This is a genomic window from Flavobacterium sp. (assembly GCF_031423415.1).
In the GTDB taxonomy this organism is placed as follows: Bacteria; Bacteroidota; Bacteroidia; order Flavobacteriales; family Flavobacteriaceae; genus Flavobacterium.
On sequence record NZ_JANPFL010000024.1, the window covers coordinates 1 to 57,671 of the forward strand.

Below are 57,671 nucleotides of genomic sequence, written 5' to 3' on the forward strand. Positions count from 1 at the left end.
AAATGCAAAGCTAATAATATCGAATTGAACCGTAAAGTTCTTGCCGATTTAGCGATGAATCACCCAGTAGCTTTCAAAGCCATACTTAATAAAGTAAAATAAACGTTTTATCAACTCAATTTAAGATTACTTACTTATAGAAAAATCCCAATTGAAAGATTGGGATTTTTTTTATTGCCAATAAAAATTTAGATAAGATTAATTTTCGATTACTATTTAAAGGATTCCTTTTACGAAATCCTTTTTTCTATATAGTTATCCTGAAAATTATCAATCCGAATACTCTAGTTAAAATAGAATCCCGCTGGAATAACACCTACTGTATATTGTTTTTCTAAAGTTCCAGTTATCGAATAAATATAAATCTTTCCATTGGAGCTGTAATCTCCAGCATCACCAACATAAATTTTATTATTATTTACTGCAAAACTATAAACTCCATAAACTCCTTGTGCCGTTGTCGAAAATAAAGGAGTCGTAGGTATTATTGTAGCCGATAAAGTTGATTTAAAAATAGCTGAATCTACAGTATAAAAAACATCTGAATTAATAATATCTAAATTGGATGGATGTGTTTTAGCTGGGAAATTTATTGTACTTGAAACAGTGTTATTCGACACATTTATTTTCACAAAACTGCCGACAGTCTCAGCTCCAGAATAACTTGGTTTTCCTCCACATATTACATACAACGAGGCATTCGATATTTCTAACGAATTTGGAACATCACCAACTTTTATGGTAGTTGATACAACATTTGTAGTTGCATTGATTACCGAAATTGTGCTTCCGAAGCCATAACCACCCTTATGTGCAACATACAATTTATTATTGTCAGCAATAATTTTTTCCGGACCTTCAGCTACAGCAATTTTAGTAGTTGAATAGTTTGAAAGATTTACTACAGCCACATAATCATCTGAAGGACTTCCACCATCACCCCAATTGGTAACAAACCCTTTTCCGTTAGAAAACGCAATATATCGCGGATTGCTTAATCCCGCAGAAATGGTCGCAACTTGTTTCATTGTATACCGATTTACCACTTCAATTTTATTGGAACCATTCAAAACGATAAAAGCTAAATCACCATTGAAACCTATATCTTGGCCTGTATCACCAAGAGTTATAGTTGGGTTTACTAGAGAAAAAATATTGTTTTGCTGCGTAACAAAATCATCTGATAAATAGGAAACTGAAGCATTTCCTTTACCAAAGCCTCCTTCATTCAAAATCAAAGCGCCATTATCATAGTTCCCTAAAGGAACATCATCGTTGTCGTTATCGTCTGTACAAGACCCGAAAAAAACTGCGCTAACTAAAGCTACTAAAACTAATTTACTGAATTTCATTGTATTAAAAATTAAAGGTTAAATTTATTGTGTAATTCCTACCTGGCATTGGTCTTATGGCAACACTTTGATAGTTTTTGTTAAAAATGTTACCCACATCAAAACCTAGTTGTAGGAGTTTCTTTTTGCCAAAATAATAATCGATTCCAACATTAGAAACCCAAAAATCATCCAGCGAATAATAGTTGTCCGAAGAGGTGAATACTTCTCCGTTGTATAAATATTGATAGTGAGCGCTAAAGTTTTCAAATGCATAAGCTAACGAAGCAGTGAATTTATGAAAGGGAACATAGATTAATTGTTTCTTTTTTACCTCATCCTCTGAAACTGTGTAGGCATAGGTTGCATTAAAATCAAATTGATTTTTACCTATTCGTTTGGTGTAATTTAATAAAACTTCTAGACCGTAAGTTGTTACTTCGGCGATATTATTTGGTCTCCAGTTCCCGCTAGAATCGGGTGACCACTGAATTAAATCTTGAATTTTTATATAATAATTGGTTATCGAAAAAGTAGTGTTTTTGAATCTAAAATCTTGACCAATCTCAGCTTGATAGGAACTTTCGGGTTTTAAATTGGTGTTGCCACTTCCTTGCCAATACAAATCGTTGAACGTGGGTATTCTAAAATTTCTTGAGCCGTTCAATTTTAATTTATAAAATTTAAATGGAGAATAATTACTACCTACAGAATACAAAACTGGACTGTCATAATTAGTTGTGATTTCTTTTCTAACCGCTATTTCATAGAGAAATTTCGAAAAAGGTTTGTGTTTAAAAAGTAAAATACCAGAACCTATTTGCCGTTTATCTTCGCCTATATCGCTTCCGGAGCCTGTAGTTTGAGTATAATCTAAAACAGAATTTAGTTCTATTTTTGAATTAATTTTATATGACAGATCATATCTGGTAGTAGCTGTTTTTGCCTCACCATAATTAAATATTGAGGTTGCAGCGTTTTCGAAATATTTATATTTTTCCGATAAAAAAGCTACTTTCAATTTAGAATTGAATTGACCATAACTTCCAACCCATTCTAGTAAATTTCGGGTGTTTAAATCAACGTACTTGCTTTTTGATGGTGCAGCAAGTGTTCCAGAAAAATGTCTATCGCCCTCGAATAAATAGCTGTAGAATTTCACAACATTTTTTGAATTAAATTTGTAACCAAAATCTACATTGAAACTACTGTTGTGAAATTGTCCGTTTTCATTACGTTTATCAGTACCTAAATACGCAAAATCATTGTCCGAACTATTGCGGGAAATACTGACTTGAGAACTCAATTTATCCGTTGCCACTTGCATTTTATAGTTTACACCAAGTGTGTTAAAACTACCATAATTGACTTGTACTGTATTATCGAATTTAGTTACAAAACTCAAATCACTGTTCAAATGGATGCTACCGCCAATGGCGCTACTGCCATAAATAGCACTTCCGCCACCAGCGCGAATTACTACTGAATTAAAATCTTTTGCCGAAATGGTATTGAAATCAGTCTGACCGTTCAATTGTGAATTGATATTTATTCCGTTCCAAATTACGGCAGTTTGCGAAGCATTCGTTCCTCTAAACGAAGGCGAAGAAACCATTCCAAGACCATTTTCTTTAAAATAAATAACTGAATTGTAATTGAGTAAACTTGTTAAAGAGGTTTTATTGTTTGCAATAACCGAATCTGTAAGCTTTAAAACCGACTGTGAATTAGAGAATTTTTTCAGTTGGGCATCAGTAATTAAAACTTCATCTAATTTGATAATAGAATCTTGTTGCGCCCAAATAAATTGGCACAACAATAGCAAACAAAAAACAAAGCAGTTTTTTAAAGTCATAACTTCTGAACCTTTTTTCCCGAAAGTTCGATATTCGTTAAGAAAAAAGGCAGGTCTCCTGGCTTGCGTCTTGTTGTTGACCTTCTCATTCCTAATTAAGGATTAAGGATTTTTCATTAAGGATTTTTTAATCCTAATTCCCAAATCACCAATTCCTAAATTATTGAACAATGGTTTTGTAGATAACAACAAGCTTTCTAGCTTACAGTTGCGGGTACAGCTCAGGATTTCTGATTTTTGATTTCTGATTTTTTATTTAAGATTTGTTACAATCTGAAAACTCCCATCCAAAATCTGCAATCGTTCACCTGATTCCCTTTTAATGCTGTTTCGAAAAACAAAACAGCAACCTCAATACGGCAGCAAATGTAATATAAATTTCAGCTATAATTATAAATATTGTCATATCTTTGATATGTATTAAATTTTAAAATTATGTCTAAACTATTGCTTATCGTAGTGTATTGTTTTTTTAATGTAATGTATAGTCAGCAAGTCATTGATTTACGGTTAGTTAAAGGGGAGACCGGTAGACCTGTGGTCAATAGTAACTTTGGAGTCACAAAATTATCTAATGATGACGGATTGAACGCGATTCTACAAACTAACAACGTAACGAGGTATGATTTTAAAGGAGGACATCCTTACAGTCTTTATGCAGATAAAATGATAGAAATAACTTGCAATTGCGACGAAAACAAATTGGTGAATGATTTAAATTTTTATTCAATGGTTGTTGATAAAGCGGTAGTTTCAAATTATGGTTCTTTTACAGATGCCCTGTTAGTGGGGATTTTGAAGGAGGGATTAGGTATTCCAATTGGAGTTCACAATTCAATTGTCACCACAAATGATGATGGATTAAATCAAATTTTTAGAGATTTTAAAGTATTCTATTATGACCGTTGGTGTACGACTTGCGGTAACTCTCCAATTATAGCAAAAGCTTATAGCGTTGTTTGTGATTGTGACAATAAAGAATTAAATATTGCTCTAAACAATTATAAAAGTGTCATAGAGATTAGTGAATATGCCTCAGCATTTTATTATCTTGGAAATGATAGTTTCTTTAATTCAATTGAAACTATTTATCCGAACCCATTTTCGACTAGTTTTACAATAAATACAACAGAAAATATTTTGGAATACTCCATTTTTGATGTTTCAGGAAAACAAATAATAAAAAGCAATTCTAAATCAGATTTAGATAAACAAACCTCCAAACTTGTTTCTGGCATATATTTCTTAAAACTTCAATTTGAAAATGGCAAAAACGGCAGTTATAAATTGATAAAAAAATAAAACCGATTTTTAAAACAGAATAAATATACCTTTGCACTTCTTTCAAAAGTGTATCTATGAAATCTATTTTTTTTCGTTTCGCCTTTTTTTTAGTTATAGTCTTCTTCATTGGATGCAAACAAAACGACAACATTTCTAAGATTAAAATTGCAACTTCACAAAACGAAATTCGATATGCCAAAGGTTTAGAAATCTACAAACACCACGGTTTTTCCATCCTAAAAATAACGAATCCTTGGCCAAATGCCGCAGCAAGTTTTACCTATATTCTTCAAGAAAAAAATGGAATAATACCAGATAGTTTAAAGCAATTTATAGTCATTCCGATTCCCATAAAATCGATTGTTGTGACTTCAACGACACACATTCCGGCTTTGGAATTATTGGGAGTCGAAAATACTTTGACTGGTTTTCCAAACACGGATTATATTTCTTCAGTTAAAACTAGAAAGCGAATTGACGCTGGAAAAGTTCGTGAAGTGGGAGTCAATGAAAATCTGAATACGGAAGTTTTAATCGATATGAAGCCGGATGTAATTGTTAGTTTTGGTTTAAATAATAGCAATCCAACCTTAGACAATCTTCAAAAAAGTGGTCTAAAAGTACTACTCAACGGCGATTGGACGGAACAATCTCCATTGGGAAAAGCCGAATGGATTAAGTTTTTTGGTGCATTGTATGGATTGGATTCCAAGGCAGATGCCATCTTTACGGAAATTGAAAAAGAATACAATACTACTTTGGCTCTAGCCCAAAAAGCAACAGCTAAACCTTCTGTTCTTTGTGGTGCAATGTACCAAGAACAATGGTATGTTCCGCAAGGCGAGAGTTGGGCTTCGCTGTTTTTAAAAGACGCTCAATCTAATTATTTATGGGCCGACACCAAAGGAAATGGTAGTTTGGCTGTGCCTTTTGAAACCATTTTAGAAAAAGCAAAAAATGCCGATTTCTGGATTGCTCCAGGCGATTTTTCATCTTTGAAACAAATGAGTGATAGCAATCCGCATTACAATCAGTTTACCGCATTTAAAAATAAAAAAGTATATTCGTATGCCGTAAACAAAGGAGCGAAAGGAGGAATCCTTTATTTCGAATGGTCTCCCACACGTCCAGACTGGGTTTTGAAAGATTTGATTAAAATTTTTCATCCGGAATTATTGCCAAATCATAAACTTTTTTTCTTTCAGAAATTAGAATAAATTGACCAATACCAATCGTAATATTACTTTATTCTCCATTTTGACAGTGTCATTAGCTTTGCTATTGCTATTGAATATCAGCTTGGGTTCAGTTTCTATTCCATTAAAAGACGTTTTCAATAGCCTTGCCGGAGGAAATTCAAGCAAAGAAACCTGGGATTATATTATCCTCAATTATAGATTGTCGAAAGCTATTGCTGCCATTCTTGTTGGAATGGGATTGTCCATCAGTGGATTATTAATGCAAACTTTGTTTCGAAATCCATTGGCTGGACCTGATGTTTTGGGATTAAGTTCTGGGGCAAGTTTAGGTGTGGCAACAATTGTTTTGGGCGCTGCTTTTTTGCCTAATGGCTTGTCTTCTATTTTACTTTCTTCTTATGGAATTGTTGTGGCTTCAAGCTTCGGGAGTTTTTTAGTTTTGTTGGCGGTTTTAGCCGTATCTCAGCGATTGCGCGATACAATGGCAATCTTGATTGTCGGCTTGATGTTTGCTAGTTTAACTAGTGCTATTATTGGTTCACTCACTTATTTCAGCACGGCCGAACAATTGCAAAAATTCACTTTTTGGTCCATGGGAAATCTGGGAAATTTGTCTTGGTCGTCGATTGTAGTTTTATCCGTTTGTGTTGCAATTGGTTTGCTTTTAAGCCTTGTCAGTATCAAACCTTTGAATTCTTTGCTTTTGGGCGAAAACTATGCTCGAAGTCTGGGAATGAATTATAAAAGAACCCGATTAATTATCATTTTTGCCACCAGTATTTTGGCGGGAAGTATCACTGCTTATGCTGGACCAATTGCCTTTATTGGATTGGCTGTACCACATATTGCCAAGTTGCTTTTTCAAACCAGTAATCACACTATTTTATTCTGGAGTACTTTACTTTTAGGTGCAATAATTATGTTAATTTGTGACAGTATTTCACAACTTCCGGGCAGCGATTTAACCTTGCCAATTAATGCTGTGACATCAATTTTTGGGGCACCAATCGTAATTTGGTTGTTAATTCGAAAACGTAAAATGATGAACTAATATTTATTTTAAACACATAGAAACATAGTTTTTCTAGTTTTTTGAAAGATGTTGATAGAAACAAAATCTTCGATTTTTCATAGTTTGAAAGTTAATTGAAAAATAAATTAAGCTTATTTACTTTAAAGAATAAAATATGATAACACAAAAATATTTAGATGATTTAACGTATGAAGTTATTGGTTCTGCTATTGAAGTTCATAAAATAATGGGAAGAGGATTGCTATAAAGTGTTTATAATCAATGCATAAAAGAAGAATTAGCGCAAAGAAAAATTAACTTTTCTACAGAGATGAAAGTTCCTCTAGTTTATAAAATCAAAGAACTCAAAGTAGATTTTAAATGTGATTTATTTATAGAAAATTGTTTGGTTGTAGAATTGAAGTCCGTAATACAACCAAATCCCATATTTGAAGCTCAACTTTTGACCTATATGAAACTTTTAAAAGCACCTAAAGGTATTTTGATTAATTTTAATTGTTTTAATATTTTTAAAGACGGTCAGAAAACTTTTGTAAACGAATATTTTAAAAACTTACCCGAAAAGTAAACTCTTTTTCTATGTTTGAAACGAGTTTCAACTATAAACTCTTTTACATATTCCAAAAAAAACTATGTTTCTATGCGTTTAAAATCTTAGCTTGTAAATAAAAAATGAGTAATAAAAACATACTTTCGACTTCAAATTTAAGCATTGGCTACAAAGCTAAAACCTCGTCAGTAACTATTGCCGAAAATCTCAATTTGAATTTTTGTGAAGGAAAATTAATTGCCTTAATCGGTGCCAATGGTATCGGGAAATCAACGTTTTTAAGAACTATTACTGGAATCCAGAAACCTCTTTCTGGAACCGTTTTATTGAATGAAAAGAACATTCACGAACTCAATGATTTAACTTTGGCACAAAATTTAAGTGTTGTTTTGACTGAGAAATTACCGCCAAGTAATTTGACTGTTTGGGAACTTATCGCCTTGGGAAGACAACCTTATACCAACTGGATTGGAACATTAACCGAAAATGATATTGCAAAAATAAACGAAGCCATTGAACTGACACAAATTGGTCATTTGATATCCAAAAGACATTACGAAATCAGCGATGGACAGTTGCAAATCGTTTTGATTGCAAGAGCGTTGGCACAAGACACTCCGTTAATTATTTTAGATGAACCCACAACCCACTTGGACTTATTGCATAAAGTGGTGCTTTTTAAACTTCTAAAAAAACTCACGCAAGAAACCGGAAAGTGTATTCTGTTTTCGACTCACGATATTGATATGGCAATACAATTAAGCGACGAAATGATTATTATGACTCCCGAAAACACGGTTCAAGACCAACCTTGCAATTTAATTATGAAAGGAAGTTTCAACAACTTGTTCAAAGACGAACATATAGTTTTTGATAGTGAAAAAGGGAAGTTTGTGATTTCTTAATATTCAATTGAATAGCCTTAAAAATAAATTTTGTGGCGTACTAACGAATCAGAAATAGCGACAGACAAAAAGGGATAAAACCAGCTTTAAATCAAAATTATTTTTTTATTTCTTATTTTTTTGATAAGTATTTAGTAATTCTTGAGCTGCGACAAATGGAGATATTTCATTGTTTTGTACTGATTTTTTAGCTAATTCAAGAAGTTTTTGGATTTCAGGATGGTTGTAAAAATTAGTTTTCAATTGTTCGTTAATGGTTTCCAACATCCAATATTGATTTTGCTCGTTTCGTTTTTCAAAGAAATAATTATTCGTTTTTGTTAGAGTTAGAAACTTCTCAATTGTGACCCAAACTTCCGCAATTCCGTCCTGAGTCAAGGAACTACAAGTTGAAGTTTGTGGTGTCCAACCTGATTTTTTGGCAGGAAATAAATGCAGAGCACGATTGAATTCGGCTTTTGTCAAATGTGCTTTCTTGATATTATCGCCATCGGCTTTGTTGATAATGATAGCATCGGTCATTTCCATAATGCCACGTTTGATGCCTTGCAATTCGTCGCCTGCACCAGAAATCTTCAATAGTAAAAAGAAATCGACCATGCTATGAACTGCTATTTCACTTTGCCCAACGCCCACAGTTTCAATGAGAATGGTGTCAAATGCGGCCGCTTCGCAGAGGGTGATGGTTTCTCTGGTTTTTCGCGCAACACCACCTAAAGTTTCTCCTGATGCCGAAGGTCTAATGTAGGCATTCGGGTCTTTTACCAATTCTTCCATTCGGGTTTTGTCGCCTAAAATACTTCCGCGTGATATACTACTGCTAGGATCAACGGCTAAAACAGCTACTTTTTTTCCTAAAGAAGTCAAATGTTTACCAAAAGCTTCGATAAAAGTACTTTTTCCAACACCAGGCACACCTGTAATTCCTATTCTTACCGATTTGTTGGCAAAGGGTAAACAAGCATTTATAATTTCATTGGCTCGTGCCAAATGGTCGGGATTAGTACTTTCGACCAAAGTAATGGCTCTGCTTAAATCAGCAATATTTCCAGATAGAATTCCGTCAATTAATACTTTTGATGAAAGTTGTATTTTTCTGGATTTTTGAATTTGTTCTGCAACATTTAGATTGATAATTTCGGGCGGCGAAATTCCATCTTTTTCTAGTAGTGCTGAATGTTTTGTCTTCTTGTTTTCCAAAACTTATAATCGTTTGAGTAAAATTAGTAAAATTTAACTATACCTTCGACTTAATTCTATCCAACGAGATTATTTATTTTGGCATATTGCAATAAAATAATGGTTTTAGCATCTTTTATATCGCCAGTTGCAATCATATTGTACGCTTGTGCGAAAGTCATTTCAATTACTTCTATTTCTTCCTGTTCGTGTTCTAATCCTCCGCCTTCGTTTACCTTCATCGTAGCATCATATTCGCCAATGAATAGATGTAAAATTTCGGTTACGGCTCCGGGTGAAACAAAAGTTTCCAGAATTTTTTTAACTGATTTTATGCGATAACCTGTTTCTTCTTCGGTTTCCCGAATGATGCATTGTTCAGGATGATCTTGATCGAGAAGACCTGCACAAACTTCTATCATCATACCTGTTTCATCACCATTGAGGTAAGCTGGAAGTCTAAATTGTCGGGTAAGAATAATTGTTTTTTGTGACCGATTATAGAGTAAAATTCCGGCTCCATTTCCTCGATCATACACTTCTCTTTTTTGGGTAATCCAAACACCATCTTTACGTAAAAAGTCGAAAGTAACCTTATTTAAAATGTACCAATTGTCAGAAAGCAACTCGGTTTGTTTTATTTTTATTTTTGGGTTGTTCATTTGGTGTGATTGTTATAAAAAAACGTCCCGATAAATCGAGACGTTCAGTATTTTTATTTTAGAATGGTTTGCTTTCTGTCTGGTCCAACGGAAACAATCTTTATAGGAACTTCAACAGCCGCTTCTATAAATTCGATGTATTTCTTTAACTCTATTGGTAATTGGTCGTAAGAGGTCATTTCTGTTAAATCAGCCTGCCACCCTTTCAATTCTTTATAAATTGGAGTTACGTTTTCGGTTGCAATATTATAAGGAAAATGAGAAATCGCTTTGCCTTTGTAATTATAGTGTGTACACACTTTTAGGGTAGGAAATCCCGAAAGAATATCGCCTTTCATCATCATCAATTGGGTTACTCCATTGATTTGAACAGCATATTTTAGAGCTACTAAATCCAACCATCCGCAACGGCGTTTTCTGCCAGTAACAGAGCCATATTCATTTCCAACTCTAGCCATTGTTTCTCCATCCTCGTCAAAAAGTTCTGTTGGGAATGGGCCACTTCCTACTCGAGTTACATAAGCTTTAAATATTCCGTATACTTCTTTTATTTTGTTTGGAGCAATTCCTAAACCTGTACAAGCGCCAGCAGCAGTTGTATTGGATGAAGTTACATAAGGATAAGTTCCAAAATCTACATCCAATAATGATCCTTGAGCACCTTCACACAAAATTGATTTTCCAGCTCTCTGCGCTTGGTTGATATATTCTTCGCTGTCAATAAATTCGATTTGTTTTAATTCCTCGATGGCCTCGAAGAATTCTTTTTCCATTTCTTCTAAATTATATTCAACATCAACATCGTAGAATTTGATCATTTCTTCGTGCTTGTTTGCTAATGCGCGGTATCTTTCATTGAAATCCTCTAATTCAATATCGCCCACGCGGATTCCGTTTCTTCCGGTTTTGTCCATATAAGTTGGACCAATTCCTTTGAGTGTAGAACCAATTTTTGCTTTTCCTTTTGATGCTTCAGAAGCCGCATCAAGCAAACGGTGAGTGGGTAAAATTAAATGCGCTTTTCTTGAAATGATTAATTTGGATTTGATATCCATATTAAATTTAGCCAATCCTTCAATTTCTTTTTGAAAAACAACGGGGTCAATAACTACACCATTTCCAATTATGTTTATGGCGGTTTTATGAAAAATTCCAGAAGGAATAGTTCTCAAAACGTGTTTAATTCCGTCAAATTCTAATGTGTGTCCCGCATTTGGACCACCTTGAAAGCGAGCTATGATGTCGTATTTAGAAGTAAGTACATCAACAATTTTTCCTTTTCCTTCGTCTCCCCATTGTAATCCTAATAATAAATCTGCGGTCATTCCTTTTGTAGTTTGTAGTTAGTTTGTTATTTCTTTATTTCGTTTTGTTCCGTATAAATACAATGAGTGATGTGTAATTTCAATATCGAATATTTCTTCAATTGTTTTTTTGATGGTTTGAATTCGTGGGTCGCAAAACTCGATTACTTCGCCAGTATCAGTCATTATAACGTGATCATGTTGCTTATCGAAATACGATTTTTCGTAATGTGCTTGATTTTGTCCAAATTGGTGTTTCCGAACTAGACCTGATTCTAATAAAAGTTCAATGGTGTTATAAAGAGTGGCTCGACTTACGCGATAGTTTTTATTTTTCATTTTGATGTATAGATTTTCTATATCAAAATGTTCCTCACAGTCATATATTTCTTGTAGTATAGCATATCGCTCAGGCGTTTTGCGATGTCCTTTGTTCTCAAGATACTTCGTAAAAACATTTTTTACAATTTCTTGATTACTGTTATTATTAACTGAAATTTGTGTCATATCTTGCAAAGATAAATTATATTTTCTAGTTTAGAAGTTTAAGCGTTTAAAAGTTTAGCTAGTAAATGAATAACCGTCATAACTTATAAAAATTTCTTAATTTTTATATTCGCGTGTCACTTTATCCACACCATCTATTTGTTTGATATTATCAATTAATTTTTTTAAAATATTGTTATTTTGAACAATTACGGCAATTTGTCCGTTAAAAATTCCCGCCTCGCCACTCAAAGAAATGCTTTGAATATTTACATTCATATTATCCGAAATCACTTTCGTAAGTTTGTTTGTGAGCCCAATAGTATCCATGCCAGTAATGTGTAAAATGGCCTTGAATTCTTGTTGCGAAGAGTCAATCCATTTGGCTTGCATAATGCGATAGGCATAGTTCGATTGAAGACTTATTGAATTTGGGCAATCTCTTTTGTGCACTTTAATTCCTTCATTTATAGTGATAAAACCAAAAACTTCGTCGCCTGGAATAGGATTGCAGCACGTTGATAATTTATAATCCAATTTATCTTGGTCTGCGCCAAAAACCAACATATCATAATTACTATGCAGCACTTGTTTGTGAATATCTTCACTTGCAGTACTGGCTGACCGTTTAATTTTGTTTTTGAAAAAATTAATAAAAGTATTGCTTTTCTGAGAGGCGTAATCCTTTAATTGATGATTTTCGATGGCTCCAACACCTACACGATAAAACAAATCTAGACTTGTTTTTAATTTGAAGAAATTCACTAACTCGTTCACGACCGATTCGCTCAAAGTAATTTTTAAGTGTTTTAGTTTTCGAACGAGTATTTCTTTTCCTTCTTCGGCAATTTTTTTAGTGTTTTCGTTTAGAACGTTTTTAATTTTATTTTTTGCTCTCGAAGTGGTTACATAATCCAGCCAGTTAATCGTTGGTTTTTGGTATTGCGAGGTGATAATTTCTATTTGATCGCCACTTTTTAATTCGTGATTCAAAGGAACTAATTTGCCGTTGACACGTGTTCCTCTCGTCCGAATTCCCACTTCGGAGTGAATACTAAAAGCAAAATCAAGTGAAGTCGCACCTTTTGGCAATGATTTTATTTCTCCTTTTGGAGTAAAAACAAAGATTTCTTTTGAATATAAATTCATTTTGAAATCTTCAACAAAATCTACTGCATTCGTTTCCGGATTTTCTAAGGCTTCTTTTAGCAGATTGAGCCAAATGTCTAATCCACTTTCTTCAGAACCTCCTTGTTTGTATTTGTAATGCGCTGCATATCCTTTTTCAGCAATTTCATCCATTCGTTCGCTTCGAACTTGTACTTCGACCCAGCGTCCTTTTGGTCCCATTACTGTAATGTGCAGTGCTTCGTAGCCTGTCGTTTTTGGTGATGATATCCAGTCTCTTAAACGACTAGGGCTTGGTCTATAATAATCTGTAACAATAGAATAGATCTTCCAAGCTAAGAATTTTTCTTCGTGAGGGGATGATTGGTAAACAATTCGCAAGGCGAATTTGTCATAAACTTCATCAAAACTTACACCTTGAGCTTTCATTTTTCTATAAATAGAGTAGATAGATTTTGGTCTTCCCTTGATGATGTAATCTAGTTTTTCTTCGTCTAATGCTTTTGTTAGAATATCAGAAATATCTTTTATATAGGCGTCTTGCTCCTCTTTGGTTTCCTTTATTTTACTTACAATGTCTTTGTAAATAATTGGTTCGGTATATTTTAGTCCTAAATCTTCTAGCTTATTTTTTATTTTATATAGTCCTAATCGATGGGCTAGTGGTGCGTATATATATAAGGTTTCGGAAGCAATTTTTATCTGCTTCTGGTCTTCCATATTATCCAAAGTTTGCATGTTGTGCAATCTATCGGCTATTTTTATCAGAATTACTCGTACATCATCATTAAGAGTAAAAAGCATTTTTCGAAAATTTTCGGCTTGCATCGATACATTCATTTCCTTTTGAACAATCGAAATTTTAGTCAAGCCCTCTACTAGTTGGGCTACTTTTGAACCGAACATTTTTTCGATATCTTCAATTGTTATAGGAGTATCTTCGACCACATCATGGAGTAATGAAGCGGCAATGGCAGTGGCTCCTAATCCTATTTCCGAAGCCACAATTTTGGCCACGGCAATAGGATGGAAAAAGTAAGCTTCTCCAGATTTTCTGCGCTGATCTTTGTGCGCATCCATAGCAACGTCAAATGCTTTGCGAATGAGTTTTTTGTCTTCGGGAGTTAAAGTTTGGTAACTTATCCGGAGTAACTCTTTGTATTCGTGAGCAATTGCTTTGTTTTCCTTTTCAAAATCTATTTCTAACATTATTGTATTAATTGATTTTTTAAAAATACGAAATTTTTATTACAAATAGTAAGCAAGGATTTAAAGAAAGTTTAAAGGATTGAATTTTTATTTTTCTTTTTTCATATATACTTTCAACTGCAAGGATTTTTTCTTGATATCTCAACAAAATGATTGCAAATGAAAAAGTAATATTCTAAAGAATTTTAAATTTGTTTCAAACTATTACTATTAAAAACTTTCAGTTTTCTCTATTAATGCTGTTCTAGATTAATTATATTATTATTTTGAAGCAAATAACTATATATAAAACATAGCATTGCTAGGTAATTTATCTAGCAATGCTATGTTTTATATGTAAACAAGTATGTATTTTATCTAGAAATGCTATTTTTTATGTAAATAAAAATATGTATTTTACATAGCAATGCTATTTTTTATGTTTATACAAGTATGTATTTTATCTAGCAATGCTATGTTTTATGTAAATAAAAATATGTATTTTACCTAGCAATGCTATTTTTTATGTATATACAAGTATGTATTTTACATAGCAATGCTATGTTTTATGTATATAAAAGTATGTATTTTACCTAGTAATACAACCATTTATATATACATATTAGGGTAAATACTCAGATTTGTGAGCCTTTTTAAAAGTTTCTCTTGGAGGTGATGTCAAAAGCTATTCTCTTACTCTAACAAAATCCAAATCTTGAAAATCATAACTAAAGTCTGTTAAATCTGAAATGGGTTTCATTTTTAGTCCAATTGATTCTCCATTTTCATCCACTTCAAATAGCAAAAATGCATCAGCATTGAAACTTCGAGTATTCCATTTTACGGTAAATGCACGGTCTTTGTAGAAGAAAACTTCGCCGGCTAGTTGCGGAGAACGAATAGATTTAAAAAACAATTTTCCTTTCTTTTCGTAAAGTTCAATTTGGCCAAACCAATTATCAACATACAAACCTGTGTATTTTTTATTATCGATTTTCAGTTTGTCTTTCAAGTTTTTGGTAACGGTAGCCCAAACTTCTGTGGTGGTTTTATCAGCATCGGCAATGTTGTCCTTTTCCCGTTTGCTATAAATTTCCACATAATTAGTGTACGGAATATCGAGATAACTGTCTTTAATTGTATTGGTAATGGCTGTAAAAGCTGCTCCTGATTGCTGATTGGTCAGCACCACAATTCCTAAATTGAGTTCTGGAAACAAAGTGGTTTGAGTCACAATTCCTTCGAGTCCTCCTGTGTGTGTTACTTGTTTGTAGCCTTTGACATCACTTAAAAACCAACCCAATCCATAACCGCTAAAGTGCGTATTATAAGGTGGTCTTGTGTTGGCAGGAATGATGGTTTGCATTTGCCACATTTCGTTTTGTTGTTTTGTAGAAAATAATTGATATTGTTTTTCCGAACCGTATTTTCCGTTTTGCAATTGCAAAATCATCCATTTGCTTAAATCGTTTACACTCGAATAAATTCCTGCTGCCGCATCGAACGCTTGATTTTTATAACGTGAAATTATTTTAAGTTTCCCGTCCGTTGGAACGTGAGGAGCAATAATATTGGTAGAGTCTTTTAGCCGAACAAAAGAAGCGGCACTATTATTCATTTCCAAAGGTTTCATAATGCGTTCTTCGATGAAATCACACCAAGATTTTCCACTTACTTTTGCAATTACTTCGCCAGCCACGATATACAATAAATTGTCGTAATCGTATTTGGTTCTAAAAGCAGAAACAGGTTTTAAATACTGTAAGTTACGAATAATATCAGTCGCTTTGAAGTCGCTTCCGTCTGGCCAAATCATCAAATCGCCACCGCCAAGACCTAATCCGCTGCGGTGTGTCACTAAATCCCGAATGGTAAATTCAGTGGTTACATAGTCGTTGTACATTTTGAAATCAGGAAGATAGTCTATCACTTTATCATCCCAATTCATTTTTTTTTCATCGACTAACATCGCCAAAGCAGCAGTGGTAAAAGCTTTGCTATTAGAGGCAATTCCGAACAAGGTATTATCATCTACTTTTTCTTTAGTCAGTATAGATTTCACTCCGTAACCTTAAGAAAGCACTACTTTTCCGTCTTTAACAATCGCCACGGCAATTCCGGGAACGTTAAAACTTTTTAGGGTATTTTCGACTAATTCGTCAACTTGTTTCTCGCTTATTTGTGCGTTTGCATCGAAACATAATAAAATCAGTATGGCAATTATTAACTTGTAATTCATAATTCGTAATTTTTTAATTCGTAATTTAATTTAAAAACCTCTCTGTCTTTTGGCTTCAAATATTAATATTGCTGCAGCAACCGAAACATTCATACTGTCGATTTCTCCTTGCATCGGGATGATGATGTTTTGTGTGGCGGCATCTCGCCATTCTTGAGTCAATCCAGTGGCTTCTGTACCTACAACCAATGCCGTTGGCGTTGTGTAATCTTGGGTATGATAGGAAGTCGAGTTCTGTAAAGTGGCGCAATAAATGTCAATTTTTTGCTCTTTTAAAAAAGCAATAATTTCGGTTGTAGTTCCTGTTGCAATTTGGTTAGTAAATAAACAACCTACGCTGGAGCGAACAATATTGGGATTGTATAAATCACTTTTGGGATTAGCAATAATCACCGCATCCAAATGCGCAGCATCGGAAGTTCGCAGTAAAGCGCCAATGTTCCCCGGTTTTTCAGGAGCTTCAGCGACAAGAATTAATGGATTTTTGGATAATTTTAAATCCGATAATTGCAAGGATTTGGTTTTGGCTACAGCCAAAATGCCTTCGGTGGTATCGCGATACGCCAGTTTTTGATAAACGTCTTTCGAGATTTCTATTAAATCAGCAGTTTTAGAAAGTTTATTCACATCCGTTTCCGAGAGTAATTCGGGTAAAAACAAAATCGTTTCCATTTCGTAACCGCCTTTCATCGCGATTTCAATTTCTCTTTTGCCTTCAATCAAAAAAGTACCCGATTGTTTTCGGGCTTTGGCTTTTTCTTGTAAAAGCAGCAAGGATTTTATAAATGGGTTTTGAACCGAAGCAATTTGTTTCATTTTTTGAACTGAAAAGTTTGAAGAAACAAAGTTACCACCTTTTTGTAAATTCCAATCTTCAAATTCCAAATTCCAAAAATCTTCAATCTACTATTCTTGCTATTTGTCACGCTGGAAGCGTCTCAGTCATTTTGCTCTTGTGCTTTGAGACGCTTCCAGCGTGACAAAGGGAGTTGACAATAGGGAGTGAAAAGGGTTAATCTACAATCAAAACTCTGAAATCTAAAATTACAAAATCCCTCTCGCCTTAATTTCTAAATATTTATTAATCGTGTCCAAAGTTAGGTTTTCGGGTTGGGTAAGCACCGAATAAATTCCGTATTTCTTGAGTTCGTTGACAATTAATCGTTTTTCGAAAGAAAATTTCTCGGCGATTACTTTGTCATAGACTTCTTGAATATTCTCAGCTTTTTTGTTGATGAGTTCATTCAATTCAGTATTTTGGAAGAAAACCACAACCAACAGATGGTTTTTGGCAATTCCTTTCAAATAGGGAAGTTGCCGATGCAAAGCATCCATAGTTTCGAAATTGGTGTACAAAATAATCAAACTTCTTTGATTAATATTTTTCTTGATATCGGTGTACAAACGGCTGAAATCACTTTCAAAAAAATCAGTTTTGATGTTGTACAAGGTTTCCAGAATTTTGTGCATTTGCGAAGCGCGCCTTTCGGAAAAAACACGGTTTTCTACTTTTTTCGAAAAGGCAAATAGTCCCGCTTTGTCTTGTTTCTTCAAAATAACATTCGACAAAACCAAAGTGGCGTTGATGGCATAATCCAGTAAACTCAAACCGTTGAAAGGCATTTTCATCACACGGCCTTTATCGATAATCATATAAACCGATTGCGATTTTTCGTCCTGAAATTGATTGACCATCAAAGCGTTTTTCTTGGCGGTGGCTTTCCAATTCAAGGTTCTAACGTCGTCGCCTTGATTGTATTCCTTGATTTGTTCAAACTCCATTGTGTGCCCAATTCTCCTGATTTTTTTGATGCCGTATTGAAACAAATTGTTTGAAAAAGCCATCAAACTGTATTTTCGTAACTGAATGTACGAAGGATAAGTGGGCACCATTCTCTCCTTGTCGAATTGAAATCGTCTTGAAATTAAAAACAAAGGCGAAGAAACATATACATTCAAATTTCCGAAAACATATTCGCCACGCTCCGTTGGTCGCAAATAATATTGAATTTCTTTTTCCGAAGAAGCCTTGATTTTTTGCTTGATATTAAAATTACGAACCTGAAACTGAAAAGGAATTTCATCAATTATTTTGACAGAAATCGGGAAAGTATAATAATTTTTGATGCCAACTCTTATTTCGTTTTCATCGCCATTGGATAATTTTTCGGGCATCATTCGACTGCCTTCGATGCCGTTTTTGGTAAAAAACAAAATCAGGACATCCAAAACCAAAAAAGTCAATAAAATCAATACAACATACCAAGTGGCGTTGTACAATGCGGGAAATATGAATGCCAAAACAAACAATCCCACCACGCCCAAAAGCGCATAGAAAAAGAAATTGTTGATGTATAAACTTTTTAGTAGTTTCATAATTTTTATAATCTGGAAACTTAATTTTTAGCCACGGATTTAACTGATTAAACGGATTTACGCTGATTTTTTGAATTGAATAGTTTTAAATCTTTGCTAATCCGTTCAATCCGTCTAATCCGTGTGCCATTTTTACCTCGGAATCTCCACACTTTCCAATATCTGTTTGATGATTTCAATACTCGTAATGCCTTCCATTTCACGTTCCGGAGTCACGATAACACGATGTTGCAACACAGGAATGGCGGCTTCTTTGATGTCCTCCGGCGTTACGAAATCACGTCCTCGAATAGCGGCAAAACCTTTGGCAGCATTCAAAATCGCAATCGAAGCACGAGGCGAAGCGCCGAGATACAAAAAGGCATTTTCACGTGTATTGATTACGATTTTCGCAATGTATTCCAGTAGGTTTTGCTCGACGATAATTTGTTTGACTAAGGCTTGATATTGCTTGATTTCCTCCGACGAAAGCACCGTTTTGATGTTGTCGAGTTTTCCTTGGTTTTGGAGTAAATGTTCTCTTTGGATAATCAGGATTTCCTCGTCCATTTTTGGATAATCAATGGAGATTTTGAACAGAAAACGGTCTAATTGGGCTTCGGGCAAACGATAGGTTCCTTCTTGTTCAATTGGGTTTTGAGTGGCAATTACTAGAAAAGGCGTATCCAAAATATAAGTTTTACCATCGATGGTGATTTGGCGCTCCTCCATTACTTCAAAAAGAGCGGCTTGGGTTTTGGCAGGCGCGCGATTGATTTCGTCAATCAATATCAAGTTGGAAAAAACGGGTCCTTTTTTGAATTCAAATTCTGATTTTTTCAAGTCGAAAACCGAAGTTCCCAAAATGTCCGAAGGCATCAAATCTGGTGTGAATTGAATTCGGCTGAAGCCAATGTTCAAGGTTTTAGACAACAATTTTGCTGTAATCGTTTTGGCAACACCCGGAACACCTTCCAGCAAAACGTGACCGTTGGACAAAATAGCGACCAGCAATTGATCAATCATTTTGCTTTGCCCCACGATAACAGTTCCCAATTCCTGTTTGATGGTATTGATGCTTTCCAAAAGCGGTTCTAAATTGATTCGAGATTGAAAATTTACGTTTTCAGTTTGATTTTCATAGTTTGTTATTTCTTCCATATATTTTTGTTTTAAAATGTTGGGCTTGATTTTTCAAACACATAGAAACATAGATTTTAAAAAATTTAAAAAGGCGTTTCACTTTATATAAATACACATAGCTATGTGAAAGAAATGTATTTCCTTTTGTGTTCTTTTTTTATGCATAAAATCTATGTTTCTATGTGTTTCATTTTTTTAATTCATCACTTTTTCTATCGCATTATTAATTTGCAGCAAATCGTCTTCGATGCTGATATAGTTGTTTTTTCGATAGGCGTTTATCAAGGATACTACATTTTGAATGGCGTCTAAATCTTTTCCTGATTTATGATGTAGTTTTTTGATAAAATCATCATCTAATTTATTGGTTTCAATTAAGTATTCGTTGCGAACTTTCTCGAGAAAATAGATAATTTTTTTATCGATAATGTTGTTGTGATCGCTTTCTTGATAGTACAAATTCCCGATGGTTTTCGTAAAATCGACTGTGGTGTTGGCCAGCGGTTTGATGATGGGAACGATTCTTTGTTTTCGTTTGGCATTAAAAAATATAAAAACCAACATTCCAATCAAGAAAATGTACCAAGCCCATTTTAGCGCGGGTTGGCTCAAGATATAACGCATTGGCGAATCCGAAATCACTTCGCCAGTTTGATCTTTGATGCACCAAAAAACGTCTCCTTTCATAATATAAGACAAGACTTTTTCGGCATATTCGTGATGATTTCCCTTCAATAAATGAAAATTGGTAAATGCCACGGGTTGAGTGTGTAAGTAAAAAACGCCACCTTTATAATTCACTTTTATGAAATTCACTCTAGTACTATCGCCATTCTGATAACCTAAAACTGTCGTGTTTAGTGTGTCGATTTTAGAAAAATAATTGTTGTTTATTCCTTCGGTGATTTTGTATTTCTGGTTGCCCAATTTTTTGTTGGCGACCCAGTTGTAGATGCTGTCCGAGTATTTGTATTCGCTTTCCATCTTTAGATTCAAACTGTCCAACAAGGTATTCGGAATCATTTCGGAACTAATAAAAGCACCGTTTCCGTGATTGACAAACGTACAGATTTCAGTAATGGATGCTGCGTCAAAATCTGCAATTTTAGAAATACTGAGAAATGTTCCTTTTATGCGGTAATCATTTACGAGCGTGTCATAATCAAATTTACTGTCAAAATATTCATACGGAGTCGTGTTGAATTTTTCGATTTTTTGCCCATTCAAAAGCGACTCTATTTCTTTATCGAAAACGTGCATTCCGAATGGAATTTTGTCTTTGAGAGAAAAAGTAGGTGTCCAATCAATGGGTTTCGGGCTATTGCTGTCGATTACAACAATAGCCACAAGGAGCAACACCAAAAGAGCGATGTAGATTTTTAGCGTTTTATCCATTGTTGATTGTTTTTATTGAGTTGTCGAAAGCGTTTCTGGCTTTTGCAAAAGTGGCTTCGTCCAATTCGAATTCGCCGTACCAAATATTGTTGTACAAATACGACAAATAGGCAAAATCTTCTTTTAAGGCTTCGTTTTTTATTTCATAAAGATAATCGGAGTTGGTCTTTTCGACATCCCATTCGATAATTTGTTTTTCGGACATTTTCTTGAGCATCCAAAGGTAATAATAGCGAATTGCCAATCTATTTTCGCCAGATTCTAGACTTTTTTGAATCAGTTTTTCGAAGTCAACCAAATGCAGGTTTTTCTCAATTTCGTCATAATTAATGATTTTTCTATCGGAGTTTTTGCCAAAAATCCATTGTCCTTCTTTGTTCATTATGGCTTTTACAATCATATAAATTACCGCTACGACAATAAGAATGGCGATAGTTCTGAGCAAAATTTCCACAAAATTAACAGCCGATTTGCTATCGTTAAAACTGAATAAATTTTTAAAAAAATTAGCCAGCCATTCTTTAAAACGATCCCAAGCATTTTTCTCTGGTGTTTTAAATTCGTAGATAAATGATGGGTCGGTGTACTTCTTTTTGAAATTTTTGGCAAAAGGTTTCAATACAACAAAAGCCGAATCGATAGCAATATCTTTTTCGGTAAAAACGATTTTTCCTTTTTTGGCTACAGCCAACGAGTCTTGGGCTCCAATATTGGAACTAAAGAAAAAAAGTAGTATAATTAGGAATTTATTCAATGGTTGACGAAATAGTTTTTGAATTAATTTGCGCAAAAGACTAAATGGCATTGTGCCTGAAAATTTATTTTTAAATCGCTACATAGATACTGTTTTTCTATGAACAATAAAAGGATAAATCAGGTAATAATAAGAGATTATCGCCAAAGTAAATAAAATGATGAAACTGCTCAGCCAATTGGGCATATCAATAGAATATCTGGTAATGAAACCTTCGAGAAAGCCTGCTGCAATAGTAAAAGGAACAGTGCTCAAGAATATTTTGAAACTGTTTTTGAAACCAATTTTAAACGAATTAATTCTCGAATAGGTTTTGGGAAATAGGATGGAAGCACCCAAAATATAACCCGCTGCGGTTTCGATCACGATGCCAAAAATCTCCATCGCTCCGTGAATCCAAATACCTCGAACGCTTTTCCAAAAAACACCTTGTTGAAAGAAAAAATATTGGAAAGAACCTAACATAATAGCGTTTTGCAAGGAAATGTAAAAAGTGCCAATGCCACCAAAAATCCCAAAAATGTAGCACATCATTCCAACTTTCAAATTATTGAACGTGATGCCAATAAAACTACCCCAATTGCTTCCCGATTTATAAATAGCCACCGGATTTCCTGCTTTTATGTTCTCTAAAGTTTCATTGACATAACCGTCGCCAAGTATTAATCGAACGAAATCGGCATCGTATCGGGCAGAAATGGCTCCGATAGCAACAGTGGCAAAAAAAAGCACAAAAGCATAAATCAAATACCTGCGATAGTCATAAAGGATTATCGGCACTTCGGTTTTGAAGAAATACTTTAATCGATTGCTTTCGGTTCGTTTGGTCTTGTAAATTTTTTGATAAATTTGTGAGGCTAAATAGTTTAGATAAACAACTGTTTTGCTTTTGGCATAATACGTTTGAGCGTAGGACAAATCATTCATCAATTGAATGTATAAATTTGCCATTTCATCAGGATTTTTTTTAGCTTTACCAAAAATAGCTTGCTCAAACTCAAGCCATTTTTCTTTATTGGTTTTTATAAATGCAATTTCTCTCATCGAGTGCTAAAATAAGAAATATGTCAGAATTATCTATAAGTACAACACAAAATGTTACAATAAATTTTAAAGCCGCTTCAGTAGGTGAAAGAATGGGTGCAAGTTTGTTGGATTTCTTTATTAAGATTGCGTATGCGATCGTTGTTGGGTACGTCTTTTTTTATTTGATGGGAATTGGTGACCTTGTAAGCAACGTCGATATGTGGTCAAGAATGTCTGTGATTTTATTTTTTTTCTTTCCTATAGTAATTTATTCTGTCACGCTAGAAAGTATTTTTGAGGGACAAACCATTGGAAAAAAATTATTAAAAATAAAAGTTGTAAAAATTGACGGTTATCAAGCGAGTTTTGGCGATTACCTGATTCGTTGGCTTTTCAGGATTGTCGAAAACAATTTGATGGGTGGATTAATAGGATTAGTAGCCATGATAGTCAATAGCAAAACTCAGCGAATGGGCGATGTGGCTGCGGGAACTGCTGTTATCACATTGAAAAATAATATCACAATCAATAGTACAATTCTCGAAGAAATTGGAGATGCGTATTTGCCTATTTATCCTTTGGTAATTAAACTTTCGGACAATGACATGCGAATTATAAAGGACACTTTTCTGGTTGCCGAAATGAAAAACGACTTTGATACCATTGATAAATTGACCAAAAAAATTGAAAATGTCACTGGGATAAAAAATCAGTCAGGCTTTCAAATTGATTTTATAAAAACTATTCTGAAGGATTACAATTTTTACACGCAAAACATGTAAAGTTTTGTAGTTTATCGCGTTAAAAATAAATAACCGGCAAGCGGTTTTGGGTAATTTTGGTCATTCAGGTCAAGCAAATAATAGTAGGTTCCCGAAGGAACTCCTGAATGATTGTTTAATAAACCTTTAGTTGCACTGCCATCCCAATCTGGCGAATTATTGTTGCCTGTCCAGATTAAAGTTCCCCAACGGTTGTAAATAGACAAATGAAAGTTCAAAAAAACATCTCGCAATCCTTCAATAAAGAAGCTATCATTTTTTGTATCGTTATTTGCCGAAACAAAGTTGTAAATTCTCGGTGGACAATTTTTTGTGGTCAACAAAAAAGAGGTTTTGTTGAAACAAATTCCATTGTCAACTTTTACAAAAATTGTCATTGGAGTGCTTTCAGCAGTATAATTAGCGGTATTCAAAATAGCGTTAGTTCCATTTTCTAAGTCATTTATTGTCGGGTAAAAAGTTACATTATCCGTTGAATTTAACTTTACGATATCTTCATAATCAGAAAAATCGAAAACACCTTTGCTTAATCCTAAATTGCAAGAAATTAGGGTTTCTAAAGGAATTAATTTCCCTGAAACAGCTAAAGTTATATTTTTTGAAAATGTATTATTGCCTTCATTGATTTCGGTCACCATTCCAGTGCCAGTTCCATCATCATCAACAACAAATTTCAATTCAAAACTATCAGGAATAGTATTCGGAATAAGTACTACTATAGAATTACCTTCATTGCCATTTATTGGAATAGCATCAACCGTTTTGGTCTTTTGTATCAAAACAGTATTTGCATAAACTGCAATTGGTGTTTCAGCTGGTAGCGGATAAATGCCGTTATCATTAGAAACGGTGTAATGCGCAATTACAGTACGAGAATTGCATTCTAATTCGGTATCGAATGTAATTTCTGCATCGGGCAATGGACTATTTAATTTGGTTACAACGGCATTGATCATAACGAAATCTTGTCCTGAAGTCAGCTGAATCTGAGCTGAAGTATCGCCAATTTTAATGTTATTTTGGATAGGGTAAACATCCAAATCCATATTGTACAAATCACTTGCTTGAGTAAAACTATTGGTTCCGTTAAAGGCATTATTTGCCGGATTTAAAGGCGGATTGCTAATTAGATTTCCATTTATTCGTAAGGTTTCATTGACGGCTATTCCGGAATCTCCTTCCCAGGCAAGGAAACCAATTTTGGAATCTATATTATCAATAACATTCAAACTATTTAAAGTGATGTTTATTTCGTTTGGAACCGCTTGTAAACCGTCATAAATGTTCACTTGATTTAACGGTGTTTTTTTGTTTTCGTAAACAACAATGATAGCCCAACCAGCAAAATTGGTCTTATTCAAAAAATGGTCTTCTATAAACGGTGACACATCAAAGTCGGATAAAGTATAGGTGCCATTTCCTGACGATTGAATTAATGTGGTTATGTCTTTAAAAGCACTGAAATAATCAAATACTAAATTCGGCGCTAGTCTTTGATATTTAAAAGTTCTGTCGGGATTTATAGTTTGCCCGTTTAATTTTACATCAAAATCTCCAGTTCCGCAGCCAGCCCAATATAAATAAGCTTTTTCTATAACATCATTTGGATCTAAATTTAATACTGCCGAAGAGGAAGTATAAACAGAAGGGAATGTTTGAAATGAATTTTCAGATGGGTTTAAGGTGTTTCCTAAAAAAACAAAATCATATCTTCCGTTAAATTGTTGGAGTAACGAAATGTCTTGTCCGAAAAAGGAGTTGGGAATTAGGACACTAAATCCGATAATTATTTTTTGAAAATATTGTTTCATACATAAACAAAAGGGATTCAATGTCAAAGTTACAAAGGTTTTACTATTAATTCGTACAGCAATTGTTAATTAGCGAATTTGTTTTTTCCTTTTTAAAATATAAATAAAAAATGCTTAATTTCACAAATTCTAAACCATACTAGTGAAAAATTATTCTGTTCAACGATATCAAAAAAGTGATTACAAGAATTGGAACACCTTTATAGGGAACGCCAAAAATGCTACTTTCTTATTTCATCGTGATTTTATGGAATATCATTCCGACAGATTTCAAGATTATTCTTTGATTGTTTTGGATGGTGAAAAATGGGTGGCTGTCCTTCCCGCAAATGTAGTTGGGGATGAAGTATTTTCGCATCAAGGTTTGACTTATGGGGGATTGGTTTATAATGAAAAACAAAAATTGGCTTCTGTAATTGATATTTTTAAAACTATTTTATCGTTTATGAATGAGAATAAAATAGAGAAATTACAAATTAAATTACTTCCCTCTATTTATCATCAAAAGCCAGCCGAAGAATTGAATTATGCTTTGTTTTTGGCGAAAGCCCAATTGACACGAAGAGATACTTTATCGGTTTTGGCTTTGTCGCAGCACAATAGTTTGTCAAAACTCAGAAAAAGGAGCATTCAAAAAGGAATTTCTAATAATTTTAAGATAAAAGAAGTGGATGATTTTGAAACTTTTTGGAATGAAATATTAATCCCCAATTTAGCCCAAAAACACCAAGTAAAACCCGTTCATAGTATACAAGAAATCACAAAATTGAAAGCCTTATTTCCAGAAAATGTCCGACAATTTAATGTATATCAAAACGGAATTATCGTGGCTGGAACGACCATTTTTGAAAGTGATACTGTGGCTCATTGTCAATATATTTCTGGTAAAGAAGACAAAAACGAATTGGGGGGATTGGATTTATTATTTCAATATTTGATTTCAGATGTTTTCAAAAACAAACGTTTCTTCGATTTTGGAATTTCCAATGAAAATCAAGGGCGCAAGCTCAATGAGGGCTTGTCGTATTGGAAAGAAAGTTTTGGAGCGAGTACGATTGTTCAGGATTTTTATGAAGTGGAAACCGTCAATTTCACCAAACTTGAAAATGTTTTAAAATAAATTTCACCTGTATGCAATACAAAAGTTTAATTTCTAGTATAGACGAAACGCACCAAACTTTGCAGCAAAGTGCCGTAAAAGCGGTGAATAGTAACATCACCTTGCGAAATTGGCTCATAGGATATTATATTGTAGAGTTTGAACAAAACGGAGAAGATAGAGCCCAATATGGGGCGAAATTGTTAAAAGAATTGGCGAATAGTCTTAAAATAAAAGGGCTTTCTGCACCTGAACTTTCTCGTTGCAGACAGTTTTTTAATACCTACTCTTTGTTTATTGATTTTTTAAATTTTTTACCTGCATACGATAAAATTAAAAATAAAATTACTTCAAATAAAATTTTTGGGTCAGTGACCCAAGAATTGGAATTAGAGATTCTTGGGTCACTGACCCAAAAATCAGAAAAGCAAAAATGGAGGTCAGCGACCCCCGAATTGCAAAATACTGGAATTGAAGAAGACGAAACCTATTATACTCAAATTTTCACACAAATTTCATACACCCATTTTGTAGAATTAATAAAAATAAAAGAACCTACCAAACGCAAATTCTACGAATTATCAGTTATAAAAAACACCCTTTCGGTTCGGGATTTAGAACGACAAATAGCCACATTAACATATGAAAGAGTTGGTTTGGCGGGAAATACTGATTTGGCATTCGCAGCATTAAAAAATAAAATAATTCCTGAAACTACAGATGATGCTATCAAATCAATTTACTTTTTTGATTTTCTAAATTTACCAAACGCTCATCTGGTTGAAGAAAACCAACTTGAAGAAGCACTAACCAATCATCTCGAAAAATTTATAATCGAACTCGGTAATGGTTTTTGTTTCGAAGCCCGTCAGAAAAGAATATTGATTGATGATGAATATTGTTTTGTGGATTTGGTTTTTTATCATAGATTGCTAAAATGCCATATTCTTATTGCATTGAAAGTGGATAAATTCAAACACGAACACCTGTCGCAACTTAACAGTTATGTGGGATATTATAACGATCAAGTCAAACAAATGGATGACAATCCGACTATCGGAATTTTGCTTTGCACCGAAAAAGGAAACAAAATGGTCGAATATGCATTGGCAGGAATGGAAGAAAAACTATTTGTAAGCAAATATCTAGTGCAATTGCCTCAAAAAGAACAATTGATACAGTTTATTGAGAATGAATTGAAATACAACTAAAAAAATGCTAGAGTTAAACCACATTCATTTTGTTCAGGAAGTAAAAAATCAAATAAAATCGGCCCAATATCGTGCTTTACAAAAAGTAAATACAGAGCAAATACAATTGTATTGGAATATTGGCAAAACAATTCTCGAAAGGCAACAGCAATATGGCTGGGGCAAAGGGATTGTTGAGGTTTTAGCCACCGAATTGCAAAAAGAATTCATAGGTATTAATGGATTTTCTGCTCGTAATTTGTGGTATATGCGAAATTTATATGAGCAGTATTACACCAGCGCTCTAATTCTGCAACCATTGGTTGCAGAAATTCCTTGGACACATAATATCCTAATCTTAGAGAAATGCAAGGACGAACACGAAAGGTTTTATTACATCAATATGACCAAAAAATTTCAGTGGTCAAAAACCTTATTAATTAATGCAATTGACAACAATTATTACCATAATACGCTTTTAAATCAAACAAATTTTTCTGAAACTTTGGAGGTTCAGGCAGCTAAAAATGCTGATTTGATAATCAAAGACGAATATACTTTTGATTTTTTAAATTTATCAGAACCTTATTCTGAAGCTCAATTAGAGCAAGCAATTTTATCAAATATCCGAAATTTTTTAATTGAATTGGGAGGTGATTTTTCTTTTATTGGTAATCAATTTGCAATAAAATATGACGATAAATTTTATGAAATAGACTTGTTGCTTTTTCATAGAGAGCTTCAATGTTTGGTCGCGATAGATTTAAAAATTGACGAATTTAAACCCGAGATGGCTGGTAAAATGAATTTTTATCTATCGACATTAAATAAATTGGTTAAAAAAGACCACGAAAACCCAAGTATTGGAGTTATTATTTGCAAATCTAAAAACAGAACTACTGTCGAGTTTGCCTTACAAGATATTAATAAACCAATAGGTATTGCCACTTATACTTTAAACAAAGAACTGCCTAAAAACATAAGTGCCTTTTTTCCGTCAAATCAAGAATTTGTCGATAAAGTAGAAAGCATTACTCATTATATTAAAAAATTAAAATGATAAAATTCCTCGATTTAAAAAAAATAAACGCTCCTTATGAAACCGCTTTTCAAGAAAAATTGAAGTCGGTTTTAGAAAGCGGCTGGTATATTTTGGGTAATGAAGTAGCTGCGTTTGAAACTAATTTCGCGAATTATTGCCAAGCAAAATACTGCATTGGTGTTGGTAATGGTTTTGATGCTTTGGTTTTGATTTTCAAAGGCTACATTCAACTAGGAAAATTACAAAAAGGAGACGAAGTTATTGTTCCAGCGAATACTTATATTGCTAGTATTCTGGCTATTTTAGAAGCCGATTTGGTGCCAGTTTTGGTCGAACCAAAGTTAGAAACGTACAATCTCAATCCCGATTTGATTTCAGAAAAAATCACTTCCAAAACTAAGGCAATTCTAGTGGTTCATTTATACGGACAATTAGCTGAAATGGTAAAAATAAATGAAATTGCTATTCAAAATAATTTAATTGTTGTAGAAGATGCAGCTCAAGCTCACGGAGCAGGAAGAAGTGTTCAGTGTTCAGTCGATAGTGAGCAGTTAGATGCTGAAAATTACGAACCACAAGTCGCAAATCACAATGCTATTGCGTATAGTTTTTATCCGGGAAAAAACCTTGGTGCTTTGGGCGATGGAGGAGCAGTTACTACAAATGATTTTGACTTGGCAAAAGTCATACATTCATTACGTAATTATGGTTCTGAAGAAAAATATAAGAATGAATATATCGGTGTAAATTCAAGACTAGATGAAATTCAAGCCGCTTTCTTAAATGTGAAATTACCTCATTTAGATGCCGATAATACTATCCGAAAAGGGATTGCCAAACGCTATTTTAACGAAATAAAAAACGATAAAATTATTTTACCAACTTTGTCATTGCGAGGAGTTGCGAGGGAAGAAGCAATGCAATCTCACGTTTTTCATTTGTTTGTCATTCGAACTAAAAACAGAGACCATTTACGACAGTATTTATTAGATAACGGAGTTCAAACCATAATACATTATCCCATTCCGCCGCATCAGCAAAAAGCTTTTAGTCCCGAGACTTCGGGATGGAATCATTTGTCTTTTCCTATTACGGAAAAGATTCATAAAGAAGTGTTTAGTTTGCCAATTAGTCCAGTCTTAACAATGGATGAGGTTAGTTTTATTGTTTCAATTTTAAATAAATACTAAGTTGGAATTGATTAAAAAAATTATCCAAACCAACCTATTTAAAATCACTTCTTTAAATAGTGTAAGTGTCTTAATAAAAATGGCAATTGGGCTGGTGATGTCTAAATTTATAGCTGTTTTTGTTGGTCCAAGTGGAATGGCTTTGATTGGGAATTTTCGGAATTTTATGGCTGGTTTAGAAGGCGTTTCTACTTTGTCTTTTTCTTCGGGAATCGTCAAATATATTGGTGAAAATGAAGAGGACAAAAAGGAAATAGAAAAAATAATTTCTACCGTATTGCTGAGTTTTTTGTTAATTGCATTTATTTTAAGTATCCTCATTTTTTCCTTTTCGGATTATTTATCTTTTGAAATATTTGGAAATGATCTAAAATATTCCATAATAATTAAGGTTGTTGCTATTGTTTTGCCTTGGAATACTATATCAGTTTTATTTATATCAATTATTAATGGACTAGGCGAATATCAAAAAGTGATTCTTGCCAATATTATCAGTAATGTATTGGTTTTAGTGCAGTCGTTAGTACTTATTTATCAGTACAAAACAGTTGGTGCATTGATTTCAATTGCGTTAATTCCAGTTATTTTAGTTTTTGTAAATGCCTATTTTTTACCTAAAGAATCACTTGTTTTTAAAAGGTTAAGCTTTAAAAAATATGATTTCAAAATTTTTAAAAACTTGTTTACCTTTTCCTTAATGATTTTGCCTTCGGCTATTTTGAGTCCGTTTTTTAATCTACAAATAAGAAATTTTCTAATAGAAACCGCGGGAATCGAATCAGGGGGATTATGGGAAGCTATTTCTAGAATTGCCAATATTTATTTAGTGTTTATAAGTACGATAGTGAGTATTTATTTTTATCCTAGACTTATAAAAGCAAAAGCAATATCCGATAGTAGAAACGTAATTTGGAGTTTTTATAGAAATATTTTTCCAGTTTTTATTTTGGGAACTATTCTAGTCTATTTTTGCCGATTCATCATCGTAAAATTATTGTTTACAACCGCTTTTTTACCAGTTACTGAATTATTTTTTTGGCAATTAATTGGAGATGTTTTGAAAGTTGCTGGAATGATTTTGGGATTTCAATTATTAGCCAAGAAACAAATGTTACCCTATATTTGTTTTGAATTAATATCTTTCTTGTCGTTGTATTTCTTTAGCGTATTTTTTATAAAAACCCTCGGATTATATGGGGTTGTTATTGCACAAGCATTAGAAAATTTTGTATATTTAGTTATACTAATGCTCTATTTCAGAAAAGATTTCTTTTTAAAACCCACTCGTTTTTAATGATGAACCCAATAATAAATTCAAGTATTTCTCCTAGTTTGTTGATAACAATTTTTGTTCCTGTTTTTAATGGTGAAAAATACCTAAACGAGACATTATCATCAATAAAAAATCAAACTTATTATAATATTGAAGTCTTGTTAGTAGATGATTCCTCTACCGATGAGAGCAAAATTATACTAGATAAATTTGCAAAGGAAGACAATAGATTTAAAGTTTTTGTAAAAGAAAACGGCGGAATGGTTTCTGTTTCGTGGAACTATATTATTCCTAAAATAAAAGGGGATTTTGTTTTTTATACCTCTCAAGATGATATTTTTTCGATTGATCTTATCGAAAAAATGGTGGCGAAACAACAGGAGACCAATGCTGATGCCATACTTCCAGATATGGAGTATTATTTTGAAAACAGACAAAACAATAAAAAAACAATTGGTTTTAATGGAAATAGAAATGTTGTTTTAACGGGTAGAAATGCCTTTGAAGCCTCTTTAAATTGGGAAATTCACGGTTTTGCATTACTAAAATCGAGTTTGATAATTGAAGAATTTTTTCCTGAAGATGCCTTTGATAGTGATGACTTTATGACTCGTAAATTGTATTTAAAAAGCAATAAGGTAGTTTTTTGTGAAGGGACTTTCTTTTACCGCCAAGATAATCCTCAGGCAATAACTAAAACTTTTTCGAAGAAAAACTTTTATACTTTAAATTCGGCATTTCGTTTGTACCACGTGCTTGAAGATAATAATTTTGATAAAAACAGCATTATCAATGTGCAGTTTGCTTTGCTTCTCAGGCATTTGCAGTTAACATCCATTTGTCAATTATACCATTTTGATTCTCCTTCAGATAGAACTGAAATAGCACAATATCTAACCGATTTCAAACAGAAACATTTTACCCCCTCTTTTTATTTTTCTAATCTTTGTTTTGCAATACTAAATTTAAAGTTGAGGTTTATTATATTATTGTTAGTGTGCAAAATAGACATAGTATTCAAAATTACAGCAAAAACTTATTCAAAAAGCAATACAATTAAAGGATGTTCCTAGTACCAATGTGCTACAAATGATTTGTTCATAGTTACCCTTACATATACTAGCGACTTTTCTTAACAATTTAGTTATAATTTATTGTTAAAAAACTTGTTAAATTCATTTTCTTTTTTCTATTTTTACAAGAATTAACCTCTTAAAATAAGAAAAATGAAAAAATCAACACAAGTTGTACTCTTAGGAGTATTGTTTTTAAATGCCATTACGGCAACTGCGCAAATTAGCACCAGTACTGGGGGCGCTGCAAATGTATTGGCAAATTCGCCGACAACGAATACTAATGTGGGCATTGGCAACGCTGCACCTTCTGGAAAGCTCGATGTAATTGGGAATACTGGTGTAGTTAGCTTAGCTGCTAATTCGACTGCGACGGCAAATTTTAGAACATCTGGAACTGTACAGGTGGCTATTTCAACTTCTTCAACAGCACCTTTCACTACTTCATTGCAAGCTAAGCATACAACAACCAGTTTTAATCAGGCGTACCCTATTGCGCTAAACCCGCTAGGAGGTAATGTCGGTATTGGCACAGCAGATCCTAAAGCTACGTTGGATGTTAATGGTACAGTAAAAGCAACACAAGGTCTATTTTCGAAATCATTGCCTACTGGCTCTGTATTTACTGATTGGATGGACAGGAATGAAAAATGCGATGTTTTAACAGCAGGGAGTATAATAGGCACAGGTCCAGGTTTTGTTAATACAAGAATGCTTAATTTTTTTGATTTTCCTCAATCGAATATAGACGCAAAACCAACTGTGTTTTTAGGCATTGAAGACCGAAATAATTTTGGTCGTTATCGGTTTATAGCTGAAACTGGTGGGAATACTCAAATGATTATTTTAAATAAAAGTCAACAAGAGGTAATGAAAGTGTATGAAGATGGTAATGACAATGTTACCATGACATTGCCAAAAGCCAATTCATTTATAGGTATAGGGACTACATCTTTTACCGATGGGATGGATACTTACAGGCTCTCGGTAAAAGGAGCTATTAGAGCCGATAGAGTTAAGGTTTATACCACTTGGGCAGATTTTGTTTTTGAGAAAAACTACAAACTGCCAACATTAAAGGATGTTGAAAATCATATCAAGAAAAATGGACATCTAAAGGATATTCCTTCTGCAAAAGAAGTAGAAGCAAAAGGCATAGAATTGGGAGAAATGAACAAATTGCTTTTACAAAAAGTGGAAGAATTAACACTTTACATGATAGAAATGAATAAAGAAATGCAACTGTTAAAAGAACAAATTAAAAAATAAAAAAATGAAAAAATTTTATATAATTTGTCTTACCTTCTTCATAAGTTGCACTTATGGACAGGTTTCAAAATCATATACCTATTACATTGAGATGAGTGATATTAGTAGCGCGCCTACTTTTAAAAAAATCAACAACAAATTAACCTACGAAGGAAATGACTTAAAACAAAAAAAAGTTTTTTCAAAATACAATGTATTGGCTTACGAGCAAGCATTTCCTGATGCGATTGATAAAAATCTCCTCAAAATATACGTTCTAAAAACAACAGATAAAGAAATGGTGAGTGATTTATTAATAACTTGCAAAGAGAACTTTAAATCTAGTTCTGACATCACCGATAGGAAAATAGGTTTTTTGTACCAGCCAAATGATTATGGGACGACCAGCACCGTTCCTAATTTAGGAGCTAACGTGTCTAGAAAAGATTTGGATTATTTAAATGCACCAGCCGCTTGGGATATTACAAAAGGAAACTCAACGATAAAAGTTGGTATTTCTGACAGTAGAATAAAGTATGATTTACCTGATTTGTATGGCAAGGTTATAATAACTAGTCAAACGCCGCCGTACTTATCAAATAGTGTTCTTCCTGATCAATATGGTGGCTCACATGGTACTTCAGTAGCAGCTTTGGCAGCAGCACGAGGAAATAATGCTCATGGTTCGGTTGGAGTATGTATGGATTGCGATATAGTTGAAGGAAGCTCTTTTATCGGTGAAGGTAGGTTAGTAAATGGAGAAGTTGTTGCAATGTATTCTAATTTATACAAAATGGCTAAAGCAGGGGCTAGAGTAATCAACATGAGTTGGTGGAGCATTTATTATACTAATAGTTCAACTGGTGATCCTATTGAACAGGCAGTTATTAATGATTTGGTCAATAACTATAAAGTTACTTTAGTAGCTGCGGCGGGTAATTACACATCATTTTCTACTGCAACATCATTTAATGCTGAAATAGCTACTCCAACTGTTCGACCAACAGTAGCAGGTATTTTGTATATATTCCCTGCCTCTTATGACAATGTTATATCCGTTTCATCAATAAATCATAAATATCCTATTATCCTACCTTTAAACAATAATCTGCCTTCATATTGCTGTTTATCAAATTTGTATTCGTATCCCATTCACATTGATCTTGAAGATTCAGTTTCGCCAAATATTAGTAATTTAGACCCTTTGAATCCAATTGGTTTAACTAGCAATGGCAACCCTGGACCGGGTTCATCCACAGGTTTAGTTTATATGCACACATTAAATGACAAAGTAGATTTATTAGCAACAGGTTATTCAGTTTTTGATTATTATCGTTACACACAAAATACTGAATTGTATAAAAGTGGTACATCTTATGCAGCTCCTATGGTAACAGGAACGATTGGATTAATGTTGTCACTTGATGAGTGTTTGCGTCCTAATGAAATTGAAAATATCTTAAAATTGACTGCAAAAGACATTGAACAAATGCCAATAAATACTGCCTTTAATGGTCTTATTGGAGCGGGAAAATTAGAAATTGGCAATGCTGTCAAATTTGTTGATGAGATGATCAAGCCGAATGGAAATTCAATTATTGAGAATCATATTTTTAATAGATTTAATTTTTCTTTATCAAGGATTAACAATAAACTGACAATTAAAAATGTAATTTTTAAAGAAAATTGCACCGCTTCTTTTACCGCCAGAAACGTTATTGAAATAGCTGCCAATTCTGATTTTGTTCCAAATTCATTAGGTTCAATTGATTTGAAATTAAAGAGTGACTTGAGTCTTAATTGTAGTCCGGTTGTTTTTCAAAAAAGAGCTCAAACACCTAAAACTAAAAATCAAGATGGTAATGTATCTAAAACAGTTCTTTACCCAAATCCAAACAAAGGAATATTTACCATCGATTTCGGTTTTGAAAACAAAAACGAAATTGAAGTTGGTATCTATGATACCCTAGGCAGAAATGTTTATAAATCTAGTATAAAAACAGCCACAACGAAAGTAAATCTACCCAACTTACCAGCGGGTTTATATTTAATACAACTACAAGGAGACAATTATAGCGAAACCATAAAGTTTATAAAAGAATAGTCTTGCTTGTATAATGCATTTATAACAAAGAGGCAATAGCCTCTTTGTTTGTGTTTAAGAAAAAAAAATACTTTTTGAATATTTTTCTTTTACTCTACAATGTCTATTTTTTTAAATATTAGCCATAAAAAAATGGGGTATTCTACCCCATTTTTATTGCAATCCTTTTATAAATGGTTGTCTATAATATTCTAACAGACACCCCAACTTTTAGTACTAATACTTTTCTTTTTGAAAGCCCCAACTGCGCAATTCGGCTTTGTAGGTATCAGGATAGTTTCCTTGAAGTACTTTTATCAAACTGTTTAAGGTTTTTTGCAGTTCTTTTTTCAATTCATTTTTACTGCTTACTTTAGTAGCGACCGCTCCGTCGGTAGTAATTGCTTTGCCTAATAAAGTGTCGTATTCCGCTTTAATTCCTGTCCAAAAAGCAGTGCCAAATTCTTTAGCACCCAAACCGTTAGCATTGATGGCGGTAACCATTAGTCTCAAGGATTCTGCACGTTTGTTTCTATCTCTTGGAAAAATATATTTGTTGGTTTGATGCTCAATTCCAAATGATGCATAATAACTGGTGGCTGCGTCTTTATACAATTCTAATAAATATCCTTTTACATACGTCAAGGAGCTATCAATACTGGCATCGAGTTGTTTGAGCCTAAGGGTAATTTGGGGTCTTGAACGCCCTACATCATTACGTTTGCTCAATTCTTGGTTATAAGAGGTTGCTGCTATCGAAAATTTTGCTGGAGTTGTCCATATTAATGTAATCTTCGGGCTAGCCGTCCATTTTGTGGCTACATCAGTTATTACAGTGCCAAAATTAGCATCAGCTGCTGGTACATTGCCTTTTGTTCTTGGTTTGGATTTTTCAGTTTGGGGGGTGGTTTCGTCTGCCATTTTTTTTGTTTTTGGTTAATAGTGTGTTGCTTGTTTACTTATGTTTAGTAAAAGTAAAAAATATTTTTTTTAGTTGTATTAATTTACACGTATTTTTTTTAATAAAACACTATACAGTAAGTAGTTATTAAGAGTAATACAAAAATGATGCGTTTTCTCTATCAAGTCAGGGCATTGTTGTAATACAACGATAATGGTGTTACAATAATTAATGTTCAGTCAATATTGTATCATTTATACATTAAAACTAATGTAACGTTTATTTATTTTTTTATTTAATAGTTGTGTACAGTAGTACAGTGCCTCTATTTTTTTATTTTAGTATAATGTGCAGTAGTACACTGCCTATTTTTTATTATTTTAGTATAATATATAGTAGTACACTACTTATATTTTTTTATTTTAGTGTAGTGTATAGTAGTACACTGTCTATTTTTTTTTATTTTATAGTCGTGTACAGTAGTACATTATCTGCATTTTTATTTTTTAGTTATTTGTACAGTATTTTTCCACACGGCTAAATACTTTTCAGCAATTTTAAGATAATGATGTTCCTTCTCAACAAAGGCTTTGGCTCGTTTACCGATAGCGATGATTTCCTCGGGATTTTCTATCAAGAAAGACAATTGGTGAACTAAATAATCGACATAGGGTAAGGCATTGATAGCCACTTTTTCAGTTAAATTATAATGAGTGTAAAATTCATGTTCGGCACCTGTAAAAACGACTTTTCCTTTTGCCATAGCTTCTAGCGCATTGTAGCCTTGGTCGTAACCATAGACTTGATCTAGCAAAATATGGGCTTTGTTGTACGCCTCAATATATTGGTTGTAAGGAATGCTTCTGGTAACAATGGTTTCCACTTGATTGGGATATTTTTGTTGGATAATTGCTAATGCTTTTTCAAAAAAAGCACTTCCTTTTTTAACGGCACTACCTTCGTTGATCCCCAGAAAAATGATGATTTTATCCTCGATTTTTAGTGGTTCGAATTTGATTTTATCGGTGTTGATTGGGTTTGGGATAAATTGCGAATCGTGACCCATTGCATCCATCGGAATTTTATAATCTAAATCAGAGGTGATTAATGTTGCCGCTTTTTCTTTTATAAAATTGAAGGATTTTCTATACTGTGGTCGAACGTATTTTAAGGTATAATGGTAGTTCTTTTTTAATGTTGCATCTTCAAATAAAGGACTTAAGATGGAGTATTTCATTTCCTTTTTCAAAAGATACTCTATTATTGGAGTTTCTTCCCCACAAATTAATAGGCTTACTTTTTTGTTTTGATTGAAGAGTTTGTTGAGTAAGAATCGGGAGGCAAAAGGGTAGGTTTCTATCGGATCCGAATTGATGAGTTGTATGTGATTATACTCTTTTAAGTTCGGCAGGAAGCAATAGAATCGCAACGCTCGCTCTGTTTTTTCTAAATCTATTTTGGTTAGTGTAAAAAGTAAATTTTTAGCTTTTCGTGTCAACCAAAAGTCGGAGGTAAAAGCAGGATATAATGAATAATCGACATTGTATTTTTTGAAATGATCTCCTGATGCAATAATAGTAACTTCGTGCCCTAAGGCAATTAGTCCTTCTTTTAATGAATTGTGCAATCTACTGTATTCGCCAACCAATAGTATTTTCATTTACAGCAATGTTTTGTATATATTTGTACAAATGTAGGAACAAATTGGAAGAAAAATTTAAAAAAGAAGATTTAGAAATTGTGGTTTCGACAATGAATAGAAGCACCTTGGATTTTTTGATTCCGATGTTTCCTTTTTGTCATTTTTCTGAATTGTCAATTTTAATACTTAATCAAACGCAGGAATCTAATCTTTTGGTTTCCCAATTTCCATCAGTGCGGGTTGTTAATTCCTTTGAAAAAGGCTTATCACGTAGTAGAAATCTGGCTTTAAAAAACACTATTGGCAAAATTGTTTTAATTGCCGATGATGATGTAGTCTATAAAAAAGATTTTGACACAACAATTGTTCAAGCACATAATCAATATGGGAACAAAGCTGTGATTAGTTTTTGCATCGAAAAACCTAATGGTTTGTTGTTTAAAAAGTATTTGCCAAACGCAAAAATGAATCTGAGTTTGATAGAATTATTCAATGTTTTATCTATAGAAATAAGCTTAAACAAGTCTGTTATGGACAAAATTGGAGTTAAATTTGATGAAAATTTCGGTCTTGGAAGTAAGTTTGAGATGGGTGAAGAGGCTATTTTTTTATCCGATATAAAATATAAAATTGATCAAATTGCTTTTGTTCCAAGTAGCATCGCCATACATCCTGAAATATCTTCTAATGATAAAGTCAATGTTTCGGAACGGTATTACATTCAAGGTGCATTTTTGGCTAGAGTTATCAATATCAACTATTTTGTGGGCGTAGTCGCAAAGATCTTTTTTGATTTGAAACAAAAAAAGCTACAATTTAATCAGGTTGTTGGTGCAATACAAAAGGCAAATCAGGGAAAAAAGGATTATTATAAATTAAAAAATTAAAAGGAATGCTAACGGATATTCAATTCATAAATTTTCCTGTTGTAGAAGATGTTCGCGGCAATTTAGCGTTCATACAAAATGATGTTTTGCCATTTGAATTCAAACGAATTTACTATCTTTTTGATGTTCCGAGTACCGCTTTTAGAGGTGGTCATTCGCACATCAATCAGCACGAAATCTTAATTGCTTTGAGCGGTAGTTTTGAAGTGGTTCTTGACGATGGACTCGAAAAAAGAACCATTCTTTTGAATAAACCTAATATGGGTTTTCCCATAGGAACGGGGATTTGGCGCGAATTGCAAAATTTTTCTTCAGGAGCCGTTTGTCTCGTAATAGCATCCGATGTTTTCGACGAAGCGGATTACATTCGGGATTACGATGAATTTTTAGAGTCTAAAAAATGAAAATTCTGTATATCGTTCCAGAAATAAACAATGAAGGAGGAGTCGCCCGAATACTTTCGGTAAAGGCGAACTATTTAGTAGAAAATTTTGGTTATGAAGTTCATATTCTTACCCAAAACGAGGGGAATAATCCACTGTTTTTTACCTTTAATGAAAAGATTGTACTACACGATATGATCTTGAAAGGCAATGTAGTTTCCTTTTTTTTGCAGTATGTAAAAGCGTTAAAAAATGCAGTAAATACAGTACGTCCAGATCTAATACTAATTTGTGACAATGGTTTAAAAGCGTATGGTATTCCTTTTATTTTAAAAACAAAAACTCCTGTTATTTTTGAGTGCCACGGTTCAAAATATATAGAAGAAAATGAGCAAGCAAATTCTTTTTTTGGATCAAAATTGAAAGTAGCATTCAAAGCGTTTGCTGCCAATAGGTTTACCAAGTTTGTAGCCTTGTCTAAAGAGAGTTTGAAGGAATGGAAGGTACGCAATGGCGTGGTAATTCCTAATTCTCTATGGTTTAAAACCTCAGATGCCGCTCATTTAAAATCTAAAAAAGTAATTGTAGTAGGTCGTCATTCTTATGAAAAGGGACTGGATAGAATGTTGCAAATTTGGCAAAAAGTCATTGTAAACCATCCCGATTGGAGTCTAGAAATATATGGAAAATCCACTGAAAATCAAGAATTACAAAAATTGGCAATTGCTTTGAACATTGCTCATAAGGTTACTTTTTTTGAGCCTGTAAAAAATATTAACGATAAATATCTTGAAGCTTCAATACTAGCGATGACATCGCGATATGAAGGTTTTGGTATGGTTCTTATTGAAGCAATGGCGCTGGGAGTGCCCGTTGTCGCTTACGATTGCCCTTGTGGACCACGATCCATTATCACAAATAACAAAAATGGATTTCTTGTGGAAGATGGAAATCTGGATTCATTTGTTGAAAAAATAGAATTGCTTATCGAGGATGAGAATTTTAGAGTTCAGATGGGTAATGAGGCTCAAAAAAGCAGTAAAGCGTATCAAATAGATACTATAATGCTACAATGGAAATCACTCTTTGAAGAACTAACGGGTAATTGAGTGCTTGCTATATAAATTACACAAATTCCCCAAGCGATACAAATCAAAAATAAATAATGAGGGATTGTTGCTGGATAGATTTTTCAGAAAAAGCGGCATTGTTATCTTATAAAATAAAGCAAAAACAAAATTGAGTTTCATTTTATCAATTTTCGCCGCAATTTCAGAAAGCCGAACATAATCTGAAGGCAATAATTCGCGATCAATGAGGTATTTTAAACCCAAAAGTGATTCGTTTTCTTTTTTTATAGCCACTTCAAAAGCGTCTAATCCTAAATGAAAAACCGGGTTTTCAATGTGTATAATTTTAATTTTTTGCTGCATTAAGTTATACGAAAACAACGTGTCTTCGTGCCTTAAATTGGGAATAGTTTCGTTGAAACAAACCGTTGCAAAAATGTTTTTGTGAATCAAAAAATTTAAGGTCAACAATGACAGATAGGGGTTTTGTTGGCGTTTTTCAACAGAAAGTGCTTCTCTTGAATTGCCATATTTCCACCGTAAAACCTTACTTTTATTGGGTTTTCCTTTTTGATATTGTATCCCGCCATAAACAATTTTCTCGTCTTCATTTATTTGTGAAATGTAGTTTTTGATGAAATTATTGTGAATAGGAATGGTGTCAGCGTCAAGAAAAAGTAAACTGTCGAATTTTGTTTTTTTTGCCAATAGATTTCGAATAGCACTTCGTCCAATATTTTTTTCTAATACTTTAAAACTGCACTTTTCCAAACTATTTATCTTCTGATTTTCGTCAAGAAATAGTTTCGAACCATCATCAAACACAAGAATTTCAAAATTGATGTTGCATTCCAAACATTGTTTTTGTAACTCCAAAACCAAAGCAACTACATTATAATTATAGCCAGGAATGAGTATAGACAGCATTACACCGTTTTTTGAATCACTTCAAAAAGGCTCATATCTTCACATTTCAATGTTTTAGACGGGAATTTCATCAGCAAAGCATAGTCGTGAGTTGCCATTATAATAGTTTTTCCGGTGGTGTTAATTTTTTTCAAAACTTCGAGAACTTCAACACTAGTTTGTGGATCTAGATTTCCTGTCGGTTCATCGGCAAGAATTATTTCTGGATTATTGAGTAAAGCTCTGGCAATTGCCACCCGTTGTTGCTCGCCACCTGAGAGTTGATGTGGCATTTTATTAGCATAGTCTTTTACATTAACTTTATCTAAAACTTCATCAATTTTGTTCTGAATTTCAGTTTCATCTTTCCAGCCTGTGGCTTTTAGTACAAAATGTAAATTGTCTTTCACGTTTCGATCTGGCAATAACTGAAAATCTTGAAAAACAAAACCAATCTTTCTTCTCAAAAACGGAATTTCAGCTTCTTTTAAAGTAGCCAAATCAAAATCCATAATCGTTCCTTCGCCTTCAGCCAACGGCAAATCGGCATACAAAGTTTTCATAAAACTGCTTTTTCCAGTTCCTGTTTTTCCAATAACGTAAATGAATTCCCCTTGATTTACCTCAAGATTTACATTTGTTAAAATGGTTTTTTCACCTTGAACGATGGTAACATTTTTTAAAGACAATACAGGTTGTGACATAAGACAAATTATTTTATTTGGTAAAAGTAGCAAGATAACGAATGTATTCAAAATAAATTCTCCGCTAATGCGAAAGATTTCTGAAATCATAACTATTAAGTATGACAAAAATTTTACACGAATTTCACTAATTCACACAAATTTGATATAGATGATTAAGATAATTTCACAAATTAAGATAATTTCACAATTTTATTCGTGGTAATTTGTGCAATTAGTGTCTGTTTTTCTTTTAATCTATCGTTAATTTCTTGTATGTTGAATAGTTACCGAAATTCAAATCGTGATTTTCCAAATTGTTTAAAAAGATGTTTATAATAAAACCCAAAAGCATTTCGTTATACACTGCAGAATACAATACATTTGAAGACTTAACAAATATCCAATGCAAAATAAATTAAGGTCATTATTTCCACTCTTTTTTATAGGTATTTCATTCCTTTCAGCGCAAAAATCAGCTATTTATACTCACGATTCGAACGATTTTGACAAAGCAATTGCGTTGTACAATGACAACCAATATGCTTCGGCTCAGTTAATTTTTGAGAAAGTCAAGTCGGCTGCAGCCAATGAAGAAATCAAATCGGATTGTTCTTATTATGTTGCCAATTGTGCCATTCGCACTAATCAGCCCAATGCTGATGTATTGATGGAACAGTTTGTAACCGATTATCCCACAAGCAGAAAACAAAATCAGGCGTATATTGAAGTGGCTCATTATTATTTCAACCAAGGTAATTATGCCCAGGCCTTAGAATGGTTCGAAAAAGTCGACGAGAACAGTTTGAGTTATCAAGAACAAGATCAGTACAATTTCCAAAAAGGCTATAGTTTTTTTAGTTCGAAAAAGAAAAAGGAAGCTACAAACTATTTTAATAAAGTTGCTAATTCAGCCATATATGGTTCGCAAGCCAAGTATTACCTAGGCTTTATGGCTTATGAAGGCGACGATTACAAACAAGCTACAAAGTATTTCGACGAAGTTTCAGGTGAAGAAAAGTACAAAGAAAAATTGTCGTACTATCAAGCGGATATGAATTTTAAACTTGGTAATTTTCAAAAAGCGATTGATTTAGGTACAAAAGCACTGGACAAATCAACTGCCGTTGAAAATTCGGAATTGAATAAAATCATTGGCGAAAGCTATTTTAATTTGAAACAATACGAGAAATCTATTCCGTATTTGGCGTTGTATAAAGGCAAAAAAGGAAAATGGAACAACACCGATTTTTACCAATTGGGTTACGCATATTATATGCAAAAGGATTACGAAAGCGCCATTTCTCAATTCAATAAAATCATTGGCGGAAAAGATTTTGTAGCTCAAAATGCGTATTATCATTTGGGTCAGAGTTACCTAAATTTAGACAAAAAACCACAAGCTTTAAATGCTTTCAAAAACGCCTCCGAAATGGAATTTGACGTTGCTATTCAAGAAGAATCGAGTTTGAATTATGCCAAATTGAGCTACGAAATAGGAAATCCGTATCAAAGTACACCCGCAGTTTTAACTGCTTTCTTGAAAAAATACCCCAATAATGCCAACAAATCGGACTTAGAAAAATTGCTGATTGATTCTTATATTTCATCCAAAAACTATAAGGAAGCATTGGTTTTGTTGGAGAAAAATAAATCGCCTGAAAATAAATTGGCGTATCAAAAAGTGATTTTTTACAGAGGATTAGAATTATGTATTGACAAAAATTATCAAGAAGCAGCAACTCTGTTTGAAAATTCATTAGACCAACAAAAAGATGCTAAATTCTCGGCTCGTGCAATGTTCTGGAAAGCCGAAACCGAATATGTTTTGGACGATTTCAAAAATGCGGTGTTGAGTTACAAACAATTTCAAGGTTTGGCTGTAGCCAAAGATACGCCGGAATTTAAAAATAGTAATTATAATATTGCGTATTCGCATTTCAAGTTGAAGGAATATGATGAAGCGGGTAATTATTTCCAAAATCAGATTGAAAATGTAAAAGACGACAAGGTACGGTTACACGATTCGTATTTACGTTTGGCAGATTGCCGTTTCGTGACTTCAAAATATACTGCGGCACTCGAAGCATACAACAAGGTAATCGAATTGAAAAGTATCGATGCCGATTATGCGTATTTTCAAAAAGCCATTTGCTATGGATTTGTGTCCAAAAACGATAAAAAAATTGAGGAACTCAATGCTTTTTTACAGATGTTTCCAAAATCAGAATACCGTGATGATGCGTATTTTGAACTCGGAAATACCTATGTTGCTGAAAACAAACAAGACCTTGCCATAAAAACCTACGACAAATTAAATGCTGAATTCAAAAACGGTTCGTTCACTTCCAAAGCCATTCTGCGACAAGGATTAGTCTATTATAATGCCGACAAAGACGAGCAAGCCTTGATAAAGTTCAAGAAAGTCGCAGCCGATTTTCCTAAAACCCCCGAAGCTTTAGAAGCCGTTTCCACAGCAAGATTGATTTATGTTGATAATGGAAAGGTCGATGAATACGCGACTTGGGTTCGTACTTTGGATTTTGTTGCCGTAACCGATGCCGAATTGGATAATGACACTTATGAAGCTGCCGAAAAACAATATTTACAAAACAATACCAAGCAAGCTATCTCAGGATTTAGCAGTTATGTAAGCAAATTTCCAAAAGGAATTCATTCCTTGAAAGCTAATTTTTATCTAGCTCAAATGTATTTTTCGGATGCACAAGAAAATAAATCCATTCCTAATTATGAGTACGTTATCGATCAGCCAAGAAGTGAATTTACAGAACAATCTTTGGCGCGATTAGGGCAAATTTATTTAAAGAATGACGATACATCGAAAGCGATTCAAATATTGACTCGATTAGAAAACGAAGCTGATTTTCCACAGAATAAAACATTCGCCCAATCTAATTTGATGAAATCCCATTACGAAAACAAGGATTATCCGAATTCGGTTGTTTATGCTGAGAAAGTTTTGGCAAATCCAAAAACGGATGACAATGTAAAAAGTGATGCCCAAATTATCATTGCTCGTGCGGCAATTCAAACTGGTGATGAAACCAAAGCACGTTCGGCTTACGCCAAATTGCAAACTATTGCTAAAGGTGAATTAGCCGCCGAAGCTTTGTATTACGACGCTTATTTCAAAAATAAAGACGGAAAATTTGAAGCTTCAAATGTTGTAGTTCAAAAATTAGCGAAGAGTTATTCCAGTTATAAATATTTTGGAGCCAAAGGGTTAATCGTGATGGCAAAGAATTTTTATGGATTGAAAGACAGTTTTCAAGCGACTTATATTTTGGACAGTGTGATCAAAAACTTCACCGATTTTCCAGATGTAATTTCAGAAGCGCAAGCAGAATTGAATACTATAAAGAGGGAAGAGGCTAAAACAAATTCATCGATTCAGAATTAGACCGATTGATAAAAGACGAATAGATGATAGATCGAAGCGATAAACTAAGTAGTTATGGGTGAATTTAAGAGACATAACTTTAAAAAGTTAAAAATATGGCAAATGGCGATGGATTTAGCGAAAGAAATTTTTAAGTTAACATCCAACTTTCCTAGCTCAGAAAAGTTCGGACTGACAAGTCAAATGAATAGATGTTCGGTTTCTATGCCATCAAATATTTCGGAAGGTTCCAGTAGAACTAATAAATCCTTCAGTCATTTTGTAGATATGTCATTAGGTTCGTCCTTCGAGCTTCAAACTCAGTTGTTGTTGGCCAATAGTCAAAATTATGTCTCCGATAATTTATCGCAACATATTGAAAATAAAATTGAAGAATTTCAAAAAGCAACAATGTCATTTCAAAATACATTAAACCAATAATTATGTCAAATAGTATACCATCAATAAGTCTATTATCTATCCGTCTATTATCTATCTGTTTATTATTAACTCAGTTTTCATTTGCCCAAAAAAAGGACCCTAAAAAGGACGAAAACATTGGAACAGAAGTGGTAAATGTAGTAAAACCATATACGCCAACCATTTCAGATGCCTTCAAAGTCAGCGAAACTCCTGTTCTTGATGACGCAGAAAACACCAAAAAAGAAACAATAAAATATTCCATTTTCTCGTTTCCGGTAGCTTCGACTTTTACACCATCCAAAGGAAAAGCTGAAGGTGTCGAAAGAGAAAAACAAGCCCATTTGTTCAATAATTACGCCACTATTGGAGCAGGAAATTATGGAACTTTAAACGCCGAATTATTCGTTAACCAAGAGTTGGGAGCCAATGATTATGTAGGTGGAATGTTTCGTCATCTTTCGTCACAAGGCGGAATCAAAGACGTTGAATTACAGGATTCTTTTTATGATACTTCGATTGATTTGACTTATGGAATTCGTGAAAAAGACTTGTCTTGGAATGTAGATTTGGGTTATCAAAATCAAATTTATAATTGGTATGGTTTACCAATCGATTTTGGAACTACTTTAACCCCAAATGATACAGCCAATTTGATTCAAGCAATCGATCCGCAGCATAGTTACAATAATATCTATTTAGGAAGTAAAATTGAAATAAATGAAAGTATTGTAAAAGAAGCAAGTGCGAAATTCAATCATTTTTCGGATTCTTATGGTTCTACGGAAAATAGATTTTTTGTAAAGCCTTCTTTCGAATTCAACATCAGCGACAAAGCTGTAAAAACGAATGTGATTGTCGATTATTTAGGAGGAAGTTTCGAGAAAAATTATTCCAATACCAACTCGATAAAATATGGCTTTACCAATTTTGGAATTGCACCAAGTTTTGTGATGAATGAGGATGATTGGACGGTGAATATTGGTGCAGGATTATTTTATAGTTTGGGTACTCAAAACAGCAGCAATAAATTTTATGTTTACCCACAAATTAATGCTTCGTTGAAGGTAGTTGGAGATTTAATGATTTTCTACGCTGGCGCGGAAGGGAATTTGGAACAAAACACCTATTCCGATTTTGTTACTGCAAATCCGTATTTGTCGCCAACCTTAAACATTGCGCCAACGGACAAACAATATGATATTTTTGCCGGTTTGAAAGGAAAATTGACTAATACTGTGAGTTATAATCTTCGAGCATCCTATGTGAATGAAAGAGACAAAGCCTTGTTCAAAAGCAATGATTATAACGAAAACAGTACTAATGAAAATTATGCTTTCGGGAATTCTATGCAAATGGTTTATGATGATATGAAAACCATTAGTTTTTACGGTGAGTTGAAAGCCGACATTTCAGATGACCTGACTTTTGGAATAGACGGAACATTTAGCAGTTATACGAACAAGTTTCAAGCTGAAGCTTGGAATTTACCAGCTATAAAATTAAACGCAAAAGTTGATTTCAACATCACCGAAAAATGGTACGCTGGAGCCAATGTGTTCTTTGTTGGAGATCGAAAAGATCAAAAACTGAATACCGATATTGTATACATTGTTGCACCAAGTCCAATCACTTTAGAGTCTTATTTTGATGTAAATGCACACGTTGGATTCAAATACAACGATAGATTAACTGCTTTTTTGAGAGCGAATAATATTGCCAATCAAGCCTATCAAAAATGGTTGGATTACCCAGTTCAGGGATTTCAAGTAGTTTTGGGAGCGAATTATAAATTTGATTTTTAACTTAACCACAAAGTTCACAAAGAAGGCACTAAGAACACGAAAAACAAATCTATAAGTACAGCTTTGTGAACCTAGTGCCTTCTTTGTGAACTTTGTGTTTAAACTTTTCCTATTTATGAATTTCAAACAAAAAATACACCAACATTACCAACAACTTGTTCAAGACCGAGAAGATGCTTTTCGCGATATGATTGTGGCTTTGACAGAAGATTCTAAAAACGATGCCAAAGGTTCTGCGGGCGACAAACACGAAACAGCTTTGTCGATGATGCATATTGAGCAAGAAAAACTAAATCACAAATTGAAAGAAGTTTTGGCTCAAAAAGCGATTTTAGACAAAATTGATTCCGCTACAATTGCCAAAACTATTATCGTGGGTAGCTTGGTAAAAGCCAATGGAATTTACTTGTATTTAAGTGCAGCACTTCCTAAAATTGCTGTTGAAGGAATCAATGTTATTGCGCTTTCTCCGCAATCGCCATTAGGAAATAAATTGACGGGAAATGAAGTGGGATTTTCGTTTGAAATTAATGGGACGAAGTATTTGATTGAGACTGTTGAGTGAATTCTTAAAAAAGATATTATGAAATTTGAGATGTTTTTATTGCCGTTTGCTATTTTGTTGTTCAGTTATTTAATGTATATATTTTTTCATAAAGGAAAAAAAAGACCGATTCTCGGAGAAAAACGAAACAATATGACCAAATATTTAAACAACTACTATAGTCACAGATTATATTGGTGGTGGTTAGTTATGCTTATTTTTGGTTTACTAATCCTTATTCCATTAATAGTAATGGATTTATTTATGTAGATAGACATCCAATTCTTTCACAAAATACTATCAAACCCTTCAAAAAAACCCTAAATCCCTAATATTTTTTTTCGTAAATTCGCCACCTTAAAAGTTTGACTTTAAAACGAAACGAAATTATGAGCAAAACAATGACAATCGACATCTTGTCGAGTATTAAAGGAGCACAGCCTTCGGAGTCAGTGAACCAATTATTTGATGTAATTAAAAATGCAATTCCATCAAATGAAAATTCCTTAAATAATGTCAATCGTAATTGTGTGTCTGTAAATAATTTAAGAGAAGATGTTGTGATAGAAAGTTCGGCTTTAGAGAAACAACTTATAATTGAAAACTTCCCGAACAAAAAAAATGGTTTCTTAGTAGTTGCTAAAGTTATAGAAGGATAAAAATGGACTCTCAAATAAAAAAAATACACCAGCAATTGGTGTCAAAACAAATAACTTGTGTCGCTTTGGTACAGGAAAAATTAGACTTACTGAAACAAAATACATACAACTCTGTGAATTCTTTGTTAGACACTTTGGCGCTAGATTTAGCCGCTAAAGTGGATTTTAAAATTGCAAACGGGGAAACAATAGGTTTGTTAGAAGGAATTCCTTTTGGAATTAAAGATGTATATATGTTGCAAGGAACTTACGCTACGGCAAGTTCAGATTTACTGAAAAATTATAAATCTCCTTACACAGCTACTGCAATTCAAAAATTATTGGATGCAGGTGCTATTCCGTTGGTAAAAGAAAACTGTGATAGTTTTGGTCACGGATCTTCTAGCGAAAACACGATTTTTGGTGCTGTAAAAAACGCAATTAATCCAGAATTAGTTGCTGGAGGTTCAAGCGGAGGTTCTGCCGTTAACGTAGCAAAAGAATATACTGTATTTTCTATTGGAGGCGATACCGGCGGATCTATTCGTCAGCCTGCGGGATACAATCATATTTACGGTTTTAAACCAACTTACGGAAGAATTTCTCGATTTGGATTGATGGCTTATGCTTCTTCTACAGATTGTGTTGGTCCATTGGCAAAATCAATTGAAGACATTCGAATCGTTTTGAACGTAATGAGCGGGAAAGATTCAAAAGATCAAACTTCAATTACTTCAACAGAAATTAGTGAAGATGCGATTGCAACTTCAGCAGTGAAAACTGTTGGGTATTTCAAAAATTTTATTGAAAGTGATGCTATTGATGCTCAAATAAAAGCTGATTTTTTAGCAAGCATCGAAAAAATAAAAGCAAAAGGAATCGCTGTAAAAGAATTGGATTTTTTCAAATCGGATATTTTGGTTTCGACTTATTATACATTGGCAATGGCTGAAACGGCTTCTAATTTATCTCGTCTGGACGGAACTAATTATGGGAACCGAATTGAAGCAGAAAATTTAATTGAAACCTATGCTGTTACCCGTTCTGAAAACTTTTCGGAAGAAACAAAACGCAGAATTGTAGGCGGAAACCAAGTCTTGTCTCAAGGTTTTTCTGATGAAATATATTTAAAAGGATTGGCTTTAAGAGATCAGATTTCTGAGAATTTCAGTAAAGATTTTAAGGAAGTGGATATTATTTTATCACCAGTTACGCCAGGCACTCCTCCTAAAATTGGAGACAGTTTAAAAGATCCTTTGGCGATGTATTTGTCAGATGCTTATACCGTCGGTTTTAGTTTAGGGCAATTGCCAACTTTAACCGTGCCACAAGGAACAAGCACAGGACTGCAAATTACGGCTGCAAAAAATAGTGATGAATTAGTGTTGCAATTTGCAAACTTCTTAAAAGATACAATATAATGGAATTGGAGCAATTAACTGGGGCTTTAAAGGCCCACGATTTAGAATTGGTAATCGGACTGGAAACACACGTTCGATTGAATACCAAAACCAAGTTGTTTTGTTCTTGTCCAAATCAAGAAATAGAAACACCTAACGAAAATATATGTTCGGTTTGTACCGGACAAATGGGCGTTTTGCCTGCTTTAAACAAGGAGGCGATTACAAAAGCGATTTATTTTGGAAAAGCAGTAGATTCGTCTTTTAGTAATGAAGTGATCTCTTGGGATAGAAAACATTACGAATATCCGGATAACCCGAAAAATATTCAAATTACTCAATATCATAATCCGATAATTCCTGACGGACACGTATCGTGTTACCGAAATGACGGTTCTCAATTTACCGTAAATTTAACTCAGGTTCATATTGAAGAAGATGCCGCAAAATTGATGCACGAAAAGAAAATTTCGTTAGTCGATTTTAATAAAGCCGGTGTTCCATTGATAGAAATCGTTACCGAGCCTTGTATGCGTAACATTGAAGACGCTTCGACTTATGCTCAATATATTCAGCGTATTGTTCAAAACTTAGGAATCTCTGAAGCGAATTTGGAGAAAGGAGAATTCAAATCGGATGTTTCTGTGTCTTTGCGCAAAAAACATAGTTATGAATTAAATCCAAGAACCGAAATCAAAAACTTGAACTCGTTTAAGTTTATGGTGGAAGCTTTGAAGGAAGAGGTGGAGAAACAATTCAATTATTTTATCGAACATAAAGAGTTTCGTCCAGACCAAACGACGGTGTTGTGGGATGCTGATTTAAAGCAGACCAAAGTAATGCGTAAAAAAGAATTTGAAGCGGATTACCGTTTTATTTCGGAACCGGATTTACCTTTTGTAAATATTAAAGCGGAGATTGAAGCTATTAAGGTAGACACAAGTGCTTTGCCATACGCTGTTGAATCTATTTTGATTAACGGAGGTGTTTTACCACAAGATGCTAAATTTTTCACGGCAGATAAGCTGCGTTCGCAGACATTTGTGGAGATCAATAACGAAATTAAAGACCCTTCATTTGTTGCTAAAACTTTGGCGAACAATATTAAGGCAGAAGATTACGCTGAAATTCATAGTATTGCCCATTTAACGGAAATTTTCCAATTATTTAAAGCCGAAAAAATCACTGCGGTTCTAGTTCAAAATGCGATTACTTCGTACTTAAAAGACAGAGCTTTTGACTATAATAAGTATTTTGATGACAATACTATTTCTGAAGATACAATTCAGGAAGTTATTGCTAAAGTACTTTCAGAAAATGAGGCGGTTGCCAATAATATCAAAGCTGGAGATCAAGGAAAAGCTGGTATTTTAGTTGGTAAAGTTTTAGGTGTAATTGGAAAAGGAGCGAATGGTAAAGTAATTCGTCAGATTATTTTAGACAAATTGGGTGCTGCTGCAATTTTAGAGAATACTGAAGCCTCTGAAAAAGTTTCCAAAGAGATAATTGCCGAGAATAAAGAAAGTCAAGAAGAATCGCTTCCTGAAATTCCGATTATTATAAAAGACAATTATAGAACACATAAAATTTCACAATTATCAGAAGCAAACATCAATGAGGAAGTGATATTGTCTGGCTGGGTAGCGAGCGTTCGTGATCACGGTGAATTGATGTTTATCGATTTGCGTGATTCTAGTTGTGAGATTTTTCAAGTACGAATTAGCAGAGAGTCGTTCCCTAATATTGATGAGTTAGTGAAACTGAAACCAGAATCGGTAATTTCAGTAACTGGTATTGTCGTAGGGCGTAATGAAGATGATTATAATGCTGGTTTACGCACCGGTAAAATTGAATTGGAAACTTCGGTATTGGAAATTTTAAACTTATCCAAAACCTTGCCTTTCGAAATTAAAAGAGCGGCAAAAACCAACGAAGCCATTCGTTTTCAATACAAGTTCTTAGATCACAGAAACGAAGAGGTAAGAAGAGCCATCGTAAACCGTCATAAGGTAATTAAGTTATTGCGTGACATTTTGGATGAAGAAGAATTCTTAGAAATTGAAACGCCAATTTTAAGTGCAGGAACTGATGAAGGAGCACGTGAATTTATTGTTCCGACACGTAAAGGCTCAGGCTTGTTTTATACGTTGCCACAAGCACCGCAACAGTTCAAACAAATGCTGATGGTGAGTGGTTATGAAAAGTATTTCCAAATTGCGCGTTGTTTCAGAGACGAAGATTCTCGTGGCGATCGTCAGCCGGAATTTACGCAATTGGATATGGAAATGGCCTACGCCAGTATGCAGCAAATCATCGATTTGAACACCAAGATGTTTAATGAAGTAGTGAAAAAAATATACGGCAACAAATGGATTTTACGTCCGTTTGAAATCATTACCTACAAAGATGCGATGGATTTCTACGGTTGTGACCGACCCGATTTGCGTTACGGCTTAAAAATGCAGGATATCACCGATATTGTAAAAGATACCACTTTCCAAGTATTTAGCAAGCCTACTGAAGAAGGTGGAATTGTAAAATGTATCAAAGTTTCGGCTCAAGAGCAAGGAAACAAGCGTATGTCTAAAGGTCAAATTGAAAATCTTACCGCTATTGCGCAACAGCACGGCTTAGGTGGATTGGCTTATATTATCGTAAATGAAGATGAATTGCAATCGCCCATTATCAAGTTTTTAGGCGAAGATATTGCGGCAGGAATTATAAAAGCGACCAATGCGCAAGTGGGGGATATTGTTTTCTTTTCAGCAGCAGATTATGCAACGGCTAACAAAGCTTTGGATGCTGTTCGTCAAGAAATGGGTAGAATATTGCACTTAATTAATCCGAAGGAATTATGTCCGGCTTGGGTAGTTGATTTTCCAATGTTTGAAAGAACAGATGAAGGCAGATGGACCTTTACTCACAATCCGTTCTCAATGCCTGCGATTTACGATTTGCAAAAACATATGAAAGGAGATGATGATGAAATAGGAACGATTATCGCCCAGCAATACGACATCATCTTAAATGGTTACGAAATTGGAGGAGGATCGGTTCGTGCACATAAATCGGAGATTCTAGAAGCGACTTATAGAAATATGGGTTACAATAAAGAAGAAATGATAAAAAGTGTGGGAACGATGTATAAAGCGTTTCAATACGGCGCACCACCACACGGAGGAATTGCTTGGGGAATCGATCGTTTGATGATGATTTTAGAGAAAAAAGCATCTATTAGAGAAGTAATGGCTTTCCCAAAAACAGGTTCTAGCGAAGATTTATTGTTCGGAGCACCATCACTTTTATCGGATAAAAAGGTAGAAGAAATGAATGTTCGAATAATTAAAAAATAGATTTAATTAGTAAAGTTTGTATTTTAAAAAGGTTTGTGCTTAATTGCACAAACCTTTTTAATTTTTTATCAATTGGTATTTTTATGGCATTAAAAATTTCAATTATTATTACTATTTTTATATTTGTAAAGTGAATGTTTTTAAAACATTAATACTTTAATATATTTGTATGGGACTACATTTTTCTTTTCAATTTTACGAGTTGCCACTTCAACATCCATTTACAATTTCAAGGTACACTGTCACGGTACAAAAAACGGCAATAGTGTGTATTTCTGATGGAATTCACTTTGGATACGGAGAAGCAACTGTGAATCCCTACTACCATAGTACTCAAGAGCGATTAACAGAAAGTTTCATCAATATACAATCAATAGTCGAAGCTGCTTCTGGACTTCATCCAGAGGAATTTTGGAATACCATTGAGCCAATTCTCAAAGATGATTATTTTGCTTTGTGCGCTGTTGATATGGCCTATTGGGATTTATATGCCAGAAAAAGCAATAAAACATTACGAAGTTATTGGTCGGGAGAACATGAGCCAACTCCATTAACATCGTATACAATTGGCATTGATTCCATCGAAAAAATGCAACAAAAAATCATTGAAAAACCGTGGCCTATTTATAAGATTAAATTAGGAACTACCAATGATATTGAAATAGTGGAAAGCTTACGCAAAATAACGGATTCCGTTATCAGAATTGATGCAAATTGCGCTTGGAACGCTGGACAAACTATAGAAAACTCTAAAATTTTAAAAGATTTGAATGTGGAATTTATCGAACAACCGCTCAAGGCTGATAATATTGTAGGCATGAAAAAAGTAAAATCCGAATCCCATTTACCAGTAATTGCAGACGAAAGTTGTCAACGTGAAGGCGATGTTTTGAGGTGTAGCAAATTATTTCATGGAGTTAACATTAAATTAATGAAATGTGGTGGAATAACACCCGCATTACGAATGATTCAAATCGCAAAAGAAAACAGTCTTTTGCTAATGGCGGGCTGTATGACCGAATCAACTGTTGGGATTTCAGGATTAGTTCAAATAGCATCTCTTTTAGACTATTTAGATGCCGATGGAGCGTTGCTTTTAAGCCAAGATATTGCAAGCGGCGCCTCGTTTAATTTTGGAAAAATTATTTACCCCAACGCTTTTGGAATAGGAGTGAAATTATACACAAAATAACCCCAAAATGTTAATAACTTCACTACTAAAAGAGGCATTTATAAGGGAATATCAATCCCTATTTTATATATTTGCGTGTTATACAAAAAATACATTTTTAGATTAAAAAATATGAGCGAAGAAATCAAGAAGGACAATTATTCAGCAGATAGTATTCAGGCATTAGAAGGAATGGAGCACGTAAGAATGCGTCCTTCGATGTATATTGGAGATGTAGGAGTTCGAGGACTGCATCATTTAGTTTATGAGGTTGTAGATAACTCAATCGATGAGGCAATGGGAGGTCATTGTGATACGATTAGAGTAGATATAAATGAAGATGGTTCTATTTCGGTAGAAGATAATGGACGTGGAATTCCAGTGGGGATTCATAAGAAAGAAGGAGTTTCTGCATTAGAGGTTGTAATGACTAAAATTGGTGCCGGAGGTAAATTTGATAAAGATTCGTATAAAGTTTCTGGAGGTCTTCACGGTGTTGGGGTTTCTGTGGTAAATGCATTGTCAAACCATTTGAGAGCAACCGTTCATAGTAGCGATGGAAAAGTGTACGAACAAGAATACGAAAAAGGAAAAGCACTTTATCCAGTAAAACAAATTGGAGAAACTACCAAAAGAGGTACGATTGTAACTTTTTATCCAGACCCAAGTATATTTACTCAAACCATAGAGTATTCTTATGATACTTTATCGGGACGTATGCGGGAGTTATCTTATTTGAATAAAGGAATTACTATCACTTTTACAGACAAAAGAGAAGTGGACAAAGACGGAAATTTTGTTTCAGAAATTTTCCATTCGACTGAAGGTCTAAAAGAATACGTTCGTTATTTGGATTCTAATCGGGAGCCAATTATTTCTCACGTAATTTCGATGAATTCTGAAAAAGGAGAAATTCCTGTTGAGGTTGCTTTGATTTACAACACCAGTTATACCGAGAATATTTTTGCTTATGTAAATAATATCAACACTCACGAAGGAGGAACGCACTTGCAGGGCTTTAGAACTGGATTGACCAGAGCATTGAAGAAATATGCAGATGCTTCTGGAATGTTGGATAAATTGAAATTTGAAATTGCTGGGGATGACTTCCGTGAAGGGCTTACGGCTATTATTTCGGTAAAAGTTTCAGAACCACAATTTGAAGGCCAAACTAAAACAAAACTTGGAAATAGAGAAGTTGTTGCGCCGGTAAGTCAAGCCGTGAGCGAAATGATCGAAAATTATTTGGAAGAAAATCCAAATGATGCTCGAATCATCGTTCAAAAAGTAATTCTTGCTGCTCAAGCGCGTCACGCTGCCAAAAAAGCACGTGAAATGGTACAACGCAAAACCGTAATGGGTGGCGGTGGATTGCCCGGGAAACTCTCGGATTGTTCTGAACAAGATCCTGAAAAATGCGAAGTATATCTTGTCGAGGGAGATTCGGCAGGTGGAACTGCAAAACAAGGTCGTGACCGTGCTTTTCAAGCTATTTTGCCTTTGAGAGGTAAGATATTAAATGTGGAAAAAGCGATGCACCACAAAGTTTTTGAAAACGAAGAAATCCGAAATATATTTACCGCACTTGGTGTAACCATTGGAACGGAAGAAGATAGTAAAGCTTTAAATATCTCGAAATTGCGTTACCACAAAGTAATTATTATGTGTGATGCCGATGTCGATGGTAGCCACATTTCTACTTTGATTTTGACATTCTTCTTCCGTTTTATGAAAGAATTAATCGAGCAAGGACATATTTATATCGCTGCACCACCTTTGTATTTAGTTAAAAAAGGAAACAAAAAGGAATACGCCTGGAATGACGATCAACGCGATTCAGCCAACGCAAGAATGGGCGGAAGCGCAGCGATTCAACGTTATAAAGGTCTTGGAGAGATGAACGCTGAGCAATTATGGGAAACTACGATGGATCCAAGTTTCAGAACTTTACGCCAAATAAATATTGATAGTCTTGTTGAGGCTGACCGAGTTTTTTCTATGTTAATGGGAGATGAGGTTCCTCCAAGAAGAGATTTTATTGAAAAAAATGCAGTTTATGCCAATATTGATGCGTAAAAATGCTTTTGGTTTATAGTTTTTGTTGGAAATAAACAACAAACTATAAACAACAAACTATAAACAACAAACAAACATATAAAAATGAAAGTTACCATTGTAGGAGCAGGAAATGTGGGAGCATCTTGCGCAGATTCAATTTCGTATAGAGGAATTGCAAGTGAAGTAGTATTATTAGATATTAGAGAAGGTTTTGCCGAAGGTAAAGCAATGGATATTTCTCAATGTGCCACTAATACAGGTTTTAATACAAAAGTTTCAGGTATTACGAATGATTATTCCAAAACAGCCAATAGCGATGTAGTAGTTATTACATCAGGAATTCCAAGAAAACCTGGAATGACTCGTGAAGAATTAATTGGCATCAACGCAGGAATCGTAAAATCGGTTGCGGATAATGTCTTGACACATTCGCCAAACGCTATTATTGTGGTAGTTTCAAACCCTATGGATACAATGACTTACTTGACATTGAAAGCTACAGGTTTACCAAAAAATAGAGTAATCGGAATGGGTGGAGCATTGGATAGTTCACGTTTTAGATATTATTTGTCAAAAGCATTAGACAAACCATCAAATGATGTT

General features: G+C 33.9%; 46 protein-coding genes, 2 pseudogenes and 1 riboswitch (1 of these 49 running past the window's edge). Of the genes and pseudogenes, 28 read left to right on the forward strand and 20 right to left on the reverse strand.

Annotated elements, in window-relative coordinates:
* Positions 1-102: pseudogene (locus tag RMO83_RS02895) on the forward strand (50S ribosomal protein L20); the annotation flags it as partial.
* A gap of 182 nt (positions 103-284) precedes the next feature.
* Here the strand turns inward: RMO83_RS02895 and RMO83_RS02900 are convergent.
* A complete protein-coding gene (locus RMO83_RS02900) occupies positions 285-1,352 on the reverse strand; it encodes a DUF5074 domain-containing protein (protein WP_310558171.1) in 1,068 nt (355 codons plus the stop codon).
* A 4-nt stretch (positions 1,353-1,356) separates the two neighbouring features.
* Positions 1,357-3,186, reverse strand: a complete 1,830-nt coding sequence (locus RMO83_RS02905; protein WP_310558172.1) for a TonB-dependent receptor domain-containing protein — start codon at positions 3,184-3,186, stop codon at positions 1,357-1,359.
* Between the two features lie 30 nt (positions 3,187-3,216).
* Positions 3,217-3,555, reverse strand: a riboswitch (cobalamin riboswitch).
* Between the two features lie 66 nt (positions 3,556-3,621).
* Between RMO83_RS02905 and RMO83_RS02910 the strand changes: the two genes are divergently transcribed.
* The 5 genes and pseudogenes from RMO83_RS02910 to RMO83_RS02930 all read left to right on the forward strand — a co-directional run bounded on the left by RMO83_RS02910 (position 3,622) and on the right by RMO83_RS02930 (position 8,157).
* Positions 3,622-4,488: a T9SS type A sorting domain-containing protein gene (locus tag RMO83_RS02910; protein WP_310558173.1), complete on the forward strand. Its 867-nt coding sequence runs from the start codon at positions 3,622-3,624 to the stop codon at positions 4,486-4,488.
* Positions 4,489-4,544: 56 nt separating this feature from the next.
* Positions 4,545-5,687, forward strand: a complete 1,143-nt coding sequence (locus tag RMO83_RS02915) for an ABC transporter substrate-binding protein (RefSeq protein ID WP_310558174.1) — start codon at positions 4,545-4,547, stop codon at positions 5,685-5,687.
* A 1-nt stretch (position 5,688) separates the two neighbouring features.
* Positions 5,689-6,720, forward strand: coding sequence for an iron ABC transporter permease (locus RMO83_RS02920; RefSeq protein WP_310558175.1), 1,032 nt, complete (start codon positions 5,689-5,691; stop codon positions 6,718-6,720).
* A 241-nt stretch (positions 6,721-6,961) separates the two neighbouring features.
* Positions 6,962-7,270: pseudogene (locus tag RMO83_RS02925) on the forward strand (GxxExxY protein); the annotation flags it as partial.
* A 104-nt stretch (positions 7,271-7,374) separates the two neighbouring features.
* Positions 7,375-8,157 carry an ABC transporter ATP-binding protein gene (locus RMO83_RS02930; RefSeq protein ID WP_310558176.1) on the forward strand — a complete coding sequence of 261 codons (783 nt, stop codon included), beginning with the start codon at positions 7,375-7,377 and terminating at the stop codon, positions 8,155-8,157.
* A 105-nt stretch (positions 8,158-8,262) separates the two neighbouring features.
* Here the strand turns inward: RMO83_RS02930 and meaB are convergent, their stop codons facing one another.
* The 13 genes from meaB to RMO83_RS02995 all read right to left on the reverse strand — a co-directional run bounded on the left by meaB (position 8,263) and on the right by RMO83_RS02995 (position 23,034).
* A complete protein-coding gene (gene meaB / locus RMO83_RS02935; RefSeq protein WP_310558177.1) occupies positions 8,263-9,357 on the reverse strand; it encodes a methylmalonyl Co-A mutase-associated GTPase MeaB in 1,095 nt (364 codons plus the stop codon).
* A 56-nt stretch (positions 9,358-9,413) separates the two neighbouring features.
* The gene (nudK, locus tag RMO83_RS02940; RefSeq protein WP_310558178.1) at positions 9,414-9,998 is read right to left on the reverse strand and encodes a GDP-mannose pyrophosphatase NudK; all 585 of its coding nucleotides are present in this window, start codon (positions 9,996-9,998) and stop codon (positions 9,414-9,416) included.
* A 53-nt stretch (positions 9,999-10,051) separates the two neighbouring features.
* Complete coding sequence (locus RMO83_RS02945; RefSeq protein ID WP_310558179.1) at positions 10,052-11,323, reverse strand: adenylosuccinate synthase; 1,272 nt, start codon at positions 11,321-11,323, stop codon at positions 10,052-10,054.
* An 18-nt stretch (positions 11,324-11,341) separates the two neighbouring features.
* The gene (locus RMO83_RS02950; protein ID WP_310558180.1) at positions 11,342-11,809 is read right to left on the reverse strand and encodes a transcriptional repressor; all 468 of its coding nucleotides are present in this window, start codon (positions 11,807-11,809) and stop codon (positions 11,342-11,344) included.
* A gap of 96 nt (positions 11,810-11,905) precedes the next feature.
* Entirely contained in the window at positions 11,906-14,125 is a 2,220-nt protein-coding gene (locus RMO83_RS02955; protein WP_310558181.1) for a RelA/SpoT family protein, read from the reverse strand.
* A 664-nt stretch (positions 14,126-14,789) separates the two neighbouring features.
* Entirely contained in the window at positions 14,790-16,166 is a 1,377-nt protein-coding gene (locus RMO83_RS02960; RefSeq protein WP_310558182.1) for a serine hydrolase, read from the reverse strand.
* A gap of 9 nt (positions 16,167-16,175) precedes the next feature.
* Entirely contained in the window at positions 16,176-16,343 is a 168-nt protein-coding gene (locus RMO83_RS02965) for a hypothetical protein (RefSeq protein ID WP_310558183.1), read from the reverse strand.
* 30 nt (positions 16,344-16,373) lie between these two features.
* Positions 16,374-17,159, reverse strand: a complete 786-nt coding sequence (locus RMO83_RS02970; protein ID WP_310558184.1) for an RNA methyltransferase — start codon at positions 17,157-17,159, stop codon at positions 16,374-16,376.
* 228 nt (positions 17,160-17,387) lie between these two features.
* Positions 17,388-18,719 (reverse strand): DUF58 domain-containing protein, encoded by a 1,332-nt coding sequence (locus tag RMO83_RS02975; protein WP_310558185.1) that lies wholly within the window; start codon positions 18,717-18,719, stop codon positions 17,388-17,390.
* A gap of 132 nt (positions 18,720-18,851) precedes the next feature.
* Positions 18,852-19,859: a MoxR family ATPase gene (locus RMO83_RS02980; RefSeq protein ID WP_310558186.1), complete on the reverse strand. Its 1,008-nt coding sequence runs from the start codon at positions 19,857-19,859 to the stop codon at positions 18,852-18,854.
* Positions 19,860-20,036: 177 nt separating this feature from the next.
* Complete coding sequence (locus RMO83_RS02985) at positions 20,037-21,236, reverse strand: DUF4350 domain-containing protein (protein ID WP_310558187.1); 1,200 nt, start codon at positions 21,234-21,236, stop codon at positions 20,037-20,039.
* Entirely contained in the window at positions 21,229-21,990 is a 762-nt protein-coding gene (locus RMO83_RS02990; protein ID WP_310558188.1) for a DUF4129 domain-containing protein, read from the reverse strand. Before RMO83_RS02990 ends, RMO83_RS02985 begins: the two co-directional genes overlap by 8 nt.
* 78 nt (positions 21,991-22,068) lie before the next feature.
* Positions 22,069-23,034, reverse strand: a complete 966-nt coding sequence (locus RMO83_RS02995) for a stage II sporulation protein M (RefSeq protein WP_310558189.1) — start codon at positions 23,032-23,034, stop codon at positions 22,069-22,071.
* Between the two features lie 20 nt (positions 23,035-23,054).
* Here RMO83_RS02995 and RMO83_RS03000 point away from each other — a divergent pair, with 20 nt between their 5' ends.
* Positions 23,055-23,798 carry an RDD family protein gene (locus RMO83_RS03000; RefSeq protein ID WP_310558190.1) on the forward strand — a complete coding sequence of 248 codons (744 nt, stop codon included), beginning with the start codon at positions 23,055-23,057 and terminating at the stop codon, positions 23,796-23,798.
* 11 nt (positions 23,799-23,809) lie between these two features.
* Here the strand turns inward: RMO83_RS03000 and RMO83_RS03005 are convergent, their stop codons facing one another.
* The gene (locus RMO83_RS03005; protein WP_310558191.1) at positions 23,810-25,609 is read right to left on the reverse strand and encodes a gliding motility-associated C-terminal domain-containing protein; all 1,800 of its coding nucleotides are present in this window, start codon (positions 25,607-25,609) and stop codon (positions 23,810-23,812) included.
* 142 nt (positions 25,610-25,751) lie between these two features.
* On the opposite strand from RMO83_RS03005, the gene RMO83_RS03010 reads away from it, so the two are divergent.
* From RMO83_RS03010 to RMO83_RS03045, 8 genes are all read left to right on the forward strand, one after another.
* Complete coding sequence (locus tag RMO83_RS03010; RefSeq protein WP_310558192.1) at positions 25,752-26,729, forward strand: GNAT family N-acetyltransferase; 978 nt, start codon at positions 25,752-25,754, stop codon at positions 26,727-26,729.
* Positions 26,730-26,740: 11 nt separating this feature from the next.
* On the forward strand, positions 26,741-27,919 hold the full coding sequence (locus RMO83_RS03015; protein WP_310558193.1) for a PDDEXK nuclease domain-containing protein: 1,179 nt from the start codon (positions 26,741-26,743) through the stop codon (positions 27,917-27,919).
* 4 nt (positions 27,920-27,923) lie between these two features.
* Complete coding sequence (locus RMO83_RS03020; protein WP_310558194.1) at positions 27,924-28,958, forward strand: PDDEXK nuclease domain-containing protein; 1,035 nt, start codon at positions 27,924-27,926, stop codon at positions 28,956-28,958.
* Positions 28,955-30,130 carry a DegT/DnrJ/EryC1/StrS family aminotransferase gene (locus RMO83_RS03025; protein WP_310558195.1) on the forward strand — a complete coding sequence of 392 codons (1,176 nt, stop codon included), beginning with the start codon at positions 28,955-28,957 and terminating at the stop codon, positions 30,128-30,130. Before RMO83_RS03020 ends, RMO83_RS03025 begins: the two co-directional genes overlap by 4 nt.
* Positions 30,131-30,137: 7 nt before the next feature.
* Positions 30,138-31,424, forward strand: coding sequence for an O-antigen translocase (locus tag RMO83_RS03030; RefSeq protein WP_310558219.1), 1,287 nt, complete (start codon positions 30,138-30,140; stop codon positions 31,422-31,424).
* The gene (locus RMO83_RS03035) at positions 31,424-32,476 is read left to right on the forward strand and encodes a glycosyltransferase family 2 protein (RefSeq protein WP_310558196.1); all 1,053 of its coding nucleotides are present in this window, start codon (positions 31,424-31,426) and stop codon (positions 32,474-32,476) included. Before RMO83_RS03030 ends, RMO83_RS03035 begins: the two co-directional genes overlap by 1 nt.
* A 153-nt stretch (positions 32,477-32,629) precedes the next feature.
* Positions 32,630-33,745, forward strand: a complete 1,116-nt coding sequence (locus tag RMO83_RS03040) for a hypothetical protein (protein ID WP_310558197.1) — start codon at positions 32,630-32,632, stop codon at positions 33,743-33,745.
* 4 nt (positions 33,746-33,749) lie between these two features.
* Entirely contained in the window at positions 33,750-35,828 is a 2,079-nt protein-coding gene (locus tag RMO83_RS03045) for a S8 family serine peptidase (protein ID WP_310558198.1), read from the forward strand.
* 216 nt (positions 35,829-36,044) lie between these two features.
* On the opposite strand, the gene RMO83_RS03050 is transcribed toward RMO83_RS03045, so the two are convergent.
* Together RMO83_RS03050 and RMO83_RS03055 are read right to left on the reverse strand one after the other, a co-directional pair.
* On the reverse strand, positions 36,045-36,728 hold the full coding sequence (locus RMO83_RS03050; RefSeq protein ID WP_310558200.1) for a hypothetical protein: 684 nt from the start codon (positions 36,726-36,728) through the stop codon (positions 36,045-36,047).
* A gap of 479 nt (positions 36,729-37,207) precedes the next feature.
* Positions 37,208-38,368, reverse strand: a complete 1,161-nt coding sequence (locus RMO83_RS03055) for a glycosyltransferase (protein ID WP_310558201.1) — start codon at positions 38,366-38,368, stop codon at positions 37,208-37,210.
* Positions 38,369-38,412: 44 nt separating this feature from the next.
* Here RMO83_RS03055 and RMO83_RS03060 point away from each other — a divergent pair, with 44 nt between their 5' ends.
* From RMO83_RS03060 to RMO83_RS03070, 3 genes are read left to right on the forward strand one after another with little or no spacing between them, the layout of a single operon-like run.
* A complete protein-coding gene (locus RMO83_RS03060; RefSeq protein WP_310558203.1) occupies positions 38,413-39,237 on the forward strand; it encodes a glycosyltransferase in 825 nt (274 codons plus the stop codon).
* Between the two features lie 5 nt (positions 39,238-39,242).
* Complete coding sequence (locus RMO83_RS03065; RefSeq protein ID WP_310558204.1) at positions 39,243-39,641, forward strand: FdtA/QdtA family cupin domain-containing protein; 399 nt, start codon at positions 39,243-39,245, stop codon at positions 39,639-39,641.
* Positions 39,638-40,729: a glycosyltransferase family 4 protein gene (locus RMO83_RS03070; RefSeq protein ID WP_310558205.1), complete on the forward strand. Its 1,092-nt coding sequence runs from the start codon at positions 39,638-39,640 to the stop codon at positions 40,727-40,729. The genes RMO83_RS03065 and RMO83_RS03070 overlap by 4 nt, the downstream gene beginning before the upstream one ends.
* Here RMO83_RS03070 and RMO83_RS03075 read toward each other — a convergent pair.
* Both RMO83_RS03075 and RMO83_RS03080 read right to left on the reverse strand, forming a co-directional pair.
* Entirely contained in the window at positions 40,715-41,617 is a 903-nt protein-coding gene (locus RMO83_RS03075) for a glycosyltransferase (RefSeq protein ID WP_310558206.1), read from the reverse strand. The two genes, RMO83_RS03070 and RMO83_RS03075, sit on opposite strands and share 15 nt — an antisense overlap.
* On the reverse strand, positions 41,617-42,300 hold the full coding sequence (locus tag RMO83_RS03080; protein WP_310558207.1) for an ATP-binding cassette domain-containing protein: 684 nt from the start codon (positions 42,298-42,300) through the stop codon (positions 41,617-41,619). The genes RMO83_RS03075 and RMO83_RS03080 overlap by 1 nt, the downstream gene beginning before the upstream one ends.
* A 385-nt stretch (positions 42,301-42,685) precedes the next feature.
* Here RMO83_RS03080 and RMO83_RS03085 point away from each other — a divergent pair, with 385 nt between their 5' ends.
* From RMO83_RS03085 to mdh, 10 genes are all read left to right on the forward strand, one after another.
* Positions 42,686-45,700 carry a tetratricopeptide repeat protein gene (locus tag RMO83_RS03085; protein ID WP_310558208.1) on the forward strand — a complete coding sequence of 1,005 codons (3,015 nt, stop codon included), beginning with the start codon at positions 42,686-42,688 and terminating at the stop codon, positions 45,698-45,700.
* Between the two features lie 54 nt (positions 45,701-45,754).
* Complete coding sequence (locus RMO83_RS03090) at positions 45,755-46,120, forward strand: four helix bundle protein (protein WP_310558209.1); 366 nt, start codon at positions 45,755-45,757, stop codon at positions 46,118-46,120.
* A 2-nt stretch (positions 46,121-46,122) separates the two neighbouring features.
* Positions 46,123-47,904, forward strand: a complete 1,782-nt coding sequence (locus RMO83_RS03095) for a TonB-dependent receptor (protein WP_310558210.1) — start codon at positions 46,123-46,125, stop codon at positions 47,902-47,904.
* A gap of 115 nt (positions 47,905-48,019) precedes the next feature.
* Complete coding sequence (locus RMO83_RS03100; RefSeq protein ID WP_310558211.1) at positions 48,020-48,469, forward strand: hypothetical protein; 450 nt, start codon at positions 48,020-48,022, stop codon at positions 48,467-48,469.
* Between the two features lie 368 nt (positions 48,470-48,837).
* Positions 48,838-49,107: a hypothetical protein gene (locus RMO83_RS03105; RefSeq protein ID WP_310558212.1), complete on the forward strand. Its 270-nt coding sequence runs from the start codon at positions 48,838-48,840 to the stop codon at positions 49,105-49,107.
* Between the two features lie 2 nt (positions 49,108-49,109).
* The gene (locus tag RMO83_RS03110; RefSeq protein WP_310558213.1) at positions 49,110-50,507 is read left to right on the forward strand and encodes an amidase family protein; all 1,398 of its coding nucleotides are present in this window, start codon (positions 49,110-49,112) and stop codon (positions 50,505-50,507) included.
* Positions 50,507-53,839 carry a bifunctional amidotransferase subunit GatB/aspartate--tRNA ligase AspS gene (gene gatB/aspS, locus RMO83_RS03115; RefSeq protein ID WP_310558214.1) on the forward strand — a complete coding sequence of 1,111 codons (3,333 nt, stop codon included), beginning with the start codon at positions 50,507-50,509 and terminating at the stop codon, positions 53,837-53,839. Before RMO83_RS03110 ends, gatB/aspS begins: the two co-directional genes overlap by 1 nt.
* Positions 53,840-54,008: 169 nt before the next feature.
* A complete protein-coding gene (locus tag RMO83_RS03120) occupies positions 54,009-55,031 on the forward strand; it encodes a dipeptide epimerase (RefSeq protein ID WP_310558215.1) in 1,023 nt (340 codons plus the stop codon).
* Between the two features lie 111 nt (positions 55,032-55,142).
* A complete protein-coding gene (gene gyrB, locus RMO83_RS03125; protein WP_310558216.1) occupies positions 55,143-57,086 on the forward strand; it encodes a DNA topoisomerase (ATP-hydrolyzing) subunit B in 1,944 nt (647 codons plus the stop codon).
* A gap of 84 nt (positions 57,087-57,170) precedes the next feature.
* Positions 57,171-57,671, forward strand: the 5' portion of a protein-coding gene (mdh, locus tag RMO83_RS03130) for a malate dehydrogenase (RefSeq protein WP_310558217.1). It continues 435 nt past the right edge of the window; the window shows 501 of its 936 coding nt (coding positions 1-501); it begins with the start codon at positions 57,171-57,173; the stop codon falls past the right edge of the window.

What these genes read in the sequence shown, in the direction of transcription:
- RMO83_RS03105 (WP_310558212.1), top strand. Translation starts at nt 48,838, where the DNA reads ATGAGCAAAACAATGACAATCGACATCTTGTCGAGTATTAAAGGAGCA.
- RMO83_RS02930 (WP_310558176.1), top strand. Translation starts at nt 7,375, where the DNA reads ATGAGTAATAAAAACATACTTTCGACTTCAAATTTAAGCATTGGCTAC.
- RMO83_RS03070 (WP_310558205.1), top strand. Translation starts at nt 39,638, where the DNA reads ATGAAAATTCTGTATATCGTTCCAGAAATAAACAATGAAGGAGGAGTC.
- RMO83_RS03025 (WP_310558195.1), top strand. Translation starts at nt 28,955, where the DNA reads ATGATAAAATTCCTCGATTTAAAAAAAATAAACGCTCCTTATGAAACC.
- RMO83_RS03045 (WP_310558198.1), top strand. Translation starts at nt 33,750, where the DNA reads ATGAAAAAATTTTATATAATTTGTCTTACCTTCTTCATAAGTTGCACT.
- RMO83_RS03120 (WP_310558215.1), top strand. Translation starts at nt 54,009, where the DNA reads ATGGGACTACATTTTTCTTTTCAATTTTACGAGTTGCCACTTCAACAT.
- RMO83_RS03110 (WP_310558213.1), top strand. Translation starts at nt 49,110, where the DNA reads ATGGACTCTCAAATAAAAAAAATACACCAGCAATTGGTGTCAAAACAA.
- RMO83_RS03035 (WP_310558196.1), top strand. Translation starts at nt 31,424, where the DNA reads ATGATGAACCCAATAATAAATTCAAGTATTTCTCCTAGTTTGTTGATA.
- RMO83_RS02915 (WP_310558174.1), top strand. Translation starts at nt 4,545, where the DNA reads ATGAAATCTATTTTTTTTCGTTTCGCCTTTTTTTTAGTTATAGTCTTC.
- RMO83_RS02955 (WP_310558181.1), bottom strand. Translation starts at nt 14,125, where the DNA reads ATGTTAGAAATAGATTTTGAAAAGGAAAACAAAGCAATTGCTCACGAA.
- RMO83_RS02945 (WP_310558179.1), bottom strand. Translation starts at nt 11,323, where the DNA reads ATGACCGCAGATTTATTATTAGGATTACAATGGGGAGACGAAGGAAAA.
- RMO83_RS03085 (WP_310558208.1), top strand. Translation starts at nt 42,686, where the DNA reads ATGCAAAATAAATTAAGGTCATTATTTCCACTCTTTTTTATAGGTATT.
- RMO83_RS03015 (WP_310558193.1), top strand. Translation starts at nt 26,741, where the DNA reads ATGCAATACAAAAGTTTAATTTCTAGTATAGACGAAACGCACCAAACT.
- RMO83_RS02950 (WP_310558180.1), bottom strand. Translation starts at nt 11,809, where the DNA reads ATGACACAAATTTCAGTTAATAATAACAGTAATCAAGAAATTGTAAAA.
- RMO83_RS03055 (WP_310558201.1), bottom strand. Translation starts at nt 38,368, where the DNA reads ATGAAAATACTATTGGTTGGCGAATACAGTAGATTGCACAATTCATTA.
- RMO83_RS03075 (WP_310558206.1), bottom strand. Translation starts at nt 41,617, where the DNA reads ATGCTGTCTATACTCATTCCTGGCTATAATTATAATGTAGTTGCTTTG.
- RMO83_RS03080 (WP_310558207.1), bottom strand. Translation starts at nt 42,300, where the DNA reads ATGTCACAACCTGTATTGTCTTTAAAAAATGTTACCATCGTTCAAGGT.
- RMO83_RS02985 (WP_310558187.1), bottom strand. Translation starts at nt 21,236, where the DNA reads ATGGATAAAACGCTAAAAATCTACATCGCTCTTTTGGTGTTGCTCCTT.
- RMO83_RS02970 (WP_310558184.1), bottom strand. Translation starts at nt 17,159, where the DNA reads ATGAAACAAATTGCTTCGGTTCAAAACCCATTTATAAAATCCTTGCTG.
- RMO83_RS02975 (WP_310558185.1), bottom strand. Translation starts at nt 18,719, where the DNA reads ATGAAACTACTAAAAAGTTTATACATCAACAATTTCTTTTTCTATGCG.
- nudK (WP_310558178.1), bottom strand. Translation starts at nt 9,998, where the DNA reads ATGAACAACCCAAAAATAAAAATAAAACAAACCGAGTTGCTTTCTGAC.
- RMO83_RS02905 (WP_310558172.1), bottom strand. Translation starts at nt 3,186, where the DNA reads ATGACTTTAAAAAACTGCTTTGTTTTTTGTTTGCTATTGTTGTGCCAA.
- gatB/aspS (WP_310558214.1), top strand. Translation starts at nt 50,507, where the DNA reads ATGGAATTGGAGCAATTAACTGGGGCTTTAAAGGCCCACGATTTAGAA.
- gyrB (WP_310558216.1), top strand. Translation starts at nt 55,143, where the DNA reads ATGAGCGAAGAAATCAAGAAGGACAATTATTCAGCAGATAGTATTCAG.
- RMO83_RS03065 (WP_310558204.1), top strand. Translation starts at nt 39,243, where the DNA reads ATGCTAACGGATATTCAATTCATAAATTTTCCTGTTGTAGAAGATGTT.
- RMO83_RS03095 (WP_310558210.1), top strand. Translation starts at nt 46,123, where the DNA reads ATGTCAAATAGTATACCATCAATAAGTCTATTATCTATCCGTCTATTA.
- RMO83_RS03050 (WP_310558200.1), bottom strand. Translation starts at nt 36,728, where the DNA reads ATGGCAGACGAAACCACCCCCCAAACTGAAAAATCCAAACCAAGAACA.
- RMO83_RS02980 (WP_310558186.1), bottom strand. Translation starts at nt 19,859, where the DNA reads ATGGAAGAAATAACAAACTATGAAAATCAAACTGAAAACGTAAATTTT.
- RMO83_RS03090 (WP_310558209.1), top strand. Translation starts at nt 45,755, where the DNA reads ATGGGTGAATTTAAGAGACATAACTTTAAAAAGTTAAAAATATGGCAA.
- RMO83_RS02900 (WP_310558171.1), bottom strand. Translation starts at nt 1,352, where the DNA reads ATGAAATTCAGTAAATTAGTTTTAGTAGCTTTAGTTAGCGCAGTTTTT.
- RMO83_RS03020 (WP_310558194.1), top strand. Translation starts at nt 27,924, where the DNA reads ATGCTAGAGTTAAACCACATTCATTTTGTTCAGGAAGTAAAAAATCAA.
- RMO83_RS02995 (WP_310558189.1), bottom strand. Translation starts at nt 23,034, where the DNA reads ATGAGAGAAATTGCATTTATAAAAACCAATAAAGAAAAATGGCTTGAG.
- RMO83_RS02965 (WP_310558183.1), bottom strand. Translation starts at nt 16,343, where the DNA reads ATGAATTACAAGTTAATAATTGCCATACTGATTTTATTATGTTTCGAT.
- RMO83_RS03005 (WP_310558191.1), bottom strand. Translation starts at nt 25,609, where the DNA reads ATGAAACAATATTTTCAAAAAATAATTATCGGATTTAGTGTCCTAATT.
- RMO83_RS03000 (WP_310558190.1), top strand. Translation starts at nt 23,055, where the DNA reads ATGTCAGAATTATCTATAAGTACAACACAAAATGTTACAATAAATTTT.
- RMO83_RS02910 (WP_310558173.1), top strand. Translation starts at nt 3,622, where the DNA reads ATGTCTAAACTATTGCTTATCGTAGTGTATTGTTTTTTTAATGTAATG.
- RMO83_RS03040 (WP_310558197.1), top strand. Translation starts at nt 32,630, where the DNA reads ATGAAAAAATCAACACAAGTTGTACTCTTAGGAGTATTGTTTTTAAAT.
- RMO83_RS03100 (WP_310558211.1), top strand. Translation starts at nt 48,020, where the DNA reads ATGAATTTCAAACAAAAAATACACCAACATTACCAACAACTTGTTCAA.